The organism is Oryzifoliimicrobium ureilyticum, assembly GCF_037199735.1.
GTDB lineage: Bacteria > Pseudomonadota > Alphaproteobacteria > Rhizobiales > Rhizobiaceae > Rhizobium > Rhizobium ureilyticus.
The window spans coordinates 229,848-287,518 of the sequence record NZ_JBBBVQ010000003.1 but is presented as its reverse complement, the minus strand read 5'-3'; the positions used below and the strand labels follow the sequence as shown (position 1 = coordinate 287,518).

Sequence of the window (57,671 nt, the reverse complement as noted above, 5' to 3'; positions counted from 1 at the left end):
TGAGCATGACCGTGACAAAACCGCTTAGGACGTAGTCGAAGATCAAAGTAGCCTCCTAAAGCCGGTCGCATGCGCTGGTATAGGCGAAGCAGACGACGAAGAACGCCACCGCCGCACCCACGAAAATAATGTCCGTCATCAAAGTGACTCCGTTAAATTTTTGGGAGTCGGAAAGGCAAAGCATTGCTTGGGGAAGGCTTGCCATCTCTAACCCGAGAGACCTGACTTGGCTCTCGGTGTGCATTATGCGGCGCTAATGCATATAGGTTCGAGATGTGGGTGGAGATAGAAATATAAAAATTCCATAGGAACGGGATCCGCGTCGAACCGCAGCACGCGCCATAGCGGCGTCAGTTCGATCAACGGCTATGGCTTCTTCGGACGTAAATGCGCTTGGAGATGCTCGCTCCTAAAACCGAGGCCGATCAATCGGCCTGATAGATGCGAGAGTATCGGCCAGCGCGCTATAGTCAGCATGAACCGGGGCGGACCCTGTCGAGTTCTTTTCTGATCTCCCTGCTTGCGTTTGCGGCGCATCATCAATTGAATTTTCTGCGTCGCCTTTGTTGGAAAGAGCCGGCGCTTTTCCACAGTCGCAAGATAGGGTTCGAGTGGTTCGCTTCCTCCAAGGACGGGTGCAAGAATATTGGCCGCAGCGACGGCATCCTGAATGGCAAGATTGACCCCGACGCCGCCAATCGGCGACATCGCGTGGGCTGCATCGCCGATGCAAAGTACGCCGGGCTTCCACCATCGTTTTAGACGGTCGATCCGAATGCTCAGAAGGTAGATGTCGTCCCAGGAACGAATTTCCTGAACCCTATCCGGTGGAAGCGGCGAAACGGCTGCAACAGCGGATCGAAAGGCGTCTAGGCCTTGCTCCTTCAACTCCGCAAAGCTTCCCTTGCGAACGACATATCCGCATTGCCAGTAGTCGCCACGATCCACTATGACGAAACCCTGGCGCGGGCCGCCATGGCCCATGGTGTAGGGCGGATCGTCAGGCTGGTGCGTAAGCTTCATCCACAAAACGTCGCTCGGGCTGCCAAAACTTTCGACTTCCAGTTCCGCTTTGTCGCGGATGACGGAATGGCGTCCATCTGCACCGACAACAAGAGGCGTGCGGATCATCAGTTCTCCGTGGGGAGTTCTTGCCTTGAGACCTGTGACGCGATCACCCGTCTTAACGAGGTCGATGACCTCGGTACTCATCAGAAGCTTGAAATTCGGTAGCTCCCTGGCCTGGCGGGCAAGAAAATCGAGAAAATCCCACTGCGGCATAAAGGCGATGAAGCGGCATTTGGTCGGCAGTCGCGAAAAATCGGCAATCGTTACGTCGCGGCCACCAATTTCGGCGTGCAGACGGGGCGCTTGCGTATGCGGCAGTTTCAGCAAGTCCTCCAGCAAATCCAATTCATCGATAATGTCGAGGGTCGATGGATGTATCGTATCGCCGCGGAAGTCTCGGAGGAAATCGGCATGACGTTCAAGAATAGTGACGTTCACACCCGTCCGCGCCAAGAGCAGGCCAAGCATAAGTCCCGCCGGACCCGCGCCGACGATAGCGCAAGCTGTTTCAATGCCATCCGATCCTGACGCGGCTGGCAGCCGGCGATCGGTTTCAGTCATCACGCGATCTACGTCCATCCGTTTCCTCGTCTTTTCCGCCGTCTCGTACGGGGCGGCCGGGTCGCTCGTGGACCCGACAAAAGTTCGCTGGTCAAGGCCGGCTTTCAGATATCATCGCGCAGGATAGGCGTGTCGAAACCGCTGACTGCGAATTTTGCGACATATTCGCCAATATGCGCAGGATCGAAGATATGGCCGTCCATGAAACGATCATCATCGCGATCCCCCTCGGTGCGAAGATCCCCGTCCTCGGGACCTTTTCCGAGTGCGTCTCGATAAATGTCAGGTCTGTAGGCGCGCGCAGCAGCTTCGGCCAGCGGGGCGCTGAGCTCTGTTTGGCCCCAGCGGATCATCTGGCTATAAATCCATAAGGCTTGGCTCGGACGCGGATAGTTGGCCGCCTTGTGATTGAATTCGAAATAGCCATTGATGATGCGCTTGTTACCCTTGTGATCAAGGCTAAACTCTCCCGCAAGGACATGCTCCAACAGATCGGCGGGTGCCGCTATAAACCGTGGATCGGAGAGGGCTTGTGCGAGTTCCTTGCGGTTTTCTGCAATGTCGCACCATGACGCTGCCGCATCCAGCGCCACCAGCAGGCGTCCGACAACATCACGATGGCCATCGGCCCATTCCGGCCTCATGGCAATCACCTTCTCAGGCGCGGATGGCCATATATCCTGCTTTGCGGCGACAATTCGCCCGACGCCGCGTTCAGAGGCGATCATGTTCCATGGCGCCCCGACGCAGAAACCGTCTATGGCGCCTGCAGCAAGCGCATCCGATGTCATTGGCGGCGGCACGACAACAAGGCGAACCTCCCGATCCGGGTCGATGCCGCCCGCTGCAAGCCAATAACGGAACTCATAATTGTGCGAGGAAAATGGATAGGTCATCCCGAAAGTCGGGGGCGGTTCACTCTTATGGCGCCTATTTTTCAGCACCTTGGCAAGCGCAAGCGCATTTTCAAGCGCGCTCGATGTTTCCGAAATGCCTCCGATTTCACACATCTGCTCAAAGAGTGAGGTCGACAGCGTGATGGCGTTTCCGCCCCTGCCGAGCGAAAACGGCGTAATTGTAGGCGAAGGGTTTGAGCCAAGGCCCAGCATCGCCGCGACGGGCATCGGCGATAGCATATGAGCAATATCGAACTGCCTGAATGCAAGCCTGTCCCTTACATTGGCCCAGGAGACGTCTTTGACCAGCTCAAGGCTCAAGCCTTCCTTGGCGGCAAATCCGAATTCTTCGGCGGCAATCAGGACTGCTGCATCAACGAGCGGAATAAAGCCGGTGCGAAGCACACGCTGACGTTCAGATGCCACCTGAGGTGGCGCTGATAAGTCTTGCCTTTCGTCGGCATTCTCTGTCATGGGCACATCTGCTTCTTTTTGCTGTGGCTCGACGTTCTGCTCACATCAAGAGCCCCGCCGCGGTCACCACGCTCTGAGCGATCTCAGAGATTTTCTTTTTCTCATTCATGGCGGTTTGCCGAAGCAGAGCATAGGCATCTTCTTCGGAGAGGCCACGCATTCGCATTAAAATTCCTTTGGCGCGTTCAACAATCTTGCGCTCTTCAAGCGCCGATTTTGCATCGGCAAGTTCACGCTGAAGTCGGCTGAAGGCATTGAAGCGACTGACAGCCATATCAAGGATAGGCTTGACCCGCTCTTTCTTCAGCCCGTCGACCACATAGGCAGAAACACCAGCTTCAACGGCAGCCTCGATGGAGGCAGTATCGGAACGATCGACAAACATCGCAATGGGCCGGCGCACGGTTCGGGTCAGCTGGAAGAGATGTTCCATCATGTCCCTGTTGGGATTTTCGATATCGATGACGATAACATCGGGAGCCTGCGTTTCGATAATCCGCGCCACGCCATGAACCTCATGGATAACCGTGACGCGATGATGTCCTGCCTCACGCAACCCATCTTCGATGATCGAGGCGCGGATCGCATTTTCATCAATGACAAGAATGGTGAGGTCGGCAGGCGGCATATGATATTGATGAAGGAAGCCATCGGGATTCGCAAGCCGCGATACCTAATGGCTGTCGCCACAGCAGGAATAAAGGAATGCACGCGTTCCTGTGGGGAACGGTGCTTGTCATACAGGTGCGGCGGAAGCCCAGGTTGGATGACTGATGCTTTGAAGAAGGTCTGGCGCGACACCATCGATCCGCGCGATGATCGCCTTTGCAAGTTCCCGTCCGGCATGGCGCACGTCTTCATTGACCGTCAGAATCTCCGGACGAATCCAATTCAGGAAATCTGCGGATTGCTTCGACACCAGATCGAACTCTTTCCCGAGAACCTTACCCGCCGCTTCCGTTCCTGCGATGAGCGCAACGGTTGCGCTGCCGCTGATGGAAACGATCCCATCTGGTGGCGCATGATTGCGCATCAGATTCTCTGCGAATTCCTTGATCATACCAAGGGAGCTTTCGCTGGTTACACGGCCGACCGGGACCTCGCTGGCACCCGTCTCGGCTAATGCGCGTTCAAACCCGATCCTGCTGTGATGGTAGTAGGAAAGATTGGAGGGCGGAGGAAGAAGCGCAATGCGTGTTCGGCCTCTCGCAATCAGCTTGCGGACAGCCTGATAGACATAGCTCTCATTATCGAAATCGTGGAATGCATGCATGATGCCCATGTCTGTGCGACCATGCGTGGCAAATGGGAAGCCCCGCTCCGTCAGCAAAGCGACGCGCTGGTCTTCCGGTGCAACGCGCGAAATGATGATCCCGTCTGCGGAGCCCGTATCGAGGATATAGCGGACCGGCATCATCGGATCTCTCTGATGCGAATGTGGTGTGAGAACAAGGTGATATTGGGTCCCGGCCAGCACCTCGGAAATCCCGAACACCATCTGGCTGGTGAAGCCCATGAGTTCTTCTTCGATGCTGAGAACGAGTGCTATCACGTTGGTTTTTCCAGTGCGAAGGCGCACGCCAGCCCTGTTCGGCTGATAGCCAAGTTGGCGCGCCACGAGCCGCACCCGTTCTTTGGTGTCCGCGCCGATATCGGGAGCGTCTTTCAAAGCCCTTGAAACGGTTGTGATACCGAGGCCCGTCATAAAGGCGATCGTTTTCAACGTTGGGCGCTCTTGGCTCTTGGAGGGGTGATTTGGAGTGATGCTCTTCTCGTCCATTGTACCGGTGGCCTGCTTCCCAATCCTAACCGCCATAAGCGTTTGACGCAAAGATCATTGACCTTCTTCAGCCAAAAGAAAAACAATCTGAAACGTTACAGTTAATTTGTCCATCCCCCCTGATACTCGCATAGAGGGTGTTGTTGTTGTGAGGTGATTTTCGCGCTGCAATATTTAATATCGGTATTCACAACAATGAAAGGGCAATTAATGCCCTGAAAAGGCTTGAATATATTGAGTAAAAGCAAGTCTGTTCGCAGATGATGCATCGCACGCCGTGGAAGCGAACAGCAACCAAAAATTGATTTTTGCGATAGAATAAAAGAATTTTGCTAAAGTAGCATTGCCGAGGGCGACGCTTTGTCCTAACGTTTTACGGCAACGTTTCAGTGGGGAGGAAATCCATGAATATGCGTGCTATGTCAGCAGTACTGGCGGCAGGAGTTATGACCTATGCGGTGGCGGCGTCCGCTGCGGATCTTGAGGTAACGCATTGGTGGACCTCGGGTGGTGAAGCTGCTGCAGTTAAGGAGCTCGCCAAGGCTTTTGATGCGACGGGTAACAAGTGGGTCGACGGCGCTATCGCCGGTTCGGGTGGTACGGCTCGTCCGATAATGATCAGCCGGATCACCGGCGGCGATCCGATGGGTGCGACGCAGTTCAATCACGGACGCCAGGCCGAGGAGTTGGTGCAAGCGGGCTTGATGCGCGACTTCACTGATCTTGCCGCGAAGGAAAAATGGAAAGAGATCGTCCGTCCAAGCAGCTTGCTGGATTCTTGCACCATTGACGGGAAAATCTATTGCGTTCCCGTGAATATCCATTCCTGGCAGTGGATGTGGGTATCGAACCAAGCTTTCCAGAAGGCGGGTATCCCGGCGCCGAAAAACTGGAACGAGTTCGTTGCCGCAGAACCTGCTTTGCGAAAGGCCGGGATATTGCCATTGGCCCTTGGCGGTCAGGCGTGGCAGGCACGTGGTATGTTTGACGTCTTGCTGACCTCGATTGCCGGTAAGGACGTTTACAACAAGGTCTATGTCGACAAGGATAAGACAGTTCTCGAAGGGCCTGAACTGGGCAAAGTCTTTGCGGCCACGGCTGACGCTCGCCGCCTGTCCCGCGGAACGAACGTCCAGGACTGGAACCAAGCGACCAACCTCGTCATCACGGGCAAGGCTGGGGCGCAGATCATGGGTGACTGGGCGCAAGGCGAATTTCAGCTTGCCGGCCAGACCGCAGGCAAAGAATATAGCTGCTTGCCCGGCCTTGGCCTGAACGAACTTCTTACCACAGGCGGGGATGCGTTTTACTTTCCGCTCCTGAAAGATGAAGCCAAGTCGAAGGCTCAGGAGCAGCTTGCTTCCGTCATTCTCGATCCGAAAACACAGGTTGCCTTCAACCTGAAGAAGGGCTCGCTTCCCGTGCGAGGCGACATCGACATGGGGACGGCCAATGACTGCATGAAAAAAGGCCTCGCCATTCTTGCCAAGCCCGAGAACGTGCTGACAAGCGGTGACCAGCTTGTATCGCCTGATACGCAGAAGCAGCTTGAAGATCTGTTCTCCGAGTTTTTCGCAAGCGATGCAATGACGCCAGATGCGGCCCAGAAACGCTTCGCCGAAATTGTTTCGGCTGGCGAATAAGCCTGCTTCGCAACGCATTCCGCAAAGAAAAACCTATCGGATCGTGTCTTGCGATCCTGATTGGAACCGCCGGGCGATACGCCCCTTTTCGTCCGGCGGTCCCGTTTCCGAGCGAGGAGTATCTCTCGTCATGAGCAGCGACAAATCCGCCAAAAGACCTAATCCGTATTTTCGCAATCTCGATGCCAAAATTGCCTCGATCCCGATGATTCTGGTTGCGGTCGGGATTTTCTTGGGAGGCACGATTTGGACGGTCGTCTATTCCTTTACCAATTCGAAGCTGTTGCCGCGTTTGACGTTTGTTGGCTTCGACCAGTATGAACGTCTATGGGCTGCCCAGCGTTGGGTCGTCTCAATCCAAAACCTCGCAATTTACGGCATCCTGTCGCTGATCTTCAGCTTCGTGATTGGTTTCCTTCTCGCGGCTTTGATGGATCAGAAGATCCGCTTCGAGAACGTCTTTCGAACGATCTTTCTTTACCCTTTCGCTTTGTCTTTCATCGTAACGGGCCTTGTCTGGCAATGGCTTCTCAATCCAGATTTCGGCTTCCAGTCCGTCGTCCGCTCTTTGGGATGGGCCAGCTTTACGTTCAATCCGCTCTATGACTCCAACATCGTTATCTATGGGATCCTGATCGCGGCCCTATGGCAGGGGACAGGGCTTGTTATGTGCCTGATGCTGGCAGGTTTGCGCGGCATTGATGAGGATATTTGGAAAGCTGCGCGCGTCGACGGCATCCCGACCTGGAAGACGTACCTGCTCATCATTATTCCGATGATGCGGCCAGTGCTCATCACGACGCTTGTTCTCATCGCTAGCGGTATTGTCAAAGTCTATGACCTCGTCGTCGCTCAGACCAGCGGCGGTCCCGGCATCGCATCGGAAGTGCCCGCTAAATATGTCTATGACTACATGTTCCAGGCCCAAAATTTAGGTCAAGGCTTCGCTGCCTCCACCATGATGCTGATCACAGTGGCGATCATCATCGTTCCTTGGGCGTATCTCGAATTTGGAGGGCGCAAACGTGGCTAATGTAGCTTCCTTAAATGCGGCCGCTGCAAGTGCAGATGCCGTCTCCAACCGGCTTGGCGACGGACCGCGCGGGCGAAAGCCGCGCCGCAGGCTGTCGTCCCGCAACATCATGCTTTACGGCACACTTTTCATTGCCGCTGCCTACTATCTTCTCCCGCTCTACGTCATGATCGTGACGTCTTTGAAAGGGATGCCTGAGATCAGGTTGGGAAATATCTTCTCGCCGCCGATGGAAATCACCTTTGAACCATGGGCGAAAGCCTGGGCGAGCGCCTGCACGGGACTGAACTGCGATGGGTTGTCCCGCGGGTTCTGGAATTCCGTACGGATTCTGGTGCCTTCGGTTGTCGTGTCGATTTCCGTGGCCTCGGTAACTGGGTACGCGCTCGCAAACTGGCGCTTCAAAGGGTCTGAACTTTTCTTCTCAATCCTGATCGTGGGTGCCTTTATACCCTATCAGGTGATGATTTATCCGATCGTGATCATCCTGCGCCAAATGGGTATCTATGGGTCGCTCACCGGATTGGTGCTCGTGCACACCATCTTCGGAATGCCGATCCTGACCTTGCTGTTCCGCAACTACTTCGTCTCGCTGCCGCAGGAATTGTTCAAGGCGGCGCGCATCGACGGTGCAGGCTTCTGGGGCATTTTTCTGCGGATCATGATGCCGATGTCGCTGCCGATTTTCGTGGTCGCGATGATCCTTCAGGTTACCGGGATCTGGAACGACTTTCTCTTTGGCGTGGTCTTCACACGGCCTGACACTTACCCGATGACGGTACAGCTCAATAATATCGTCAACTCGGTGCAGGGCGTCAAAGAGTACAATGTAAATATGGCCGCTACTCTTCTGACAGGTGCGGTCCCTCTATTTGTCTATTTCATTTCCGGCAGGCTGTTCGTTCGCGGCATCGCTGCCGGTGCGGTAAAGGGTTGACCATATGGCCACCAGTGTTTCCATTCGTGATCTGTCTTTGTCCTTTGGCGCCGTTACCGTCCTGAAGGATCTCAATCTCGATATTGCCGACGGCGAGTTTCTCGTGCTGCTCGGCTCCTCAGGATGCGGGAAATCGACGCTTCTCAACTGCATCGCGGGACTTTTGGAAGTCAGCGAAGGACAGATCTTCATCAAGGGCCGCAATGTCACCTGGGAAGAGCCCAAAGATCGCGGCATTGGGATGGTGTTTCAATCCTACGCGCTTTATCCGCAGATGACGGTGGAAAAAAACCTGTCTTTTGGCCTGCAAGTTGCAGGCGTCCCGAAGCCTGAAATCTCAAAGCGCATTGCGCGCGCTGCTCAGATCCTGCAAATCGAGCCGCTTTTGAAGCGCAAGCCGGCCGAACTTTCGGGCGGCCAGCGCCAGCGTGTGGCGATCGGCCGTGCGTTGGTACGCGACGTGGATGTCTTTCTCTTCGACGAGCCTTTGTCGAATCTCGATGCAAAGCTGCGTTCAGAACTGCGTGTCGAGATCAAGCGGCTGCACCAATCGCTGAAGAACACGATGATCTACGTTACGCACGATCAGATCGAGGCGCTGACACTGGCAGACCGCATCGCGATCATGAAGAATGGCGTCATCCAGCAGCTCGACGATCCCATCACCATCTATAACCGACCAAAGAACTTGTTCGTTGCCGGTTTCATCGGATCCCCATCGATGAACTTTTTGCGTGGCGAACTTGTCGACCAAGGTGGGAAGATCAAATTTTTGACCAATGGCGTGAGTTTTTCGCTCGACGGCTACACACCCGTCGAGCCGCTGAAAGCGGGGCGCAAAGTCATCCTCGGTCTACGTCCAGAGCATGCCAAGGTTGATGGTGATATCAAAGATGAGGACGTTCATCAGGCTGTCGTCGACATTGAAGAGCCGATGGGCGCCGATAACCTCTTATGGCTGCGCCTTGCGGACCATACAATATCCGTGCGTATCGCCGGCGCGCGGCGTTACAGCCCTGGAACAAAGCTCCGGCTCGGTTTTGACATATCACTTGCGTCCTTGTTCGATGCCACCACTGAAGACAGGATTTGACTTCTGATGCCTTCCTCAATTGATCTTACCGGCGTCTGGCGCCTGGTTGCGTCGGACGGCGCGCATGAGACGAAAATCTCCATCCCCGGTGATGTCCATTCTGCCTTGCAGGCAGCTCATCTAATTCCCGATCCCTACATCGGGCGCAATGAGAACGAAGTCCAATGGGTTTCTGAAGCAAATTGGACCATCGAGCGCACATTCCATTTGCCCTCTGCGGAAGGGGACTGGTACCTGGATCTTACTGGATTGGATACCATTGCCACGGTCAGGATGAATGGAGAGGTCGTTCTGAAGGCCGACAACTGCTTTCGCCGTTATCGCCCCTGCGTAACGCATGCGTTGAAGCCGGGTGACAATACGATCCGCATCCACTTCCAGTCGAGTATTGCCGAAGGTGCTGCGCGGCAGGACGCCCAGCCCTTTTATATTCCCTATAGTGCGATCAATTCGCCCATTCCAAATGGCAATATGCTGCGCAAGCCGCAATGCCATTTTGGGTGGGATTGGAATATCGCACTTGCTCCGCTTGGTCTTTATGGCGCAATCGCTTTGAAGCGCCTCGAAGTTGCCAGGGTGGAACATATCACGACGACACAAACGCACGGGCCTGAGGGTGTCGCTGTCGAGGTTTCCGTTACGCTTTACGGCCACGCTGATGGAGTTCTTCCCGTCAGTTTGTCCTTCGGCGGTGAAAACGTAACGATCAATGCGTCCGTCACGAAAGGGCAGACCGTGGTCAGCCACCGGTTTGAGGTCGATCAACCGAAGCTATGGTGGCCAGCGGGCAACGGCAAGCAGCCGCTTTATCCTCTTGAAGTCGAAACGCCGTACGAAAGGCACGAGCAGCAGATCGGGTTGCGGCATGTGGAACTCGATACGTCCAAAGATGAGGCTGGCCGTCGCTTTGCGCTCAAAGTGAACGGCCGCGAAATATTTTGTCGTGGTGCAAACTGGATCCCGGCCGACGCGCTGTTCTCACGGACCAGCCGCGAAAAGACGCGCGCGCTTCTTCAGTCCGCTGTTGATGCGAACATGAATATGATCCGCGTCTGGGGTGGTGGTTTTTATGAGGACGACTGGTTTTACGAGATCTGCGACGAGCTTGGTCTCATGGTCTGGCAAGATTTTCAATTTGCCTGCAACCTTTATCCATCCACGCCGGATTTCCTGGAAAATGTCGCTGAGGAAGTCGACTATCAGGTTCGAAGGCTGATGAGCCATCCTTCTATCGTCCTATGGTGCGGCGACAATGAACTGGTCGGTGCGCTGAACTGGTTTGAAGAATCGCGTAACAACCGCGATCGCTACCTCGTGTCTTACGACCGTCTCAACCGCACGATCGAAGTTGCTATGAAAAAGGCGGCGCCGGATGCGATTTGGTGGCCCTCAAGCCCTGCCGCAGGCTATCTCGACTACGGCGATGCCTGGCATGCGGATGGCTCGGGCGATATGCACTACTGGTCTGTGTGGCATGAAAATAAGAGCTTCGATGCCTATCGCACTGTTCGCCCGCGCTTCTGCTCCGAGTTTGGGTTTCAATCCTATACGTCCCTGCCGGTCATCAAGCAGTTTGCGGATGCCAAGGACATGAACATTGCCTCTCCCGTGATGGAGCTGCATCAAAAGAATGTCGGCGGCAACGAGCGCATCGCCGGGACGACGTTCCGGAACTTTCGCTTCCCACGCGATTTTGCGGGTTTCGTCTATCTCAGCCAAGTGCAACAGGCTTTGGCGATCAAGACGGCGGTGGATTTCTGGCGCTCGCTCAAGCCGCATTGCATGGGAACCTTGTATTGGCAGCTGAACGACACCTGGCCCGTCGCCTCGTGGTCGAGCCTCGATTACGGCGGCCGTTGGAAGATCCTGCACTATTTTGCACAACGCTTCTTTCAGCCGGTGGCTGTTGCCGCCATTCCGGCAGAGGATGGGCAAGAGATCGCTCTCTCTGTCGTCAATGACAATTTTAACGAGGTTACCGTATCGATTTCCCTGTCGGCGCTCGACTGCGCCGGACATCGCAGACATCTTTGCGCAGTAGACGCTATGTGCGGTCCGGATGCTGCTGTCAAAGCGCTGACGCTTCCCGTTGCCGACCTTCGCCCCGGCGAAATTCTTGCTTGGCAGTTTACCGCCTCCAACGGAATGGGCGGCAAAGGCCACTATGTGCATGGCACCTATAAGGCGCTGGAGCTTGAGCTTGCGAACTTGTCGATGCAGGTGCGACCCGCCCCGCAAGGCGGGTTCGACATCGAGGTCAGCGCGGCAGGCCTTGCGCTATTTGTATTAGTAGAGACGGATGTGTCTGGCCGTTATTCTGACAATGCTTTTGATCTGGCCGCCGGTGAAACCCATCAGATCACTTTTATACCTGACGATCCGCTCGCCGATGCGCCGGAGTTTCGTCTCTATGATCTTCATGCCTGCACGGCAGCGGGCTGATGAAAGAATTAGCAGTTCATAAGAGGGCCACTGGGCCAGGAGGATGACATGACCAAACTCGGTTTTCAGCTTTACAGCGCGCGTAATTTTTTGCCTTTTTCCGAAATCTTCAAAAAGCTGTCTGCTGCAGGCTATTCGGAAGTCGAGGGATATGGCGGTATCTATGCCGGCATGACTGATGCCGAGCTTTCCAAGTTCAAGGCTGATCTTGACGCAAACGGTCTTTCGATGCCGACTGGCCATTTCGGGCTGGACTTGTTGGAGAAGGAATTCGAACAGGCTCTGAAGATCGCAAAGGCGCTCGGTCTTGAGGCGATATACTGCCCACATCTGATGCCTGACCAGCGGCCATCGGACGCGCAAGGGTGGAAAGCCTTCGGCAAACGGCTTTCCGAAGCCGGTAAGCGCTATCGTGATGCAGGATATGTCTTCGGCTGGCATAATCACGATTTCGAATTCAAGGCACTCGAGGATGGCTCCACGCCTCAGGAACAGATCCTGGCAGGCGGTCCCGATCTCGCATGGGAAGCGGACATTGCATGGGTCATTCGCGGCGGGGCAGATCCCTTTGCGTGGATTGACCGCTTTGGCGATCGTATAACGGCTGTTCACGTCAAGGATATCGCGGCAAAAGGTGAAAATCTGGATGAGGACGGCTGGGCCGATGTTGGACACGGTACTGTTGATTGGAAGGCGTTGATTGCTGCGCTGAAGAAAACGCCGGTCAAACATTATGTCGTCGAGCACGACAATCCCAAGGATATCGACCGGTTGATCACCCGTTCGATCGCTTCCTTCAACGCATATTGAACTCAAAAGCGGAGTTAACCCATGTCCCGGGAACTTGGCGTCGGCATCATAGGATGCGGCAATATTTCAACCACTTATTTTTCTCTCTCGCCCCTTTTCAAGGGCATCAAGGTTCTCGCGTGCGCGGATTTGAACGCCGATATGGCTAAGCAAAGGGCCGAAGAGTTCGGCGTCAAAGCACAGTCTATCGATGAGCTTTTGGCCAATTCAGAGCTTGATGTAATTGTAAACCTCACGGTTCCAGCAGCACATTATGCCGTCTCGAAGTCCATCCTTGAGGCCGGCAAACACGTCTACTCGGAAAAGCCGCTCGTTCTTTCGCTTGAAGAGGGCGAGGAACTGCGTCGGATCGGGCGTGAAAAGCGGTTGTTCATCGGTTGCGCGCCAGACACATTTTTGGGCGGTGCTCATCAATTGGCGCGCAAATATATCGATGAGGGCGGCGTCGGCCGGATAACGTCAGGTACGTGCCATGTCATGAGCCCCGGCATGGAAATGTGGCATCCCAATCCCGGCTTCTTCTTTCTCCAAGGCGGAGGGCCGATTCTTGATCTCGGCCCTTATTATGTTGCTAACCTCATCAATCTGATTGGCCCCGTGAAACGGGTGGGTGCGTTGACATCGATGGCAAACCCGACGCGGACGATTACCAGTCAGCCGCTCGCCGGCACGATTATACCAGTAGAGACTCCGACCACGATCCATGCACTGCTCGAATTCGTCAGCGGTGCGACGGTGACGCTTTCGGCCAGTTGGGATGTCTGGTCGCATCGCCATGCGAACATGGAGCTTTATGGCACCGAAGGCTCTATCTACGTTCCCGATCCCAACTTCTTCGGCGGTGATGTGGAAGTAAGCGGACGCGACAAGAACATCCGCCCGCTCGAGGCTTGGGATCATCCTTTCAGCCGTCTCAATCAGGAAAGCCCGAATGGCTCGCGTGCCAATTACCGCACCGCGGGGCTCGCAGACATGGCAATCGCGTTGATCGAGGGGAGGGACCCTCGATGCTCGCTCGACCGAAGCCTTCACGGCATCGACATCATGACAAGCATCCTGAAATCCGGCGCTGAGGGGCGCTTTGTCGATATGACGACAAGCTGCACACAGCCAGCGCCTTTGGGCATCGAAGAGGCAGAAGCCCTTCTCAGATAAGACCGAAATTATTTGTCAAACCTGCAAAAGGGCGGACCATGGTTCGCCCTTTTTATTGTCGAGACGGTTTAAATCCTGCTCAAGGAAGCGTCGCTTGCACGCAATTAGGCCCAAATAGAAAGCAAATTGCTGCATGACCAAAAACTATGCATTTCTTTTAAGTCGAGCTTTTTCAGTGGGTTGATTGGAGTTTAGAATCTGGCACGCGGTTTGCATCGCTTACGGCATGCCAGTCAACGAAGACTGATATAGCGAGGCGCCGAAGTAGCCTCCAAGACATCGACGTCGCAAGGTTTTTGCAGCCCGGGTCCTCCTTCCCGAGAGCGCAACTTCCGAGCGGCGTTTTTTTTATTTCCGAATTCCGTCAGTCACCAAAGCAGAGGGACCCTGCGTATGACGAAAATCCTGAAAGCCGGTCTTTCCCGGCGCAGCTTGCTGAAGACCACTGCCACAGCCGCTCTCATCGGTGCGGTTCGCGCGGCCTTTCCCTCAGGCGCCTTCGCCGCTAGTTCCGGGCCGGAGGTCACAGGCGCGAAACTTGGCTTTATTGCCTTGACTGATTCAGCTCCATTGATCGTCGCCAAGGAAAAGGGACTGTTTTCCAAATATGGCATGCCCGATGTCGAGGTTGCCAAGCAAGCTTCCTGGGGTGCAACCCGCGATAATCTCGTTCTTGGCGGCGCTGCAAACGGCATTGATGGCGCCCATATCCTGTCGCCGCTTCCCTATCTCATGCATGCCGGAAAAGTGACGCAGAACAATCAGAAAGTGGCGATGAGCATCTTGGCGCGCCTGAACTACGACAGTCAGGGGATCTCGGTTGCTAAGGAATATGCCGACACAGGCGTTCACCTCGATGCTTCCAGGCTGAAGGCTGCCTTCGAAAAGAAGAAGAGTGACGGCAAGGAAATCAAGGCTGCCATGACCTTTCCCGGTGGCACCCATGATCTATGGCTGCGCTATTGGCTGGCAGCAGGGGGGATCAATCCTGACAAGGACGTGTCCACCATCGTCGTGCCGCCGCCGCAGATGGTCGCCAACATGAAGGTTGGCAATATGGACGTTTTCTGCGTCGGCGAGCCATGGAACGAGCAGCTGGTCAACCAGGGTATTGGCTTCACGGCGGCGACCACCGGGGAGCTTTGGAAAGGCCATCCTGAAAAGGCACTCGGTATGCGGGCCGATTGGGTAGAGAGGAATCCCAAAGCCGCCAAGGCGATGTTGATGGCCGTCATGGAAGCCCAACAATGGTGCGACAAGATGGACAACAAGGACGAGATGGCCTCGCTGCTTGGCAAGCGTCAGTGGTTCAACGTACCGCCTAAGGACATTCTTGGCCGTCTCAAAGGCGATATCAACTATGGCAACGGCCGCTCCATCAAGGGCAGCGACCTCTACATGAAATTCTGGGCCGGCGGCGTTTCCTATCCCTTCAGGAGCCATGACACGTGGTTCATCACGGAAAATATCCGTTGGGGCAAATTCGCTCCGGACACTGATGTCAAAGCATTGGTCGCGGAGGTCAACCGTGAAGATCTCTGGCGCGAAGCGGCCAAGGATCTCGCCGTTGCCGCTGCCGATATTCCGGCCGGCAGCTCGCGCGGCAAAGAGACCTTCTTCGACGGCAAGGTCTTCGATCCCGATAATCCTTCGGCATACCTCGATAGTTTGACGATCAAGGCCCTGTCCTGATCGCACTCTTCCCGCCCCATCCAACCATTAGGAGCGCGTCTATGCCCGCCCTTGCGAAACATAAAAACCAAATTGTTGCCACGGGCCTCAAGCCGGCCGCAACGGTTGTAGCTTTTTCCGGCCGCCGTGCACCGCGGTTCCAAGCGAAAGCGATTGCGGCTGACATCCTGCGTGGCACCGTCCCACCGCTTATCGTGTTGATCCTGATGATCGGCGCCTGGCAGCTTCTCTGTTCGTCGCCAGCCTCATCCCTGCCGCCGCCGTCTCAAGTCTGGCAGGACAGCTATGATCTTATCGTCAGTCCATTCTTCAACAATGGACCGCAAGATATAGGCCTTGGCTGGCGTGTCATCGTGTCTCTTCAGCGCGTTGCCTATGGTTTTGGCTTGGCAGCTGTCGCCGGGATCTTGATTGGCGCCACGATCGGGCAATCCGTCTGGGCAATGCGCGGGCTGGATCCGATTTTCCAGGTGCTGCGCACAGTGCCGCCGCTCGCCTGGCTGCCCCTATCGCTGGCCGCATTCCAGAACTCGAATCCGGCTGCGATCTTCGTGATCTTCATCACATCGATCTGGCCGGTGATCATCAATACGGCGGTCGGTGTGCGCAACATCCCTGAAGACTACCGGAACGTCGCCAAGGTTCTTCGTCTCAACCAGCTCGAATTCTTTTGGAAAATCATGTTGCCTTCGGCAGCTCCTTACATCTTCACAGGCCTTCGCATCGGGATTGGCCTGTCCTGGCTTGCTATTGTGGCTGCGGAGATGCTGACAGGCGGGGTCGGTATTGGCTTCTTCATCTGGGATGCTTGGAACTCTTCGCGGTTACCCGACATCATTGTCGCGCTCGCCTATATCGGCGTCGTGGGTTTTGCCCTCGACAAGCTTGTTTCCGCACTCGGCACCATAGTTACACGCCGCGCGACTGCCTAGGAGAGCACCATGACTGCCTATTTGAAGCTCGATCACATCGACAAGAATTTCATACGCGGCGGAACGCGCGCTGAAGTGTTGAAGGACGTTAGCCTAGTGATCGATAAGGGCGAGTTCGTCTCTATCATCGGTCATTCCGGTTGCGGCAAATCGACCTTACTCAATTTGATCGCAGGTTTGACCTCTGTGTCAAACGGCGTCGTCCTTTTGGAAAATAAGGAGGTCAACGCGCCAGGACCGGAGCGGGCGGTGGTCTTTCAAAACCACAGTCTTCTGCCTTGGCTCACGGTCTATGAAAACGTCAACCTGGCCGTCTCCAAAGTGTTCAACGGCAAGAAAAGCCGCCAGGAGCGGCACGACTGGGTGATGGCCAATCTTGATCTCGTTCAGATGGCCCACGCAAAGGATAAGCGGCCCTCGGAGATCTCGGGAGGCATGAAGCAGCGTGTCGGCATTGCGCGCGCGCTCGCGATGGAGCCGAAAATCCTTCTCCTTGACGAACCCTTCGGTGCTTTGGATGCGCTGACCAGAGCACACCTGCAGGACGCGGTTATGGATATTCATGCCAGGCTCGGGAACACGATGATCATGATCACGCATGACGTCGACGAGGCGGTGCTTTTGTCGGACCGCATCATCATGATGACCAACGGTCCTGCTGCGCGCATAGGTGAAGTTCTGGATGTTGCGATTGCGCGTCCGCGCAACCGGATCGAGCTTGCCGCAGACCGCACCTATCTCAAATGCCGCGAGGCGGTCTTGAAATTCCTCTACGAGCGTCACCGCTTCGTCGAAGCAGCGGAGTAATCCCTCATGTCTTCCCATCAAGAACATCTTGTCATTATCGGAAATGGTATGGCGCCCGGCCGCATGCTCGAGCATCTTTTCGAGCAATCTCCAGGGCGCTATCGCGTTACCATTTTCAACGCCGAGCCGAGGGTCAATTACGATCGGATCATGCTTTCGCCTGTCCTGTCGGGTGAAAAGAGCTATGACGATATCATCATCCATGGCGATGCCTGGTATGCCGAGCGCGGTGTAACGCTGCATCGCGGCGAGAAGGTCGTCTCGATTGACCGCACTCGCAGAGAGGTTACGTCGCAATCTGGATTGATGGTCTCTTATGATCAGCTTGTTATCGCAACCGGCTCCAGCCCTTTCATCATTCCTGTTCCAGGCAAGGAACTTCCCGGCGTCGTTGCCTACCGCGATCTTGACGATGTGGCCATCATGCTTCGCGCCGCCGAAGCGGGAGGAGAAGCCGTGGTCATCGGCGGCGGCCTGCTGGGCCTTGAGGCTGCTGCTGGCCTCAAGGCCCGCGGGATGGCTGTTACTGTCCTTCACGTGATGCCGACACTCATGGAGCGCCAGCTTGATCCCGCAGCCGGCTATCTCCTGCAAAAAGCCCTGGAGCAGCGTGGGATAGGGGTCATCACCAAAGCCAACACCAAAGCCATCCTCGGTAAGGGAAAGGTTGAAGCTGTCGAGCTCGAAGATGGAAGGATCATCCCGGCATCGCTCGTCGTCATGGCAGTCGGTATTCGTCCAAATGTCGGATTAGCAAAAGAGGCGGGCCTTGCCGTCAATCGGGGCATCGTCGTCGATTCCGGCATGCAGACATCCGATGGTCATATCCTCGCGCTCGGGGAATGCGCAGAAGTCGATGGACAGGTCTACGGTCTGGTCGCGCCGCTTTATGAAATGGCACGTATTGCCGCAGCGCATCTTTCAGGCGACCGGACACCAGCCTTCGTTCACGCAGACACGCCAACAAAGCTAAAGGTCACAGGCATCGATCTTTATTCCCTGGGTGACTTTGCCGACGGCGAGGATCGTCAGGAAATTGTTCTGCGTGATGCGACCGCAGGCGTCTACAAGCGACTGGTGATCAAGGACAACCGGATCATTGGAACAGTTCTGTATGGCGAGACCGCAGATGGAGCATGGTTCAACGATCTGAAGAAAAAGCGGACCGACATTTCCGCCATGCGCGACACCTTGATTTTCGGCCAAGCCTATCAGGGGGGCACCCCCCTGGACCCTATGGCGGCCGTTGCAGCCTTGCCGGATGATGCGGAAATCTGCGGCTGCAACGGCGTTTGTAAGGGGAAGATTGTTTCGACGATCACAACGAAAGGCCTGACATCCTTGGATGATGTCAGAGCGCATACCAAAGCCTCGGCATCCTGTGGCTCGTGTACGGGCTTGGTTGAACAGGTCATGGCACTGACGCTCGGCGAGACCTATAGCCCGAAAGCGGTCCAACCGATGTGCGCCTGCACCGAACTCGGCCATGACGATGTTCGCAGGCTGATCAAGGCAAAGTCGCTAAAAAGCATTCCCGCCGTCATGCAGGAGCTGGAATGGAAGACATCCTGCGGCTGCGCGAAATGCAGACCTGCGCTCAATTATTATCTCGTCTGCGACTGGCCCGATGAATATGCAGACGATTACCAGTCGCGCTTCATCAATGAGCGTGTCCATGCCAATATCCAGAAGGATGGCACGTACTCGGTCGTTCCCCGCATGTGGGGCGGCGTGACGAACGCAAAAGAACTTCGCGCCATTGCCGATGTCGTCGACAAGTTCGCCATTCCCATGGTGAAGGTCACCGGCGGTCAGCGCATCGATCTTCTTGGCATTGAAAAAGAGGATCTTCCCTCGGTATGGGCTGACCTTGGGGCAGCCGGGTTCATATCCGGTCAGGCCTATGCCAAGGGCCTGAGGACTGTGAAAACTTGTGTCGGCTCGCAATGGTGCCGCTTCGGAACGCAGGATTCGACCGGCTTGGGAATCCGTATCGAGAAATTCATGTGGGGCTCCTGGACGCCTGCCAAACTTAAATTGGCGGTTTCCGGCTGTCCGCGAAACTGTGCTGAGGCGACCTGCAAGGACATTGGCGTGATCTGCGTCGATTCAGGCTTTGAAATCCATTTTGCCGGCGCAGCCGGTCTCGATATCAAAGGTACGGAGGTTCTGGGTCTCGTGAAGACCGAGGATGACGCTCTCGAACATATCGTTGCGCTGACGCAGATGTACCGCGAGCAGGCTCGCTATCTGGAGCGGATTTACAAATGGGCTAAGCGCGTCGGCCTTGACGAGATCCGCCGGCAGATCATCGAGGATGCCGGACGGCGCAAAACCTTTTACGATCGCTTTGTCTTCTCTCAGAAATTCGCCCAGGTGGACCCTTGGTCGGAGCGTGTCTCCGGCAAGGACAAGCATGAGTTCAAACCAATGGCTGTTGTCGGCTTCGGTGAAGCCGCTGAGTGATACGTGCTTGCGCCTTGAAGCGCAGACATCCGCACAACCATGAAAGGATTTTCCCCATGCAGTGGGTTGCTATCGGCCATATCGACGACATCCCTTTAAGGGGCGCAAGATGCATCAAGACGCCTATGGCTAACATCGCGGTTTTCCGCACAGCGGCAAACGAGGTCTATGCTATTGAAAACCGCTGCCCTCATAAGGGCGGACCTCTTTCCGAGGGCATCGTTCACGGCCGGTCTGTCACGTGCCCGCTACACAATTGGAACATCTCGCTCGAAAATGGCGAAGCCTTGGGTGCGGATGAGGGACAGGTTCAGTCTTTTCCTGTCCATCTTGAAAATGGCTATCTGTCGATCTCGCTTGAAAATCTTCATCTCGAAGCAGCGGAGTAGCCCATGGCCTGCGAGGTGAGAACGACATGCCCTTACTGCGGTGTCGGATGCGGCATTATCGCCACGCGGGACGATGCAGGCACCGTTACCGTGAAAGGGGATCCGGAACACCCTGCAAATTATGGCCGCCTGTGCTCCAAGGGATCGGCGCTGGGCGAAACTTTGGATCACGAAGACCGGCTGCTTTTTCCTCAGATCGATGATCGGCAAGCTTCGTGGGAAGAGGCGTTGGACCTAGTGGCGGAACGCTTTTCCAGAACGATCGCGGAATATGGTCCTGGTTCCGTTGCGTTCTATGTGTCTGGCCAGCTCCTGACCGAAGATTATTACATTGCCAACAAGCTAATGAAGGGCTTCATCGGCTCAGCAAATATCGACACCAATTCCCGGTTATGCATGTCCTCTTCAGTCGCCGGTCACAGGCGAGCTTTCGGATCGGATACGGTGCCGGGCGTTTATGAAGACATCGAACTTGCCGATCTCGTTGTGCTTACCGGTTCAAACCTTGCCTGGTGCCATCCTGTTCTTTTCCAGCGGCTTGCTGCCGTCAAGGCAGCCCGGCCGACGATGAAGGTCGTGGTCATCGATCCGCGCCGGACAATGACCTGCGATATTGCGGATCTTCATCTCCAGATCAGACCGGATGGCGATGTTGCCTTGTTTCTTGGCTTGCTCGCGCATTTGGCCAGAAGCGGCGGCCGAAACGAGACCTATATTTCCGCCTATACCCAAGGTATCGACGAGGCCCTCAACGCAGCATGCTCAATCGATGAATTGGCCTTAAGCGATGCGAGCGGACTTCGCATTGAGGATATCCGGGCTTTTTATCATCTCTTCGCCAGCACCGAAAAGACTGTCACCTGCTATAGCCAAGGTGTCAATCAATCCGTTTGCGGCACTGACAAAGTCAACGCCATTATCAATTGCCATCTTGCCACCGGCCGTATCGGGCGGCCGGGAATGGGTCCTTTCTCGCTGACGGGGCAACCGAACGCCATGGGAGGTCGCGAAGTCGGCGGTCTTGCCAATATGCTGGCAGCCCATATGGAGATTGAAAATGAAACGCATCGTGCGCGAGTCCAGCGCTTCTGGTCTTCCCCAAGAATTGCCGAAAAACCAGGCCTGAAGGCGGTCGAACTTTTCGAAGCGATGGCCGAAGGGCGCATCAAGGCCGTCTGGATCATGGCCACCAATCCTGCGGTCTCTCTTCCACAAGCCGATAAAGTCAAGGCGGCGCTGGAGATTTGTCCTTTCGTTGTCGTCTCAGATCTGACGGCAAGGACCGATACCGCCAAGCTTGCGCATGTGCTGCTACCTTCGCTCGGCTGGGGAGAAAAGGACGGTACCATCACCAATTCCGAACGTCGCATATCGCGTCAACGCGCCTTCCTTCCAGCGCCCGGAGAGGCGAGGGCGGACTGGTGGCAATTGTCAGAAGTTGCAAAGAGACTAGGCTTTGCCGGAGCCTTTTCCTATCAGAGTCCGGTCGATATTTTTCGCGAACATGCAGCTCTCTCCGGACATGAAAATGCAGGCACGCGAGATTTCGATTTATCGGGCCTGATCGATATTACCGCCGATGGCTATGCCGATTTGTCCCCGGTGCAGTGGCCAGTCGTTGAAGGCGGACGGCGCGATGCAATTAGATTTTTTGGGAAAGGCGGCTTCTTCCACGCCGATGGGAAAGCGAGGTTCGTCGCTGTTTTGCCGCCATCACCTAGGAGCGATCGCCCTTACTATCCGCTGAACCTGAACACGGGGCGAATCCGCGATCAATGGCACACGATGACTAGAACAGGGAAAAGTCCGCGCCTTTCAGCTCACATTGCCGAACCGTTTGCCGAAGTCCATCCGCAAGATGCAGCGGACATAGGGCTTATCGAAGCCGATCTCATTGAAATCAGGAGCCCTCATGGGCGAGCTATAGTACGTGCGCTGATCACGCCGCGTCAGGCGCGGGGCAATCTCTTCGTTCCGATGCATTGGAATGATGAATTTGCTGCCGAAGCGAGGATCGGTGCTCTCATAGAAGCGGTCACAGATCCAGTCTCGGGCCAACCTGCATCCAAAAAGACAGCAGTTGCGGCGCGTCGGTTCGAGGCCTCCTGGTATGGCTTTGCCATCTGCACTGAACGACCGTCCACTATCTCGGCAGATTATTGGGCGATCGCCAAGACAGACGGTGGCTACCGTATCGAGTGCGCTTTTACCGCTACGGAACGTGATTGGCTGCATTGGTCGCGGGAAACCTTTGCTATTCCGGAGGATGTTGAACCTTTACGTTATGCCGATAACGTTAGCGGCCAGGAGCGTCTCGCCTTCTTTGACGGGACCCGGCTTTTGGTTGCTGTTTTTCTTGCGCGCGAACCCGTTGCCGTTGCGCGCAACTGGGCAGTCGCGCAGCTTTCGACCGATCATGAGGATACCCGTCGTCGATTTGCCTTGATTGCAGGTCGACCGGGTGGCGACCGTCCGGATCCGGGCGCAATCATCTGCTCTTGCATGAGTGTCGGGATCAACGAAATCGTCGCTGCGGTGCGCAACGGATGTCGCGATGCCGAGACGGTCGGACATCGGACGAAGGCCGGAACCAATTGCGGCTCGTGCCGCGCTGAAATCAGGGGGATCATCGATGGATGTCTTGTCGCAGCCGCAGAGTAGGACGCCGGCCCGCATGGATGAATTGGCCAAGCTTCCGGTGTTTTGGGCCCTTGAAGGAAAGCCCGTCATTGTTTCCGGCGGAACAGATGCCTGCGCCTGGAAGGCGGAACTCCTGGCGGCATGCGGCGCTCATGTTCGAATCTATGCAGAAGAGCTTTGCGATAGCTTCGCCGATCTGATCGCGCAAGGATCGTCTCATCCTGAAGGACGGCTCGAGCATTTCCCGCATGCATGGGATGCAGGCTCGTTCAGTGGTGCAGCCTTGGCAATTGCCGATTGTGAAGATGACGCAGCGGCATGGATCTTCTTTCAAGCCGCCAAAGCCGCGGGCGTTCCCGTCAATGTCATCGACAAGCCAGCCTTTTGCCAGTTTCAATTCGGCTCTATCGTCAACCGGTCGCCTGTTATTGTCTCCATTTCGACAGATGGAGCTGCTCCCATTCTGGCGCAAGCTATTCGCAGACGAATTGAAACGCTTCTCCCACCGAGCCTCAAGAGTTGGGCAGCTCTTGCGCAAGATATTCGCGATCGCGTCAGTAAAAGCTTTGCAGCGGGCAAGGAACGGCGCTTCTTTTGGGAGCGCTTCACCGATCGCGCTTTCGGCAGCAATAAAGTGCCCGATGACTGTACCCAAGACGAACTGTTTAGGCATCGATCAGCATTTACCGAGCAAGACGCAGGGCGCGTCACGTTGGTCGGCGCAGGGCCTGGTGATGCTGAATATCTGACTTTGAAAGCCGTTCGTGCGCTTCAGGCTGCCGACGTCATTCTCTTTGACGATCTTGTCTCAAATGAAGTTCTGGAACTTGCACGGCGGGAAGCAAAGAGGATGCTGGTCGGCAAGCGTGGAGGAAGGCCGAGTTGCCGCCAAGAAGACATCAACGAGATGATGATAACGCTTGCCCGGTCTGGGAAGCACGTCGTGAGGCTGAAATCAGGCGATCCGATGATCTTCGGTCGCGCAGGCGAGGAAATTGCCCATCTCAGAAAGGAAGGTATTGCTGTCGATGTCGTGCCAGGCATAACGGCCGCAACGGCGATGGCGGCGCGCTTTGGTTTTTCCCTGACGCACAGGGACTATGCGCAGTCCGTTCGCTTTGTCACCGGCCATTCTAAGAATGGAGGCCTACCCGCAGATTTGGATTGGGCAAAACTAGCCGATTCGCGGACTACCACCGTTTTTTACATGGGTGGACGGACTGCAGCTTTAATTGCTGAGCGGCTGATCGGCCAGGGGCTTGATGGATCCACGCCTGTATTGATCGTGAGCGCGATTAGCAGGCAGGATGAGAGACACTGGCATGGCCGGCTTGACCAGATGGAGATTGGAGCCAACGAGATAGGGTGGAACAGCCCTGTTCTAATTGCTATTGGTGATGCAGTTAAACCCTTAGAAACATCCTGCGCACTTAAAAGTTCCCTCGAACTTGCAGTTTAGTGCGATTTTTTTGAAGTGGTCATGATAATGACTCGTTTCCGTGATGATTTTACGGCGTGGCGCGGATCTAACACAGACGTTTGGTGATGGACCTCTTAAATCGTTATATCGACCGACCGCTGCTTGATGCAGCGTCGAAACTTCTCAACGCGTGGCATAATGTGTCTGGCCTAGCGCCGTCCCGTTTAGAGCCCGTTTGGAACATTGCCGTTCTCCTTCTGATGCTCGTCGGTAGTTTTCATGCCTTGGAAGGTCAGATGCTCGCCTTGTGCGTTGGAGCTTTGACACTTCTTGTCGCTCCGTCGATTTTAAAGCTATGGATGCTTTCCGCAAAACCTGCCGCCTATGACGTCCGCGAGTATCGTGCGCGAATGCAGCGTGCCCTTGCCAAACGTGAGGGCGAGTGGGCAATGCGACTGACGGTTCTGGTCGTTGCGGCTGTTCTGCCCTTCTTTTCTCCGATGAAGGGGGATGTCGATGCAGCCTGGTTCATGTTCGGCGCAAGCTTATGGTTCGTTTTGACGGCGCCGATCAGTTTCTATCTCGAAGCCGCTGAACCTCCCAAGCCAAGAGATGGTGATCCGATGTTCAATTCAAAAATGCTTTTCAACTAGAATGGCCCGAGAGGTGAGTTCAAGCGCATCGTGCCTTGAGTGAACTTGCCACGACATTGATCCGGCTCAGAAAACCTGACGCTGGCAAAGAAATTTTAAGCATGCCCTCCAACCTCAGTGGAACGTTTTTTGGCGCCTCTCGTTATTGGTGCATGACGTCACAAGAGAGGAGAATGTCATGCTCTACTACGCTCTGGTATTTCTTGTAATCGCCCTCATTGCCGGCGTTCTCGGTTTTGGTGGGATTGCGGGTGCTTCTGCTTCCATCGCCCAGGTTCTTTTCTTTATATTCCTGGTGCTCTTCGTCGTTTCGCTGGTCATGCGACTCGTACGCCGCGTATAATTCGAAGAGAATTTAGTCTTAAAAAGAGGTCGGCGAGAGCCGGCCTTTTTTATTCCAGCGAGTCGTCAATTAGGTGTTCAAAAAAAGTTGCTGATGTAAATCTTATTTTTGCGCGTATTCTATACAACAAATGAGCTGTTAGGTTTTTGTGCATTGCCATATTGGCGGGACGGGTGTCCTATGAATAGCACGAAACAAATGATTCCCGTTGAAGCGAACCAATCTCCCCAAGGAGCAACCGCTTCATAGGCTGCGGCATAACCTTGAATGGAGGGCCCATGCTTAACGAATCCGTGTTCGATGCGTTCTCGCGAAGTTACGAATCGCGTCGTGAAGCCGATATGTCCATAGAAGAGTATCTTTCGCTCTGCAAGAGCGAGCCGATGGCCTATGCGAACGCGACAGAAAGGCTTCTTGCCGCAATCGGCGAGCCTCAGATCGTCGATACATCGAAAGATCAGCGTCTCGGCCGAATTTTTATGAACCGGACGATCCGCGTCTACCCTGCCTTTACCGGGTTTTATGGTATGGAAGACACGATCGAGCGGATCGTTTCTTTCTTCCGTCATGCGGCTCAGGGTCTCGAGGAGCGCAAGCAAATCCTCTACCTTCTCGGTCCTGTGGGAGGCGGCAAGTCTTCTCTGGCTGAGCGGTTGAAGCAATTGATGGAGACCCATCCGATTTACGTGCTCAAGGCCGGTAACGAGATCAGTCCGGTTTTTGAAAGTCCGCTCAATCTTTTCGATCCGATCTCGATGGGTCCGCTTCTGCTTGAGCGATACGGCATTCCGACCCGTCGCCTGACTGGCCTGATGAGCCCGTGGTGCCTCAAGCGCCTCGACGAATTCAACGGCGATATCTCGCGTTTCCGCGTGGTGCGCATGCAGCCTTCACGCCTGCGCCAGATCGCAATTGCAAAAACCGAGCCTGGCGACGAAAACAACCAGGATATTTCATCCTTGGTCGGCAAGGTCGATATCAGGAAACTCGAGACCTATTCGCAGAGTGATCCCGATGCCTACAGCTATTCCGGCGGTCTTAATCGGGCCAATCAAGGCGTTCTTGAATTCGTTGAAATGTTCAAGGCGCCGATCAAGATGCTGCATCCGCTGCTGACGGCGACTCAGGAAGGCAACTATATCGGCACGGAGAACATCGGGGCTATTCCGTTCTCAGGCTTCATTCTGGCGCATTCAAACGAGGCTGAGTGGCAGAGCTTCAAGGCCAACAAGAACAATGAGGCCTTCATCGACCGCATCTGCGTGATCAAGGTCCCATATTGCTTGAGGGTGACCGAAGAACAGAAGATTTACGAAAAGCTCATTGAAGGCTCAGAGCTTGCCGATGCGCCTTGTGCGCCCAGCACGTTGGAGATGCTGGCGAGGTTTTCGGTTCTGTCACGGCTGCGCAAGCACGAAAACTCGACCTATTTCTCAAAGATGCGAGCCTATGATGGCGAGAGCCTGAAAGAAACTGACCCCCGCGCACGCAGTGTGCAGGAATACCGTGATGCAGCAGGTGTCGATGAAGGCATGGATGGTATCTCCACCCGATTTGCCTTCAAGATCCTGGCTTCGACATTTAACTACGACACGACAGATATCGGCGCAGATCCCGTACACCTGATGTATGTTCTCGAGCAGGCCATTCGCCGGGAGCAGTTTCCCGATGATGTCGAGAAGCGCTATATTGAGTTCATCAAAGCCGATCTTGCCCCGCGTTATGCGGAATTCATTGGCAATGAAATACAAAAGGCTTACCTTGAATCTTACGCTGATTACGGTCAGAATCTGTTTGACCGTTACGTCGACTATGCCGATGCATGGATTGAAGATGTTGACTTCAAGGATCCCGATACCGGGCAACTCCTTGACCGTGAGTTGCTGAACCAAGAGCTCACGAAGATCGAAAAGCCTGCGGGGATCGCTAATCCCAAGGATTTCCGCAACGAGATCGTCAAGTTCTGCTTGAGGTCGAAAGCTGCGAATGGCGGCAAAAACCCTTCCTGGACTAGCTATGAAAAAATCCGGGAAGTTATCGAGAAACGAATGTTCTCGCAGGTTGAGGATCTTCTTCCCGTGATCTCCTTCGGCACCAAGAAGGACGGCGAAGCGGAGAAGAAGCACAGCGAATTTGTCGCCAGAATGGCGGCGCGCGGCTACACAGAGCGCCAGGTTCGGCGTCTTGTGGAATGGTACATGCGAGTGAAGCAAGCAAGTTAAGCTCATTCAGGAGCCATCATGCATATTGTCGACCGCCGGTTGAATCCGCGCGGTAAAAGCCTAGAAAATCGGCAGCGCTTTCTTCGGCGCGCAAAGAATGCCGTTCAACAAGCGGTAAGACGATCGCTACAAGAGCGGAATATTCGCGATGTACTCGATGGAGGGGAAATCAGCCTTCCCATCGACGGAATGTCGGAGCCAAACTTTCGACGTGGCGCGGGCGGAATTACGGACCATATTCTGCCCGGGAACAGAGCTTTCGTGGAGGGCGATATTATTCCCCGCCCTCCCGGTCGTAACGGCGGCAAGCCGAAGGATGCGGGCGAGGGAGACGGAGAAGACAGCTTTCGTTTCGTGCTAACCCGAGAGGAGTTTCTCGATGTCTTTCTTGACGATCTTGAGCTTCCCGATCTTGCCAAGCGGCGTTTAAGCGAGACGGAAGAGGAAAGCCCGATCCGGGCGGGCTACTCTGTTTCAGGATCGCCTGCCAATATCTCGGTTGGTCGCACGACACGGCTTGCCATGATGCGCAGAGTAGCACTGCGCAGGCCAAAGCCTGAGACCATCGAGGCGCTGACCAAGGAGATCGAGGAGACTGAAGACGAAGAACGGCGTGCCGGTCTGCAGGCTGAACTGTTGGCGCTGAGGGACCGCGTTCGTCGAATCCCCTATATTGATCCGCTCGACGTCAGGTATCGCCGGTTCGAGACACAGCCAAAGCCCGTGGCAAAGGCGGTTATGTTCTGCCTCATGGATGTGTCCGGCTCGATGTCGGAACATATGAAGGATCTGGCAAAGCGCTTTTACGTTCTCCTGTACCTCTTTCTGTCGCGGCGTTACAAAAAGGTCGAGATCGTCTTCATTCGTCACACTGATCGAGCAGAAGAGGTGGATGAAGAAACGTTCTTTCATGGCCCGGCCACTGGCGGAACGTTGGTTTCCAGTGCCCTGGCAGCGATGCGTTCTATCGTTGCAGCGCGGTTCGATCCTACGGAATGGAATATTTATGCCGCGCAAGCTTCTGACGGCGATAACGCTTATTCCGACGGAGCGACGACGGAGCAATTGCTGAGGCAGGAGATTTTGCCGTCCTGCCAATATTTTGCTTACCTCGAAGTCGGAGAGGACGGCAGCGATCACAACCTTTCACGCTCGCCGCTTTGGATGCTCTATGCGGGTCTGAAGTCAGATCTTTTGCCCCTTTCGATGCGTAAAGTTTGCCGTCGTGGGGATATTTTCCCGGTATTTCATGATCTTTTCAAAAAGCGTGAGGGGAAGGTGGAGACAGCGCCATGACCTTGACGATGACGCGCGAACGTTTGTTCGAGGGGTCAGACTGGGATTTCGCGACGCTTCAGCGCATACACGATGCCTGTGAGGACATCGCTCTGAAGGAGTTGGGGCTCGACGTTTATCCCAATCAGATAGAAGTCATCACCTCGGAACAGATGCTGGATGCCTATTCCTCAACCGGCATGCCGCTGTTCTATCGCCATTGGTCTTTTGGGAAGCACCGTGCCCACCATGAAGCGTTTTATCGTCGAGGGATGCGTGATCTCGCCTATGAGATCGTCATCAATAGTTCACCTTGTATTTCCTATCTGATGGAGGAAAACACGGCGACGATGCAGACTCTCGTCATTGCTCACGCCGCCTTCGGACACAACCATTTTTTCAAGAACAACTACCTCTTCAAGCTATGGACGGATGCAGAGGGAATTCTGGACTATCTTGATTTCGCTAAAGGCTACATAACACGATGCGAAGAGCGGTATGGCGAGGCTATCGTCGAAAAGACCTTGGATGCTGCTCATGCCTTGATGTCGCATGGTGTCCATCGTCATGCCGGCAAGACCAAGCTTGATCTCAGGCTTGAAGAAAAGCGTCTTCAAGAACGTCGTCTTCATGAAGAGCAGATGTTCAACGATCTCTGGAGGACGGTTCCGACCGGTCCGAAACGCAACGCAGCCGATATAAGCTTAGATAAGCGGCGCGCCGCTCTGGGGCTTCCGCAGGAAAACATTCTCTATTTCCTGGAAAAATCGGCCCCTCGTCTTATGCCTTGGCAGCGTGAGATCCTGCGAATCGTGAGGCATGTCGCACAATATTTTCATCCCCAGCGCCAGACGAAGGTCATGAACGAGGGCACTGCCACGTATGTTCACTACCAGATCATGACGAGGCTGCATGAGCGCGGCCAGATCAGCGATGGCAACTATCTGGAGTTTTTGAAGTCTCATTCGAATGTCGTCTTCCAGCCTAATTACGACGATCGGCGTTTCTCTGGCTTCAATCCCTATGCACTTGGCTTTGCTATGATGCAGGATATCGAGAGGATTGTTACCAAGCCGACCGAAGAGGACCGCGCCTGGTTTCCCGATATCGCAGGGCGCAATGACGTAATGGGCGTTCTCCGCGGCATCTGGGCGGATTTTCGTGATGAGAGCTTTATCAGCCAGTATCTCAGCCCGCATCTGATGCGCCAATGGCGGCTGTTCCATCTTTATGACGATCCTGAGCAGACGGAAGGAATGCTAGTCTCGGCCATTCATGACGAACGCGGCTATCGCCGTATCCGCCGCCAGCTTTCCAAGGAATATGATATCGGCTGGACCGATCCCTTAATCGAAATCGTCGATGTCGATCTGAGCGGAGACCGGAGACTTCTTCTTCGTCACGACATCATCAACAATGCGCAACTCGATGCCACGGAAGCGCAACGCGTTCTGCAGCATCTTGCCGATCTTTGGAGCTATGATGTCCTGCTTCAGGAGGTGGACCGAGAGCAGACTATCCGCGAGATTGCCGCAACGCCGAGATATGTGCTCTCCTGAAGCAATCCCTTCAAATACTTCACGTCGTCGGAACGAAGATCTGCGGCATGAAGAGGCTGTCCGCGTCGTCAAAGATGCGCCCGATCATTCCGTTCGTTTCATCTCCCGGCTCCTACGAAGAAGCGGTGCCTGACGCTATGATTCAAGCACCGCTACAAACGTTTATTCAGGCGCTTAGCCCTCCAGCCACTTCACATCCTCAGGGCTTAACTGGATGTCTAGGGCTGAAAGACTATCCTCAAGTTCTGCAATGGTACGTGGCCCAATCAGCGGAACGACAGGAAATGGTTGCGCGATAACATAAGCCAGCGCGATATGAATCGGTGAGCGACCGAGTTTTTGCGCAAGTTCGATTGCACGATCACGACGCGCGAAGTTCTTATCGGAATACCAGCAACGAACGATCTCTTCGTCATCGTGCTTGTCGCGGCCAGCACGGTCGGTGAAGAAGCCTCGACCCTGGCTGGACCAGGCGAAGTTCGGCACCTGCGTTGCCTTGAGCCATGTCTTCCAGTCATCGTCGGACGATGTCACGCATCCTGCCCAGATCGGCTCCAGCATTTCTGCAAGTGAAAAATTGTTCGAGAGAGCGGCTGGCTTCGCTTTTCCTGTCTTCTCGGCATAAGCGATTGCCTCGTCCATGCGCTCGCGTGTCCAATTCGACCCGCCGAATATACCACGGATACGACCTTTCCGGACTTCGGCGTCCATGGCATCGACGAATTCACCGACGGGAACAGCCGTATTGTCACGATGCATGAAGTAAACGTCAACATAATCCGTTTTTAAGCGATTGAGGGATTGGTCCAATTGCGTTGCAATGACGTCCGGATAGCAGAGCGGCGAGTGGGCGCCTTTGCCGATAAGCACGATGTCATCGCGAGGCACCTTGCGGCTGGTATGCCAGTCGCCGAAAATGCTTTCCGTCTTTCCCGCGCCGTAAACGAAGGCGGTATCGAAGACGTTGCCACCGCGCTCATAAAACGCGTCCAACGTCAGTGATGCGGACGCAAAATCCGGAAAGAACTCGAAGCCAAGCGCGACGAGTGAAGACTGCTTCGAGAGGCCTGGAATTGCTCGGCGCGGAACAGTGTTGCCGGGTTTTACCACGCCACCAGCAATATTGAGAGGACGGCGATCGGCACGCTCGATGCCATAGTGCAGCCCAATCGATGTACGCCATTGATCCATGACTTTTAGATTCGAGACCGAATCTTCCATGGACATACCAGGCCAAGCGAATTCGTGGCGACCAGCCCGGATCGCCTCGTCCGCGGCGTCCACTTCAAACGAATAGAGCCAGCGCTCTTCCCTGACGTCGACAACCTGACGATCGTTGCCTTTGATAATCTCGATCTTGCCCGTTCCACCTTCGTGGCCTGAGGCAAACCAGAAGTCGGCAACTTCGATGCGGCCTTCCGAACCTATGATGCGTAGAACATTATCCTGCTGCGCCATAATCGAGCAGGATACTTCAGCGATGATGCCACTTGGAAACTGGAGAACAGCAGAGGCCCATTCGTCGACGCCTGATGCGCCAAGATGTGCCACGCCCGAAACCTTTTGCGGCTCGTCAACCGGCTTGCCAGCCGCTGCCCCTGCGATGAGGCGCGCCATGGAAACCGGATAACCGCCAACATCGAGAATCCCGCCGCCGGCAAGATCATTGGAAAAGAGGCGATGCTCAGGCCGAAAGCTCCCCATGTTAAACCCGAAGCTCGAGCGGATAATTCTGACCTGTCCAATCGCACCGCTTTTCACGAGCTCAACCAGCCGCTCCGTTTGCGGATGAAGCCGGTACATATAGGCTTCACCGGCAAAAACCCCTGCTTTGCGTGCTTCGTGGTAGATTGCTTCTGCCTCAAAGGCGGAGAGAGCGATCGGCTTTTCGACAAGAACGTGCTTGCCGGCGCGGATGGCTTTGATTGCCCATTCGGCATGGCCCGTATGCGGAGTGGCAATATAAACCGCCTCTACCTCTGGATCGGCGAGCAAGGCATCATAGCCCTGAAGGATACGGGCTCCCGGAAATTTTTCAGCGAGAGCAGGCTGAGGGGACCTGCTGGCGATTGCGGCAAGGCGGCCGGTCTTGGAGTGCGCTATCCCCGCAGCGAAAGTACGGGCAATGGTTCCTGGTCCAATAATGCCCCAGTTGATCGGGTCGAGCGTCATCATAAGCTCCTCTTCCTATAAGCTTCGGATTGATTGTTTAGCGCAGGCGCTTGCCAGCTCCATCGAACAGGAATGTCTTTGCAGCGGGAATTCCGACCTTCACCTTTTCGAGGTTGCCGTCGTGACGTGCTTCGGGTCGCTCCACGATCAATGTTTCTCCGCCCGCAGTTCGGGCATAGAGGTAACTTGTATTGCCGAGATGCTCGGTCACGTCGATTGATAGAGTTATGTCGGTTGCCCCAGCATCTGAGGGCACGAAATGTTCCGGACGGATCCCGAGAGTCACTGGCATTTTTACTGCCAATTCGGCTTGCAAAGGTAAGCTGATGAGAACCGACGGGTCCGACAGCAGACGAATTGAAGCCTTTCCTGGGACGGACTCTTCGACTTTGGCTTCCAGGAAATTCATCTTCGGCGACCCGACAAAGCCCGCGACGAATTGGTTCGCCGGGTCATCGTAAAGCTCGAGCGGCGCGCCAACTTGCTCCACATTGCCAGCGCGCAAAACCACAATACGGTCGGCAAGCGTCATGGCTTCGGTTTGATCGTGCGTGACGTAGATCATCGTCGTGCCGAGCTGTTTATGTAACCGGCTGATCTCGACCCGCATTTGGACACGCAGTTCCGCATCAAGGTTGGAAAGGGGTTCGTCAAACAGAAAGATCTGCGGCTCGCGCACGATCGCGCGTCCAATCGCAACGCGTTGACGCTGTCCACCCGATAGTTGTTTCGGCCGGCGTTTCATAAGCTCGCCAATTTGCAGGATGTCCGCGACCTTGCTAACGCGCCGCTGGGTGTCCTCCTTGGGATTGCCGTTCATCCGCAGGCCAAAGCTTAGGTTCTCCTCCACGGTCATATGCGGATAAAGAGCATATGATTGGAAGACCATAGCAATGCCGCGCTCAGCGGCTTCTACGTCATTGACGAGCCGTCCCCCGATGCGCATTTCGCCGCCCGAAATGTCTTCCAAGCCAGCGATCATCCTCAGCAACGTTGATTTACCGCAACCAGAGGGGCCGACAAAAACAACGAACTCGCCGTCTTTGACCTCAAGGTCCACGCCATGAATGACTTCGAGCGATGAGAATGTTTTGACGATATTTTTGAGTGAAAGATCTGCCATGGGAAAATCCTATTTGACGGCGCCGGCCGTGATGCCGGCTATAAAGTGCCGCTGAAGGAAGATGAAAATGACGAGGATAGGCGCGGTCAGGAGAACTGCGCCGGCCATGATGCCGCCCCACGAGACTTTGGTCAGGCCGACAAGCGTTCCGAGCGCGACCGGGGCTGTCATCATGTCGGGGCGCGAATTGATGAGAAGCGGCCACAAATAGTTGTTCCAGGAATAGAGAAACAGAATGATAGCCAAAGCCGCCATTGTCGGGCGTGCCAGTGGCAAAGCAATACGCAGGAAGATCTGCCACTCTTTGACGCCCTCGACGCGTGCCGCATCGAAAAGTTCGCTCGGCATCATGGAAAAAGCCTGGCGCATGAACAAAACGCCGAGCGAGTTGAAAAGCGGCGGTACGATCAAGGCGATCCACGTGTTGCCAAGCTTGAATTCGCGCGCGACCATGATGAATTGCGGGATGACGACCACAGCGAATGGAAGCGTGATCGTGCCGATGATGATGCCAACGATGACGGATCGCCCCATGAAGCGGTAGCGAGCAAGCGCCCATCCTGCCATCGATGTCAGGAAGATGGACAGTATCGTGTAGATCACCGCGACACCGATCGAGATCGTCAAAGCACGAATGAAGTCCGTATCGGCCTGCAAGTTTTTCACATTGTCAATGAAGGAGGTCGAGGGCCACAAAACAATGCCCGGGCTGAAAATCCCGTTATCCGGCATTGTCGAGAAGACAAACATCATCCAAAGCGGAAATAACCAGATGATGGCCAACGGCGTGAGCACTAGGTGGAGGACAACCCGGCGGAGGGCGAGAGATCGAGAGCGGGACTTCATGCTTTTTCCCTCCCAAACCAGAGATTGAAAAGAGACAGAACGATTGCAATAGCCGCGATCGTGTACGCAATCGAAGAAGCGTAGCCGAAGTTCAGCGCTGTGAAGCCCTGGCGGTAGAGGAAGATACCAAGCGTTTCAGTGGCCCCGCCCGGACCGCCGCGGTTGGTGATCAGGAACGGCTCGGTGAAAAGCTGCATCGTGCCGATGATCGACAGGATGATACAAAATAGGATGATCGGCTTGAGCAGAGGCAAGGTGATGTGGAAGAATTGCTGGCGTTGCGAGACGCGTTCCAGCGTCGCCGCTTCGTAGACATCGTCCGGAATGGACTGCAAGCCGGCCAGGATGATGATGGCGTTGTAGCCCGCCCAGCGCCACGTGATGGCAATGATGATGAGAGCCATCGCGGCGTGCGGATCGGAAAACCATTCGACGGGTGTCAGTCCTGCGCCGCCAATAATCTTGTTTATGATGCCCATATCAGCATTGAACATCAACTTGAAAACCGCCGCGTAAGCCGCTTCACCAACGACCACGGGCGCAAAAAAAGCAAAGCGAAAGATGCCTCGCGCCTTCAAAAGCGGCGAGTTCAACAACACCGCCATAACCGTCGCCAAAGCAATCATGACCGGAACCTGGATGACCAGGATGATCATGGTGTTGTAAAGCGCGTTATAGAAAGCCGGATCGCTGAAAAGCCTGCCCCAATTGGCGTTGAGGCTATAGCGCCACGGATTGATGCGCGTGTTTTGGAAGGAAATCAGAAAAGAATTGATGATCGGCCAAATCCAGAAGGCCGCGAAAACAAGCAAATACGGTGCAAGGAAGGCGTAAGCGGCCCTGTTGCGGAACGGCATGGCTTTTCCCCAGATGATGGACAGCAGGAGAAGGCCGGCAAAGCTGCCGGCCGATGTTCTCTTTACTTCGCTACTTCCAGCCCGGTTGCCGAAGCAATCTGCTGTGCAGCATCGTCAAGCGCTGCCTTGGCATTGGGGTAGCCCCCGGAGAAATACTTCGTTTGAACCTGTCGGTAGATCCCTTCCGCATCGCTTTGGAATTGCGTACCGCGTGCCGGCTTGATCTTCGGCAAGGTGGAAAGGATATCAGCCCAGATTTTCTGGTTGCCCCAGAAAGGCTGAGGTTGGCTGACGTAAGGATCCTTGTCGGCGTCCAGAAGGGATGGCACAAGGCCGAAGGACTTCAACATCGTGACCTGCCCTTCCGTGGTCGACAGCGTGTACTTCACGAACTCCCAGGATGCTTCCTTGTTTTTCGAGTTGGCCGCGATCGCAAGAGAGGAACCGCCTAGGTTTGCAGCGCGCGGACCGTCGGCCGTCAGGCTTGGCATCATATAGACGCCCCATTTTCCTGCCTGGTCCTTTGCCGCATCGCGGATTGTTCCTTCGTACCAACCGCCGAAGAGCTCACTTGCCGCCTTGCCTGCAACCAGGGTCTGGATTTTTTCGCCCCAGTCCGCGGCCGTAATGGTTCCGGCGTCCTTCATCTGCTTCAGCTTTTCCAGCGTCGCGACGCAGGGCGGCTGATTGATCGTGATCGCCTGGCCGTCGTTGGAGAAATAACCACAACCTTGCTCATTGGCGATCATACGGAACCATTCGCTGTCGCCGTTAAAATCAGCCTGGGTCATGACGACGCCAGGATTTGCAGCGGAAATCTTCTTTCCAGCAGCAATGAAGTCATCCCAGTTCTTGATAGTCTGTGGATCGACCCCTGCCTTTTCATAGAAGTCGCGACGGTAAAAAACCGCAACCGGACCTGAATCCCAAGGCATCGCATAGGCGACATCGCCCACTTCAAGTTCCGTGCGTTTGAAATCGGGGAACTTCTTCTGCATCTCTTCGGTATAGCCGAGGTCCTTCAGATTGCTGAAGCAGTCCGGGAACCGGTTCCAGAAAATTTCGGCTTCAAAATTCTCCACGGTGACGATATCGGGCAGTCCATCGCCGCCGGCAGCACATGCTGCGAGCATCTTATCGAAGACCTGCTGATTACCGAGGTCTTCCACATTCACTGTGATATCGGGATGTTGCTTCTTGAAGCCATCAAGCGTGGATTTAAGAGCTGAAGCGGCGACGTTCCAGCTCCAGACAGTAATGGTTGATGCCGCCCAAGCCGGGGTCGACATGACCACGCCAAGTGCAAGAGCGACGCCAAAATGGTGTAAGCGCATGAAAATACCTCCCTCAATTGTTTGCCGTTCCTCACCGGACGTGGCTAAAATGGTGTAGGGACAGAGTGCTGTCTCTCAAAAAAGGAAGATGGACTTGGCCGAAAGTAAGGTGGACGTACAGGCAATCTATCAACCCGGTGCAAGCAGTATCGAAGGCCTGCCGACGGCACTTGAGTTCTTTTATGCACATCCGGGCGTTATGTTATGTCCCCATTGGCACGCTCAAGTCGAAGTGAACTACATTATACGCGGTCATGCTCATTACCGCATGAAGGATCATGATCTTACCTTGAGCGCGGGGCAGTTATGTCTTTTCTGGGGTGGCCAGCCGCATCAGATGGATGAGGTTTCGAGTGATTGCGTCTATGCCGGTGCGCATCTTCCCCTTGTCTACTTCTTCCGGTTGCGTCTGCCGCAGATGATCTCGGAAAGGATCATGAAGGGATCTACGCTTCTTTCTTCTGCCACCGGTCTTTCCGACGAGGAAAATTTCGCGCGCTGGTTTCGCTATGTTAAATCGCGCCAAGAGGAAAAGGTGCAGAATGCGGTCGACGAACTGCTCTTGCGTTTGCAACGCATTGCGTTTGAGCCCTATCGGATGACCGTCGAAGGAGAGGAAAAGCCGATCACATTGGATGCGCCACATCCCTCGACACGAAGCCTCGCGCGCATGTGCGACTTTATCGCCGCCAATTTCCTCCAGGAAATCGATTCAACCGATATTGCGCGGGCTGCCGATCTTCATCCGAAATATGCCATGAGCCTTTTCAAGAAATCAACCGGGATGACGCTCAGCAAGTACGTGACTCTGCTACGCCTGTCTCATGCGCAAGCAATGCTGATGGATGACAGGATCAACGTGCTTCAGGCAGCGATGGAAAGCGGCTTCGGCTCGATCAGCGCATTTAATAAATCGTTCAAGGATATCGCTGGAACGTCGCCGTCCACGTATCGGCGCGACATCCGTCATATCGCCCAGGCGCTCAACGTCGCAACGAATGGGAAAGTACAATAATCCCGTCAGCCCGCATTCAAATGAAAACCGGCCGCCTATCGCGACCGGTTCACTTAACGGCAAGTCTTGGGAGCATTAGCAATAAAGGCACGATCCCGCCGCTGGGAGCGGAGCAAGCTTTTTCAAGAAGTTGCTTTTCGCAGATCCCGTGGCGCGCATCTTCAGGGCGGCCGTTTCAAGAAGTCGGCGAAAATCCTCTTGTCTCACGCCATCAGCACGCAGAACTTGTGCGATCAGCGGATCCTGAAGGGCTTCGTTCATGGTCAAATCATCTGTTATCTTCTTCATCGGCTCATCCTCCTTTCATGGGCGAGTGCCCGTGTTCCACGCTCCGTGTCAGACTTGACTCCCGTCGAACGTGGTGTTACCGGTAAGTAACAGCCCATTTGTTACCGACTGGTCACATCGATGTCAAGGACATTGTCCGTAAAACTTTCTCCATCTGAAAATTCATGCGCATCCGCTTCAACGAAAGTTCCCCCACGGGAGCGTATTGTTTCGACGGCATGCGAATTGTTTCGCGAACATGGCATTAAAGGCATCGGTGTCGATGCTATTGCCGATGCCGCAGACACGAACAAGATGACGCTCTATCGGCATTTCGGCTCCAAAGACGAGCTGATTTGCGAAACACTTCGCCGTGCGTCAGAAAATGCCGATGCCATTTGGTCCGACCTGGAGAGTCAGTTTCCCGGAGAGCCCGCCAAACAGCTGGCTTACTGGGTTGAAAAACTTGCCGACTGTCTGAAAAGCGAGAGAGCTGCGTGCGATCTTGCCAATGCCGCGATCGAATTGAAGGATGAAAACCATCCTGCCCATGCCTTGATCGCGGGTCACAAGGCCGCTCAACGGAATAGGCTTGCCGAGCTCTGTCGCAGGGCTGGCGTGCGCTCCCCTGATCAGCTCGCCGACACGCTTGCTCTTCTGGTTGAAGGGGCGCGCGTCACAAGGCAAGCGACCGGTGCTATAAATTGCAGTCAGCAATTCATGACAGCGTGTAACGCGGCTATCTCCAGTTTTTCCTGAAGCAAGCTTACCGGTCGGAAAGCTTGCTACAGGCTATTGAACGGTTTTTTTCTTCGCGGCACTCTCTCGTATCGAAGACTCGCGACAGCCATGTTTTTACGTGGCTAGGGTCAGGTTTTGCCAGAAGGTACGATTGTGGTTCACGCAGCAGAAACATTTAAGATACTGATTTGCGATCCGGTGGGGCTTCGGCAAGGGCCGAATGGGAAAGCCGATTTCAGTGGGGTCAAGGCCTACATTGAAGCAAAAGGCGGCGTTTTTCATAATGGTCCTGTCAACAATCCGGGCGATCTTGAGCTGGGCAGATTGCATTTTTTCTATCAACCGCATTTGTCGGAGAAGGATGAGCTGATCGCCGCCGCCGGCGACGGTCAATATGATGCAGTCATTGCAGCGGCGACATTCCTGCCGCCTGAGACAGTTTTCATGTTTGGTGGAGTGAGAATTGGAGCAGGAACTGGCAACATGGGCTCGCGCTCTTGGGGCGGGGGCGATGGAGAGGGTGGCGCCGCGCCGTTGATGAATACACCCGGCATCAATAGTCGTGCGACAGCGCAAATGGTGATGAAGGCACTGCTGCGCGTCTTGCCGGATCTGCCTATGGAAGAGATGTATAAACGCGTTGCAGAAGGTGCATTCGATACGGGCCGTGATCTTCTTGCTTATCCGACAGCCAAACTCGAAGGCAGACGAATTGGTATCCTTGGTTATGGCAATATCGGGCGCGAAGTTGCCAAGCTTGCCGCCGCCTTCGGCATGCATGTCGTTGTTTATGCGCGCGAGCGACATCGCCCATGGATCGAGAGCGAAGGATTTGAATATGCAGTCTCGCCGCGCGAGGCTGCTCGCGCTGCTGATATTCTGTCGGTCCATCTTGGGCTGGGACCAAAGAATCCTGTGACCGGACATCCGATCAATCGGGGCGTTGTCGATGAAGGCGTGCTCTACGCGCTTGCGCCGTCGGCGATCCTGATCAATTTCGACCGCGGCGAACTTGTGGATGTCGCCGCCCTTGGAAAGGCCCTCGAGAGTGGTCAGCTGCGGCACGCTGCCATCGATGCGGACCTGTTTTGTCACGCTTCGACAAAGGCGCTGTCCGGTCCAATGCAGCCCTATCTCGAACTCGTCGCGCGTTTTTCAGACAAGTTGATGCTTCTGCCTCACGCGGCCGCCGATACGGATCATCCGTCTCGAGTCCAGGGTGCCAAGCAAGCGGTCGATCAAATCTTCGACGCCATCCTTCATAAGCGTGTTGTCAATCTCAAGGGCTCATTACCTTCAGGATACACGGATGGCGGCACGAAGATCGCCGCTGGGGTTGGACCGGTCTCGTCGCGTCATCTGCTGGCGGTAGCGCAGAGCGAGGCGGCGACCGGTGCGCTGGTGCAGGATGCATCCATCCTCGCAGCGTTTTGGCAGAAGCTTGCAAGCGTCCCGCCGGAACAGCGCGCTCAAATTTTGGCGCAAGATGGAGAAAAGGCGACGCTCGCTACCAATCGCCTTGCGACAACCTTGGGCCGTCAAGCGCTGCTAGGCCCCTATCAGGATTGACTGCTGTTATGGCATTGGCTTGGTCAGATACAGCGACGGTTGCGCGGACCCGATTTCGATCGCTTTTTATAGGCAGAGGCTGAGATCGCCGCTTCGGTTTGTTCGCGTCCTCGCGTTCCTTGAATGTCGGATCCTGCTTGTTGCTTTTCTCCAGGGCTCCGATACGGTGCGGAAGCTTAGGATGGGGGGAGGCCTTCCTTATTATGCGTAAAGTTGCGTTTGCCGGAGCGGCAGCACTAACGGAGAAGGTGCTGCGCAATCGGTCGGTACAAAAAATTCTCTTCAATGCGGTGCGATTAAATAGGCGAGAAATCCGCTCCGTCGTGATCGATGACGATATGCGCTTCTTGTCCTATTGCTTAGCCAGGCGCCCTCTTTCTCGCTCGCAGATATTGCAGGATCTATGGGTTTGTTTCGAGCTTGGCGAAAAGCGGGAGGGCTACTTCGTCGAATTCGGTGCGACCAACGGCTTCAAGAACAGCAATACCTGGCTACTCGAGACGAAGTTTGGGTGGAGAGGCATTCTCGCTGAACCCAATCCGCTTTGGCATGCAGACCTAATCCACAATAGACGGACTCACATCGAGCATAAATGCGTATCGTCCAAAACCGGAGACGTGGTTAGCTTTATTACCACGAACGATACCGATCCTGAACTCAGCGGCATTGCAAGTTCGTCGGAGGGCGATCACTTTGCGGAAACGCGGCGTGCAGGCCAGCGTATCGAGCTCGAGACGATCTCCCTCGACGACATGCTCGATAAATACGATGCGCCCGCAGCGATCGATTATATGTCAGTGGACACGGAAGGAAGCGAGCTCGATATTCTTTCGGCCTACAGCTTCAGACATAAGTTCAAACTCATGTCTGTTGAAAACAACCCGAAGAACGAGACAGCTATCGACAACCTCCTGGCTTCAAAGGGCTATCTGCGAGTATTCCGCCAGTTCTCCCAATGGGATAGCTGGTATGTGTCGGCAGAAATGCGCGCGAGGCAGGACGTGACGATCGCCGCACCGGATGCTTGATCCTGTTTCATCCCGCGGCAGGTAGTGAAGGCGACCGTGCGCATTGATCGATAGCGTGTTTCAAAGCCTGAAAAATTCGCTGATCGGTGCATTGGGCGACATTGAAGCGCATAAAACCATTCGCGCTTGAGGATGAACTGAAGGCATTTCCAGGCGCTAGAACGACATTGTCCTTCAGGCATAGCTTTGCAAGCGTTGCTGCGTCGTGGCCGTCAGGGACATGGCACCATAGGAACATTCCCGCGGTCGGCTGGATCCATGGCTTAAAGCCAAGGGCGTTTAGCTGTTGAGTCACGGCAAGACGTAACGTCCCAAGCCGTCGGCGAACCAGGTCCATGTGCTTGCGGTAGCTTCCGTCCGCAAGTGCCAAGGCTACGAACTCTCCGGACAAGCGATTGCTTCCGAAGCTTGTTGCGATCTTCAGATCGACGATGTTCTCGATCCAATCCTGATTGGTCGCTATGTAGCCGCAGCGAAGGGATGCCGAGAGCGTCTTGGAGAAACTACCGATCTGGATAACGCGCCTCAAGCCGTCGAATGCCGAAAGGCGCGGCGCGGGCACTTCTTCGAAGTCTGCAAAGATATCGTCCTCAACAACAGTCAAGTTTGCATCTTCTGCCAAGCGCAACAATTGATGTGCATTTGCCGGCGAGATAATGGCGCCCGTAGGATTGTGAACGCCAGAGTTCGTTATGTAGAGGCGCGGCGTGTGTTCCTTCAGCGCCTTCTCAAAAGCTTTTAGGTCTGGGCCGCTCGGCGTGTAGGGAATTCCGACCGCTTCTACCCTGTGGGCCTTTAAAAGAGCATGGAAGTTGAAATAGCAGGGATCGTCCAGCAAAACTGTGTCACCTGGCTGCAGGATAAAGCGGCAAACGAGATCGATCGCATGCGTGCCTGAATCGGTCAGCGTGATCTGGTTCGGGCGGGCGTCGATACCATGATTTGCGAAACGGCGCGCTAGGATCTCCCGCAATTGGGAGGAGCCAAAGGTTGTTTCGTAATCTGCAAGCCGAGATCCTTCGGTACGGGCGAGACTTCGGAGCGCGCGTCGCACACCTTCCTGAAACATCCATGATGCCGGTAGCCAGCCGCAGCCCGGCTTTAAGATCTCATCGCGGCTGTCGAGCGCTTGCTTTGCAATCCACAGTGGATCGACTTCACGCTCACGTTTTGGCGCCAGATCTGCCATTGCGAGAGGAGCGGTTAAACCGCAGACGTAATATCCTGAGCCGGGCCGCGCGCGCACGATGCCCTCCGCAACCAACCTCTCGTATGCTTCCACAACCGTCGACACGGAAAATCCGAGGGCTTTAGCTTGCTGGCGCACCGATGGTAGGCGGTCGCCTGGCATCGTCCTGCGACTTGAAATACCTGCCTTTATTGCCTCCATCACCTGCTCAATACGGGACAGAGGGGGTTGCCATTCGGAATGATGGTTCAGAACCGTTCTCCTTACATGGCCATAACAGTTACTGACAATTGTACTGTACCGTGTCTGGCTTTCTTCGGCGCGTCAATAGACTTTCCTGTCCAAGAATCAGGAGTATCGGAATGGATAAGGGCGCGAGCGGCTGGCTGAACGGCTTTATAGGTGTGGCAATCTTTTCGGGATCGTTGCCGGCAACGCGTCTTGCCGTGGCGGGATTTGATCCGATCTTCCTGACTGCGGCGAGGGGCGTTATTGCAGGGCTGCTCGCAAGCGTTCTCCTGATTGTCCTTCGTGAACGTCGTCCCTCGCTGTCGGACCTCTTATCCCTGTTAATCGTCGCTGGCGGCGTGGTGATCGGATTTCCTCTCCTAACGGCAGTTGCTCTTCAGCGCATTACCTCAGCGCATTCAGTTGTCTTTATTGGCCTCCTCCCTCTCGCGACGGCGATCTTCGGCGTCTTGCGTGGGGCGGAAAAACCGCATGCAGCCTTTTGGTTGTTTTCCTGTCTCGGTAGCGCGCTCGTCACCGCGTTTGCGATCCGTGACGGAATATCGGTTTCACTGCGAGATGATTTGTTGATGCTCGGCGCTATTGTTGTATGCGGACTTGGATATGCTGAAGGGGCGAAGCTCTCGCGTCGTCTCGGGGGATGGCAAGTGATATCCTGGGCTCTTGTCCTAGCTTTGCCTGTCACCTTCACTCTTGTTCTGTCTCAACATCATGTTCCCTTGGCCGATGTGCCGCGCAGCGCGTGGATCGGGCTGGCCTATGTGTCCATCTTCAGCATGCTTATCGGCTTCATCTTTTGGTATCGGGGTCTCGCACAGGGGGGGATTGCTGCGGTTGGTCAGCTTCAACTCCTGCAGCCCTTCATGGGATTGGCCCTGGCAGCTGGACTGCTGGGAGAGCCAGTCAATTTTTCCATGATTGCAGTCACGGGAGGTGTGGTTGCCTGCGTCTTCGGTGCGCGTCGCTTTGCTTAGAAAGTTGCATTTAAAAGAAAATGCAACTTTTGATAAGTATAAAGCGAAGTATAAGTTGGCCTCTTCTAATATGAAGTTTTAGAAATATCTCAACAAAATTCAATTTGATTGACAGCAGCGAAAAATAATCGCGTTTAAATAGGCGTATCACAACGAAAAATTGATATCCGCCTTATTTTTGTCTTCTCACCCTAGAAACTACGACAGCGAATACTAAGGTTCTGCGTATCTGCGCAGAATTGCATGTCTGAAGTTTTCGCAATGAGAAGCAATAGGCTGGCGCCTCCAATCCGAGAACGCAATCACAATTGAGGTTACGGAATTGAGTTCAAATATCCGGAAGTTTGTATTTCAAGATCTTCATAAGGTGGAAGGTTATATTGACCCACCCGATGCCCTTGTCTTTGTGTCGATCGTCGAAGATCAAGACCATGCGAGGATGGAAGGGGGACTGGCCGAAATCGGCGTCTATTATGGTCGCTCTTATTTTCTGCTGCGTAAAATCACGAATTTGAAAGAGAAAGTTCTTGCTGTTGATCTTTTCAACATCGGGGAGGGCGGCAAGCAATATCGTCGCTTCCTTGACAACGGCAATTTGCTCGGTATCCCCGTCGATGAGAATTGTGTCATCCGCGGCGACAGCACGGCTCTTCGCCCCGAATTGATAAAAGAGAAAGTCGGACAAGTTCGCTTCTTCAGCATCGACGGAGGACATCTGTTCCAGGATGTCGTGCATGACAGTCGTCTTGCGGAGCAGTCTCTTGCTCCTCACGGCGTGATCGCCTTCGATGACACGTTCAATCCCGCATGGCCGGAGGTAACGGTTGCCGTTGGAGATTTTCTACGCAGCAGCGAAGACAAGCTCAAAGCCTTCTGCATGACAAAATACAAAACCTACGTTTGTCGAAGCGAGTTTTATGACTTCTACGTGGACGTCATCCGTAATTCGCAACATCTCAAAGCCTTTCGGCACGAAGAGGTCGATTTTCTCGGGTCGAAGGTTCTGCGTCTCCACAATCCGATGAAGCGCCGCATTGCCTACGAGCTTCTTTCGCGCTCTGGCATGAAGAACATGTCTGACTGGGCCTATCGCACAGCCTGATTGCGTCGATCGTTTAATCTACCTCTCATCTGTAACCCAACAATCTCGGCTATAAATGCGAAAGGCCCGCACATCTTGCTGATGTGCGGGCCTTCGACATAAATTGTCACCGCCAGCCGATAGACTGGCGGCGGAAGCTGAACTCTACTTCTGCCAGCTTTTCACCAGTTCGTCGTAGTTGACGGTGACCGGCTTTTCTTTCTCGTTCTCGATCTTCAGCTGCGGAGCAAGGTTACCCTTGGAAACTGCATCCTTGTTCCAGTAGGCAAGGTCATGTTGTTCTGCGAGTTTAGGGCCGATATCGCCCTGAACGCCAGACTTTTCGATACGTCCCATGACCTTTTCCTGCGCTTCGCAGAGCGAATCCATCGCCTGTTGCGCGGTCTTGGCGCCAGAGGCCGCATCACCAATCGACTGCCACCACAACTGAGCCAGCTTTGGATAGTCGGGAACATTGGTGCCGGTCGGCGACCACTGTACACGCGCCGGCGAACGGTAGAATTCGACAAGACCACCGAGTTTCGGCGCGCGATCGGTGAAGCTCTGGTGATGGATCGTCGAGTCTCGGATGAAGGTGAGACCGACATGGCTCTTCTTCACGTCGACGGTTTTAGACGTGACGAACTGCGCATAAAGCCATGCGGCCTTTGCCCGGTCCGTCGGTGTTGACTTCATCAGCGTCCAAGACCCAACGTCTTGATAGCCAAGCTTCATGCCTTCCTTCCAGTAGACACCATGCGGAGACGGGGCAACGCGCCACTTCGGCGTACCATCTTCGTTGACGACAGGCAGGCCAGGCTTTGCCATGTCCGCGGTAAACGCTGTGTACCAAAAGATCTGCTGAGCAATGTTGCCCTGTGATGGGACCGGACCGCTCTCGCTGAAGGTCATGCCCTGCGCTTCCTGAGGAGCATAGGCCTTGAGCCACTTGAGATACTTCTCGATTGAGTAAACAGCCGCTGGGCCATTGGTGTCGCCGCCGCGGGCTACGCAAGAGCCGACAGGACGCGACTTGTCATCGACCTTGATACCCCATTCATCGACTGGCAATCCGTTAGGAAGGCCTTTGTCCCCATTACCGGCCATCGAAAGCCACGCATCGGTGAAGCGCCAGCCGAGCGAGGGGTCCTTCTTGCCGTAATCCATGTGGCCGAAGACCTTCTTGCCGCCGATGTCGCGGCCGGTGAAGAACTCAGCAATATCCTCGTAAGCCGACCAGTTGACCGGAACGCCGAGATCGTAGCCATATTTGGCCTTGAAGTCCGCCTTGTTCTTCTCGTCGTTGAACCAGTCGTAGCGGAACCAGTAAAGGTTTGCGAACTGTTGATCCGGAAGCTGGTAAAGCTTCTTGTCCGGCGCTGTCGTAAAGGATGTTCCGATGAAATCCTTGAGGTCGAGACCTGGGTTGGTGACGTCTTTTCCTTCATTGGCCATGAAGTCGGTCAGATTGCGCACCTGCTGATAACGCCAATGGGTGCCGATAAGGTCGGAGTCGTTCACCCAGCCGTCGTAAAGGTTCTGGCCGGTTTGCATCTGCGTCTGGATCTTCTCGACGACGTCGCCTTCCTGGATGACGTCGTGAGTGACCTTGATGCCTGTAATCGCTGTGAATGCCGGGGCCAGCACCTTCGATTCATACTCATGCGTGGTCAGTGCTTCAGAGACGACCTTGATTTCCATGCCCTGAAACGGTTTTGCAGCATCGATAAACCACTGCATTTCCTTTTCCTGGTCCGCCCGCGAAAGCGAGGAAAGGTCGCCAATTTCCTTATCAAGAAACGTCTTTGCCTCGTTCATACCGGCATGGGCTGATCCCGCTGCCAGTGCGACAAGTATAGCCGCCGTAGATGTCAAAAGATGCCGTCGCATATTATCCTCCCGGTTGTTGCGATTGCAGTTTTCATCCTCACGGCCCCCCGGCTTGAGAGACCGAAACTTTAGACGTAACGAAATACGCCGATCGTGTAGACGATTGAGATCGCGAGCGCCCACCAAAGATTGCCGCCCACAAAGCCGAGCCAGGCAAGATTGATAAAGGCGCTTCCAAGCAGTGAAACGAACAGTCTATCACCGCGCGTTGTCTCGAAGTGCAAGATGCCGTGTCGCGGCGCGCCGCCGGGTGAGAAATATTCCCACACCCCCATGCTCGCGATCAGAAGTGCGATCACGGCAAAAAAAACGGCAGTTTGCCACGTCCAGGCCATCCATGAGAAATCAGGCAAAAAGGACATGACTACACCCTCCCCAGGGCAAAGCCCTTTGCAATGTAATTGCGTACGAACCAGATCACGAGGGCGCCCGGTATGAGGGTCAGAACGCCGGCCGCGGCCAAGAGCCCCCAGTCCATGCCGGCTGCAGATACCGTTCTTGTCATCGTTGCAGCGATCGGCTTTGCATCTGTTGTCGTCAGCGTGCGGGCAATGAGCAGTTCCACCCACGAGAACATGAAGCAGAAGAAGCAGGCGACGCCGATCCCCGAGGCAATGAGCGGCATGAAGATCTTCAGGAAGAAGCGCGGAAACGAGTAGCCATCGATATAGGCAGTCTCGTCGATTTCCTTCGGTACGCCCGACATGAAGCCTTCCAAAATCCATACCGCAAGTGGGACGTTGAACAGGCAGTGCGCGAGTGCAACGGCAATATGCGTGTCGATGAGGCCGAAGGCCGAATACAACTGAAAGAAGGGCAGGGCGAAAACGGCGGGCGGTGCCATCCGGTTTGTCAGCAGCCAGAAGAACAAGTGCTTGTCGCCCAAGAACCGATAACGCGAGAAAGCATAGGCCGCCGGCAAGGCGACGCTGACCGAAATTACCATGTTCAAAACAACATAGATGATCGAGTTGATGTAGCCGGAGTACCAGGACGCATCGGTGAAGATGATCTGGTAGTTCCGCAGGGTCGGGTTATGCGGAAAGAGCGTCAGTGACGATAAGATCTCTTCATTTGTCTTGAAGCTCATATTCACGAGCCAGTAGATCGGCAAAAGCAGGATCAAAATGTAGAGCGTCGGGATAATCCACGCGAAGCGAGAACTTTCGCTGTCCTTGACGGCCTTGTTTCGTGTCGCCTCGCTGCGTTGAGCAGACGCGGGTGCAGTCTGATCCATTCCGTCGTGACCTCTGGAGGTAATGGTGCCGTTTGCTGTGATCATGTTAGGTCTCCGCATCGTGGCTGGTCATGACGGTGTAGAAGACCCAGGAAAGCAGCAGGATGATCAGGAAGTAGACGAGCGACATCGCTGCGGCTGGACCGAGGTCGAATTGACCGAGCGCCATCTTGACGAGATCGATTGATAGGAAGGTCGTGGAGTTACCAGGACCGCCGCCGGTCACGACGAACGGCTCCGTGTAGATCATAAAGCTGTCCATGAAGCGCAGCAGGACTGCGATCAACAGGACGCGCTTCATCTTTGGAAGCTCGATGTAACGGAACACCGCAAAGCGGGAAGCGCCGTCGATCTTCGCAGCCTGGTAATAGGCATCTGGAATGGATACGAGCCCGGCGTAGCACAGCAGAACGACAAGACTTGTCCAGTGCCATACGTCCATAATGATCACAGTTGCCCAGGCGTCCAGTGGATCCTGGACATAGTTGTAATCAATGCCGATACGATTGAGATAATAGCCGAAGAGACCGATATCGTTGCGCCCGAAGACCTGCCAGATGGTGCCGACCACGTTCCACGGAACGAGCAGCGGCAGGGCCATCGTAACGAGGCAGACTGGAACCCAAATCCCCTTCTTGGGCATGTTGAGTGCGATGAGGATGCCGAGCGGGACTTCGATCGCAAGGATGATCAGGGAGAAGATCAGATTGCGCTGAAGCGCTTCCCAAAAGCGCTCTGACTGCAAGAGTTCATCGAACCATTGCGTGCCTGCCCAGAAGAACTGGTTGTTGCCGAACGTGTCCTGAACCGAGTAGTTGACAACGGTCATCAACGGGACCACCGCCGAGAAAGCCACCAGAATGAGCATTGGCGCGACCAGGAACCATGCCTTGTTGTTTAACGTCTTTTCCATTGATCAGACCTCCCTTCCAACACGCCAGGAGTCGGCATAGAGATTGATGCCGGTGGGATCGAAACTGATACGGGCATCGGCCGGGATATCGCCATCCTCGGGAACGACGATCGTAATCGGCTTGCCTGAGAACTGTCCTCTGACGATCTTGCGGCGGCCGATGTCCTCGACCTTGGCGACCTGAAGAGGCATTCCCTCGCGACCGATGCGGATGAACTCGGGCCGGATGCCAATTTCGGTCTTGGCGCTTGGCGCTACTTTCGGCGCAAAACCGATGTCGATAATTTCCGCTCCGATCCGCGCCTTGCTACCATCGATGTCGGCCGACAAAACGTTCATTCCGGGAGAGCCGATAAAGTACCCGACGAACGTGTGGCTGGGACGATCGAACAGTTCGTCCGGCGTTCCGATTTGGACGATCTGGCCCTCGTACATGACGACGACCTTATCGGCGAACGTCAAAGCTTCAGTCTGATCGTGGGTGACGTAGACCATCGTGAACCCAAATTGCTGATGCAGCCGCTTGAGCTGTGAGCGCAGCACCCATTTCATGTGAGGATCGATTACCGTCAGCGGTTCGTCGAAGAGGATTGCCGACACGTCGTTGCGTACGAGCCCGCGACCGAGCGAGATTTTCTGCTTCTGGTCGGCAGTCAAACCGCGCGCCTTGCGTTTCGCCCAGCTTGAAAGATCGAGCATCTCAAGGGTTTCCCGCACGCGCCTGTCGATTTCCGCTTCCTTGACCCCTCGGTTACGAAGAGGAAATGCCAGGTTATCGTAGACGGTCATCGTGTCGTAGATTACCGGGAACTGAAAAACCTGCGCGATATTGCGATCCTGGGTGGACAGATCGGTCACGTCACGTCCGTCGAACAGCAGCCGTCCATGCGAAGGGTGCAGAAGACCCGAAATGATGTTGAGAAGCGTGGTTTTGCCGCAACCGGACGGTCCAAGCAAGGCGTAGGCGCCGCCGTCGGTCCATTCGTGATTGACCTCCCGCAGTGCATAATCTTTCGGTGAGGTCGGATTCGCGCCATAGGCATGGCGGATGTGATCGAGTGTTATCCTAGACATATTGCCCCCTCAAGCCACAGCCATGGCGCGGCCGTCGTTGCCGAAGGCCATCAAGTGTCTGGTATCAAGGAAGACGTTGACATCCGTGTCGGGCGCAATGTCCTGGATACCGTGTTCCAGCATGACCCAGCTCTTTCCTCCGAAACTGAGATGCACGAAACTTTCCGAACCGGCGATTTCCGAAACGAGCGTGCGTGCACGCAAAGGTGCCGACAATTCTCCCTTTGAGGCCAAAGAGAGATGATGTGGCTGGAATGCCAGGGTAATCGGGCCATCCGGCAGGCGCTGAAGATGCGGCGGTACCGAAAGCATCGCCTGTTCTCCCTGCGCAAAAACGCCGTCCTTTTTAGCCACCTCTATGACGTTCAAAGGTGGATCGGCAAAAGTTCGTGCCGTAATGAGGTTCGAAGGCTTACGATAGACCGCGATGGTCGGTCCAAACTGTGTTATCCGGCCTTCGTGAAGCGTTGCGGTGTTGCCGCCGAGCAGCAAGGCTTCCGACGGCTCGGTTGTTGCGTAAACAAAAATGGCGCCGGCTTCGGAAAAGATCTTCGGAAGCTCCTCGCGAAGTTCTTCACGCAGTTTGTAGTCGAGATTGGCCAAGGGCTCATCAAGCAGCACAAGACTTGCATTCTTGACCAGAGCCCGTGCCAATGCCGTCCGTTGCTGCTGACCGCCTGAAAGGTTCAGCGGCGTCCGATCGAGATAGGGCGTAAGCTTCATCAACTCCGCCGCTCTTTTGACCTCCCGGTCGATCTCTGCCTTGTCTTTGCCGGAGATTCGCATAGGTGAGGCGATATTTTCATAGACGGTCAGCGATGGGTAATTGATGAACTGCTGATACACCATCGCGATGTTCCGTTTTTGAACGGGAACGCCCGTGACATCGACGCCGTCGAAATGGACTGTCCCGCTGGTCGGACGATCAAGACCCGCCATCAGACGCATCAGCGATGTTTTCCCAGATAAAGTGGGTCCCAGAAGAACGTTGAGCGTCCCGCGCTCCAATACAAGATCGGTTGGATGGATATGATAATCCGTCCCCACCATCTTGGCTGCTTTTCGCAATTCGAGCATAACTCCCGTGCCTCCTCCTACACCGGTGCCTGCGTAAATGAACTATCCGATCATCCTCGCTGGCGCGTCGGCCATGTAGCTTTCCAGTTGCGCCGTCTCCTGTGGAGTAAGGCGCAATCCCATTTTCGTTCGCCGCCATAAGATGTCTTCGGCAGTGACGGCCCATTCCTTTTCGATGAGGTATTTGACTTCCGCCTCGTATAGATCGGATCCGAAACGAATGCCGAGATCGGCCAGCGTTTTGGCATTGCCAAGGATCTTGCGTGTCAGCGTGCCATAGCGGCGCACGAGATTGCGCGCCATCCGGCCCTCCAAGAAGGGATAATCTTTTTGAATGGAGGCGACTTGTTCATCGTAGCCATTGTACGCGAAATCGCCGCCAGGCAACTTGCTCGACGACGTCCAGGTCGTTCCTTTCTGGCCAATCGCTTCGCCAATCTTCTCCAGAGCGTGTTCAGCGAGCCTGCGATATGTGGTCAGCTTTCCACCGAAAACATTGAGAACTGGCGCAGTTCCGTTGTCATCCTCAACCTTGAGAACATAATCCCGCGTCGCTTCCTGAGCTTTCGATGCGCCGTCATTATAGAGCGGACGAACGGCGGAGTAACTCCAGACGATGTCTTCGGGCCTTACCGGTTCTTTGAAATATTCGCTGGCTGCCTTGCAAAGATAATTTGTTTCTTCCGGCGTGATGCGAACATCTTTGGGATCGTCCTCGTAGTCCCGATCAGTCGTTCCAATAAGCGTAAAATCGGTTTCATACGGGATCGCAAAAATGATCCTGTTGTCGGGATTTTGGAAGAAGTACGCACGCGGATCGTCAAACTTGCGCTTCACGATGATGTGGCTGCCCTGAACAAGGCGTACGTTATGAGCTTCATTCCGCCCGAAGGCGCCGCGGATGACGCCGTCGACCCATGGACCTGCCGCGTTGATCAGCATTCGCGCGTGATGGCTTGCTTTCTCGCCTGAACGCATATTTACCGTATCGATCCGCCAAACTCCGTCCTCGCGTCGTGCCGAGACGACTTTCGTGCGCGCCATAATGAAGGCACCGCGATCGGCGGCGTCACGCGCGTTCAGGACCACAAGGCGTGCGTCGTCCACCCAGCCGTCCGAATATTCGAAAGCCTTGGTGAAGATGGATTTGAGAGGCTTGGCAGCGGGGTCCTTGCGCATATCAAGTACGGATGTCGCCGGAAGACGCTTGCGGCCGCCGATATGGTCGTAAAGAAACAGGCCAAGCCGTATCATCCAGGCGGGGCGAATGCCGCCTTTATGATAAGGAAGAACAAATCGCATCGGCCAGATAATGTGAGGGGCCATTGCCCACAGGACTTCGCGCTCCATCAAGGCTTCGCGAACGAGGCGAAATTCATAATGTTCAAGATAGCGCAGGCCGCCATGGATAAGTTTGGTGGCGCCTGAAGACGTGCCGGATGCAAAGTCGCCCATTTCGGCAAGCGCTACCGAGTAGCCGCGACCAACTGCATCACGCGCAATGCCGCAGCCATTGATGCCGCCGCCTATGACGAAGATATCCAGGATGTCCCGGCTCACTCTGTCCTCCCCGCGCAAGTCACTTCGGCCCTACCCCATCCGAAAGTGAAACGACCTTAAAACGAAATTAATTCGAATGTCAAACGAATGTATAATATTCCTTTCGCGCTTCACAGAGGATTTTCCGCCACCGGAGAAATGACCGTCAAATCGAGCCTGTCTCGATCAATCTGACGTTATTGTCGCGACAGAGCGCGCGCACTGACCCCAAAGGACAATGGTCAGTGATGAAAGTGTGAACTTGCGACAAGCGCGCGATACGCACCGGTGCGGTACGCTCGAACTTACTGGAATCGGATACAAGGATCACGTGCCGTGCATTGGCGATGATCGCCTGCGCGACCTTGACTTCCCGAAAATCATAGTCGAGCAGCGCCCCATCTGCATCGATGGCGGAGGTTCCAATCACGGCATAATCGACCTTGAATTGACGGATGAAGTCGACGGCGGCTTCACCGACGATCCCCCCATCAGATCCACGTACTACGCCGCCAGTAATCACGACCTCTATCGAGGGCCTCAAACGAAGACGATTTGCGACATTGATGTTGTTTGTAATGACCATCAACTCACTGTGGTCGACAAGCGCCTCGCCGACGGCCTCGGTCGTGGTGCCGATATTGATGAAGAGGGAGCACTGGTTGGGGATCAGACCTGCTGCGGCAAGACCGATCGCCTGCTTTTCGGAGGCCGCGATTTGACGCCTCGCCTCGTATTTTACATTTTCGGTGCCGCTGGGAAATGTCGCCCCACCATGGATGCGCGATAGAATCTCTGCATCGCAGAGTTCGTTGAGATCTTTGCGTATCGTCTGCGGCGTGACGGAGAATAGATTGGCGAGATCATCGACCAGAACGCGACCATGTCTTTTCGCGAGGTCGACGATTTCTTTCTGTCGATCTGTTTGAAACATGCTCCCCTCATGTTCGCCTTTATCGTGCCTGTGTATCAGAACGAAAATAAGAGCGAAAGCTTGCCGTCGTCGATTTTCGCCTTGCGAGGGAAACCGAAAGGAAAGAGCAACAAAAGCGAAGACTTGCTAAGCGCTTTTGACGAGGAACTTTTCCTAGGATGGAACCTATCCGCATTAGCCGCGTTACTCGGGGAGTATTTGAAGGGTGCACTGGGGCAAATCATGTTGGAACTGGACCATTCTTTGGCGCGCGATGACGCCGCCGTGGTCTCTGAGAACCGTTGGGTCGGTCGGCTGAAGCGCGTCGGCCGTCGTGATAATTCGGGTTCCATCATCAAGCCGGGTCGGAATGCCTGGCGAGCCGATACTGCTCTTCGTTTGTCGTTTTTAATCGATGGGGCCTCCTACTTCAGCGCTTTGGACAGCGTTTTGCGCAAGGCGAAAAAGACGATCTGGATCATCGGCTGGGATTTCAATCCCGATATCCGATTGAGACCCCGCCACAGCTCTGAAACCCTCGGCGAACTTCTGTTGTCGCTCGTTGACGAACATCCAGAGCTGCAAATTCGCATCCTTGTTTGGGGAATGGGGCCTGTCTATTCCGGCAAATCCCTAAGACTGTTTCGCGAAAGCAGGCTGTCTGCGCATCCACAGATCGATTTGAGATTTGATCTTAGACATCCTTTGCGCGCGTGCCACCATCAAAAGCTGGTTGTCATAGATGATAACTGCGCATTTCTGGGCGGCATAGATCTCACCGCTCGTCGCTGGGACGAACCCGATCATCGTCCGGACAATCCATTGCGAAGGAGCCCGGAGGGAGAGTCATACGGTGCCGTCCACGATATGCAGGCCGCGATCACGGGGCCTGCCGCAAAATTGGTGGGCGACGTGGCGCGGCGCCGGTGGCAGTGGGCCACTGGAAAGGTTATTTCGCCCTGTGAGTTGGAGTATGATGCCGATCAATGGCCGGCATGTATGACCACTGACATGAGCAATGTGAATGCAGCTGTCGCCTTGACAGAACCAGGGCTCGTGGGCCGACGTGGGCGCCACGAGGCAGTCCGTCTCACGCGCGATGCGATAAAGGCTGCAAAGCGTCACATCTACATCGAAACTCAGTACCTTGCTTCCTTCAACGTCGCCCGGGCAATTGCTGCGCGCCTGCGCGAAGAAGACGGTCCTGAAATCGTTGTTGTCGTGACCAAAAGCTCGCACGGCCTGATCGAGAAGCTTACGATGGGCAACAATCGTGATCGTTTGATCCGCAAACTGAAGCGTATTGATGTGCATGACAGGCTTCGCGTCCTTTATCCGACGATCCTCGACGATAAAGAACAGGAAAATGAGATTCTCGTTCATTCGAAGCTGATCGTCGTCGACGAGCAATTTGTCAGGATTGGCTCGTCCAACCTCAATCATCGCTCTGAAGGGTTAGACACAGAATGCGATATGGCTGTTGAGGCCTCAAGCGATGATCATCGCCAAGCCCTCAACAGGTTACGGAACAGTTTGCTGGCCGAGCATCTTGACGCCGATGTTGAAGAGGTGAGTGCGAAAGTATCTCAGACGGGGTCTCTTATTTCTGCGATCGACTTCTTCAACGTCAGGAAACGCAGGCTTTGCACCTTTGCGGTGGATATTGAACAGGGTGAAGTCACGCCGATGCCGGGAACGTCGCTCGTCGATCCGCGTCGCCCGTTCAGGTTTCTACGAGAGGTGCGCCTGCACGCCTCGCTCATCAAGGCGCGGTTCGGAAGCATCTTTCTTTGACTCTTTTCCACGCCTGAAAATGATTTCGCTGACGATCAACAACGCAATTCCCATGACCAGAGGAATCAGAAAATAGATTGTCCTGAATGCGATCAGCGCTCCGATCGATGCCGAATTCGGCATGACATGCTGAACGGTTGCTTCCAGTACGCCAAGGCCTCCAGGAACGTGCGTTACTAGGATTGCGATATTCGCAAGCACGAAAGCTGTTGCAGTTTTTACGAAGCTAACATCCGAGCCAGCCGCGACCAGTTGGTGTAAGCAGGCTGCAACGCAGATAAAGTTCAGGGTACCGACAATAATCTGAGCCAAAGCAAGGCGCGGCCCCGGCATTTTAAAGTGCCATTTCCAGATACGTAACGGGGCCTTCAATATCATCGAGAGGCCCATATAGGCGACAGGGACGGCTCCACAGGCAATCCCCAGCCAGAAGAGTTCGTTGCCATTGAGATGAACGACGGCTGCAGCATCTTGTGGGTTGAGCAGAAGAGCGACACTGGCCAATGCAATCAGGCCTAGGCCTACCGTTACTCCGCAAAACAAAATGTTACGCGCAACTTCTTCTGCGCTCAGGCCCCAGCGCGCGTAAAAACGGTAGCGGACTGCTCCGCTGCTCAAAGCTGCGACACCGAGATTATGGCCTATCGCCAGTGCAGTAAATGAAGCAAGCGCTGCCTTGGGATAGCTCAAAGGTTTGCCCGCATATCGAAGCCCGAGCCAGTCAAAGCCAGTCAGGCAGATATAAGAGGCAGCGGCAAAGCCTGCAGAGGCTGCCAATCGCGGCAGCGGAATTGCAGTGATGGACTTCGTGATATCGTTCAGTGAATAGCCGCGGAACACACGATAAAGAAGATAGGCCGCAAGCAGCAAACCGAAAACCATGGTGGCATGAAGAAGAAGACGCTTGGCGGTCATATCGTTCCTAAGAAGACGAGTGTTCGGCGCAGTACACGACGTGGGAACGAACAGGCTGGAAACGGGTTCCTTCGCGATGACACTAAAAGTTCATAGAAGATCTACCGAAAAGGGCATCAGCTTCACGCTGCTCACCTATAACGTTCATAGCTGCGTTGGCACTGATCGTAGGCTCGATCCAAAGCGCATTGCCGATGTAATTGCACAATCGGGTGCGGACATTGTCGCTCTTCAAGAGGTTGACGTCGGACGCAAACGGACAGGCGGAATAGACCAGGCAGAACTCATCGCTTCGCATCTGAAGATGAATGCGCAATTTCATCCGGCACTTCATCTTGAAGAAGAGAAATATGGCGATGCGATTTTAACTGCATTCCCGATGCGCCTCGTCAAGGCAGGCGCCTTACCATCCATTGGCGAGACACGCGGTGCGCTGTGGGTCCGCATCGATGTTGGTGGCTTGAACGTGAATGTCATCAACACCCATCTTGGTTTGCGTTCTCACGACCGCAGGCAGCAGGTGAACGCCCTTATGGAACCCAGCTGGATGGGAAGCGAGCAGTTCCAATCGGCTCCTTCCATCTTTTGCGGCGATTTCAACGCCGGACCGCGCTCTCCAATCCATGCCACGCTCGAAGGGACGTTGCGCAATTCCCACCGATTGGCGGGGAAAGGAGTAGCGCGCACTTTCCCGTCTCGTCTGCCTCTCCTCAGTCTCGATCATGTATTTGTTTCAGATGGAGTTGACGCTCTCTCCAGTGAGGTCATCGCCAATCCTCTTGCAAGACGCGCATCGGATCATTTGCCCCTTCTTGCCAGTCTGGTGGTCGAGCCGAAGCGTGCCTCAAGCGTCAACCTTTCGCTTGAGGATGCATTGGACCAATAGCCCGGTTTCGCGCTTTCAGACCAGCAACACGCTGTGCAATCAGCGCAGCAATCCCTGACCCCCATCGATCCAGATCGGTGTCCCTGTAATGTGGTGAGAGCGGCCTGAGGCTAGAAAGACGATGGCTTCGGCAACATCTTCGCTTCGTCCCGCCTTTCCGTCAGAGATCGGAATTTCGCCCTTTGGCCAAACAACCGGCACCTCGGCTTCCGCTTCGTTGCGGCTGCTTGTGTTGGCGTTGATACTTGTTTCAATTGCACCCGGGCAGACGGCGTTGACGCGGATCTTGTGTTTTCCCAGCTCAAGCGCCAGCTGTTGCACCATGGCCAGCTGCCCTGCTTTTGTTGCGCTATAGGCCGTTGCGCCTGGCGTGGTGAATGTCCGCGTGCCGTTGATGGAGGAAACAACAATGATCGATCCGCCTTGCCGAGCTTTGAGGGGAGGAACGGTAACATGGAGGGTCAGATAGGTGCCACGCAAGTTTACGGCGATGGTCTTGTCCCATTCGTCAGGTTTCAGGTCGTCGATCGGCGCCCAGACGCCATTGATGCCGGCATTGGCCACGACGATATCAAGACCGCCAAACGTCTCGACCAGTTTGCTGACAGCAACGCGCATATCGTCTTCATCCGTCGTGTCGGCGATCAGCGCCAGCGCCTTGCCGCCGCCGTTTTGGATCTCCTCGCAGGTCTGCAGAA

49 protein-coding genes (2 of these 49 cut by a window edge) are annotated in these 57,671 nt (G+C 54.8%); 27 read left to right on the top strand and 22 right to left on the bottom strand.

The features are described 5' to 3' along the window. From kdpF to VQ830_RS06995, 5 genes are all read right to left on the bottom strand, one after another. Positions 1 to 46: the 5' portion of a K(+)-transporting ATPase subunit F gene (gene kdpF, locus VQ830_RS07015; protein ID WP_337267369.1), read on the bottom strand. 44 nt of this gene lie to the left of the window's left edge; only the first 46 of its 90 coding nucleotides appear in the window; its start codon is at positions 44 to 46; the stop codon falls past the left edge of the window. A 320-nt stretch (positions 47 to 366) separates the two neighbouring features. Next, positions 367 to 1,629: an FAD-dependent oxidoreductase gene (locus tag VQ830_RS07010; RefSeq protein WP_337267407.1), complete on the bottom strand. Its 1,263-nt coding sequence runs from the start codon at positions 1,627 to 1,629 to the stop codon at positions 367 to 369. Positions 1,630 to 1,733: 104 nt separating this feature from the next. Continuing rightward, a complete protein-coding gene (locus tag VQ830_RS07005; protein WP_337267368.1) occupies positions 1,734 to 2,999 on the bottom strand; it encodes a CmpA/NrtA family ABC transporter substrate-binding protein in 1,266 nt (421 codons plus the stop codon). A 40-nt stretch (positions 3,000 to 3,039) separates the two neighbouring features. Further along, complete coding sequence (locus VQ830_RS07000) at positions 3,040 to 3,627, bottom strand: ANTAR domain-containing response regulator (RefSeq protein WP_337267367.1); 588 nt, start codon at positions 3,625 to 3,627, stop codon at positions 3,040 to 3,042. A 108-nt stretch (positions 3,628 to 3,735) separates the two neighbouring features. Then, positions 3,736 to 4,779, bottom strand: coding sequence for a LacI family transcriptional regulator (locus VQ830_RS06995; RefSeq protein ID WP_337267366.1), 1,044 nt, complete (start codon positions 4,777 to 4,779; stop codon positions 3,736 to 3,738). 404 nt (positions 4,780 to 5,183) lie between these two features. Here VQ830_RS06995 and VQ830_RS06990 point away from each other — a divergent pair, with 404 nt between their 5' ends. From VQ830_RS06990 to VQ830_RS06900, 19 genes are all read left to right on the top strand, one after another. After that, positions 5,184 to 6,422 (top strand): ABC transporter substrate-binding protein, encoded by a 1,239-nt coding sequence (locus VQ830_RS06990; RefSeq protein ID WP_337267365.1) that lies wholly within the window; start codon positions 5,184 to 5,186, stop codon positions 6,420 to 6,422. Positions 6,423 to 6,552: 130 nt separating this feature from the next. Beyond that, positions 6,553 to 7,455, top strand: a complete 903-nt coding sequence (locus VQ830_RS06985; protein ID WP_337267364.1) for a carbohydrate ABC transporter permease — start codon at positions 6,553 to 6,555, stop codon at positions 7,453 to 7,455. Next, complete coding sequence (locus VQ830_RS06980) at positions 7,448 to 8,392, top strand: carbohydrate ABC transporter permease (RefSeq protein ID WP_337267363.1); 945 nt, start codon at positions 7,448 to 7,450, stop codon at positions 8,390 to 8,392. The genes VQ830_RS06985 and VQ830_RS06980 overlap by 8 nt, the downstream gene beginning before the upstream one ends. 4 nt (positions 8,393 to 8,396) lie before the next feature. Continuing rightward, complete coding sequence (locus VQ830_RS06975; RefSeq protein ID WP_337267362.1) at positions 8,397 to 9,485, top strand: ABC transporter ATP-binding protein; 1,089 nt, start codon at positions 8,397 to 8,399, stop codon at positions 9,483 to 9,485. 6 nt (positions 9,486 to 9,491) lie between these two features. Then, the gene (locus VQ830_RS06970) at positions 9,492 to 11,927 is read left to right on the top strand and encodes a beta-mannosidase (protein WP_337267361.1); all 2,436 of its coding nucleotides are present in this window, start codon (positions 9,492 to 9,494) and stop codon (positions 11,925 to 11,927) included. Positions 11,928 to 11,975: 48 nt separating this feature from the next. Continuing rightward, complete coding sequence (locus VQ830_RS06965; protein ID WP_337267360.1) at positions 11,976 to 12,737, top strand: sugar phosphate isomerase/epimerase family protein; 762 nt, start codon at positions 11,976 to 11,978, stop codon at positions 12,735 to 12,737. Positions 12,738 to 12,758: 21 nt separating this feature from the next. Continuing rightward, on the top strand, positions 12,759 to 13,892 hold the full coding sequence (locus VQ830_RS06960) for a Gfo/Idh/MocA family protein (RefSeq protein ID WP_337267359.1): 1,134 nt from the start codon (positions 12,759 to 12,761) through the stop codon (positions 13,890 to 13,892). A gap of 393 nt (positions 13,893 to 14,285) precedes the next feature. After that, positions 14,286 to 15,584: a CmpA/NrtA family ABC transporter substrate-binding protein gene (locus tag VQ830_RS06955; protein ID WP_337267358.1), complete on the top strand. Its 1,299-nt coding sequence runs from the start codon at positions 14,286 to 14,288 to the stop codon at positions 15,582 to 15,584. 41 nt (positions 15,585 to 15,625) lie between these two features. Then, positions 15,626 to 16,516, top strand: coding sequence for a nitrate ABC transporter permease (gene ntrB / locus VQ830_RS06950; RefSeq protein ID WP_337267357.1), 891 nt, complete (start codon positions 15,626 to 15,628; stop codon positions 16,514 to 16,516). Between the two features lie 9 nt (positions 16,517 to 16,525). Continuing rightward, positions 16,526 to 17,323: an ABC transporter ATP-binding protein gene (locus VQ830_RS06945; protein ID WP_337267356.1), complete on the top strand. Its 798-nt coding sequence runs from the start codon at positions 16,526 to 16,528 to the stop codon at positions 17,321 to 17,323. 6 nt (positions 17,324 to 17,329) lie between these two features. Next, the gene (gene nirB / locus VQ830_RS06940; RefSeq protein WP_337267355.1) at positions 17,330 to 19,789 is read left to right on the top strand and encodes a nitrite reductase large subunit NirB; all 2,460 of its coding nucleotides are present in this window, start codon (positions 17,330 to 17,332) and stop codon (positions 19,787 to 19,789) included. Between the two features lie 56 nt (positions 19,790 to 19,845). Next, the gene (nirD, locus tag VQ830_RS06935; RefSeq protein WP_337267354.1) at positions 19,846 to 20,178 is read left to right on the top strand and encodes a nitrite reductase small subunit NirD; all 333 of its coding nucleotides are present in this window, start codon (positions 19,846 to 19,848) and stop codon (positions 20,176 to 20,178) included. Positions 20,179 to 20,181: 3 nt separating this feature from the next. Then, positions 20,182 to 22,839 carry a nitrate reductase gene (locus VQ830_RS06930; protein ID WP_337267353.1) on the top strand — a complete coding sequence of 886 codons (2,658 nt, stop codon included), beginning with the start codon at positions 20,182 to 20,184 and terminating at the stop codon, positions 22,837 to 22,839. Further along, positions 22,811 to 24,277: a siroheme synthase CysG gene (cysG, locus tag VQ830_RS06925; RefSeq protein ID WP_337267352.1), complete on the top strand. Its 1,467-nt coding sequence runs from the start codon at positions 22,811 to 22,813 to the stop codon at positions 24,275 to 24,277. The genes VQ830_RS06930 and cysG overlap by 29 nt, the downstream gene beginning before the upstream one ends. Before the next feature lie 86 nt (positions 24,278 to 24,363). Then, entirely contained in the window at positions 24,364 to 24,891 is a 528-nt protein-coding gene (locus VQ830_RS06920) for a hypothetical protein (protein WP_337267351.1), read from the top strand. A 178-nt stretch (positions 24,892 to 25,069) separates the two neighbouring features. Next, positions 25,070 to 25,234 carry a DUF1328 domain-containing protein gene (locus VQ830_RS06915; RefSeq protein ID WP_337267350.1) on the top strand — a complete coding sequence of 55 codons (165 nt, stop codon included), beginning with the start codon at positions 25,070 to 25,072 and terminating at the stop codon, positions 25,232 to 25,234. Positions 25,235 to 25,512: 278 nt separating this feature from the next. Next, on the top strand, positions 25,513 to 27,456 hold the full coding sequence (locus VQ830_RS06910) for a PrkA family serine protein kinase (RefSeq protein WP_337267349.1): 1,944 nt from the start codon (positions 25,513 to 25,515) through the stop codon (positions 27,454 to 27,456). Between the two features lie 18 nt (positions 27,457 to 27,474). Further along, a complete protein-coding gene (locus VQ830_RS06905) occupies positions 27,475 to 28,752 on the top strand; it encodes a YeaH/YhbH family protein (RefSeq protein ID WP_337267348.1) in 1,278 nt (425 codons plus the stop codon). After that, positions 28,749 to 30,290, top strand: a complete 1,542-nt coding sequence (locus tag VQ830_RS06900; RefSeq protein WP_337267347.1) for a SpoVR family protein — start codon at positions 28,749 to 28,751, stop codon at positions 30,288 to 30,290. The genes VQ830_RS06905 and VQ830_RS06900 overlap by 4 nt, the downstream gene beginning before the upstream one ends. Positions 30,291 to 30,464: 174 nt before the next feature. Here the strand turns inward: VQ830_RS06900 and VQ830_RS06895 are convergent, their stop codons facing one another. From VQ830_RS06895 to VQ830_RS06875, 5 genes are all read right to left on the bottom strand, one after another. Beyond that, positions 30,465 to 32,462: an aldo/keto reductase gene (locus tag VQ830_RS06895; RefSeq protein WP_337267346.1), complete on the bottom strand. Its 1,998-nt coding sequence runs from the start codon at positions 32,460 to 32,462 to the stop codon at positions 30,465 to 30,467. Between the two features lie 37 nt (positions 32,463 to 32,499). After that, positions 32,500 to 33,585 (bottom strand): ABC transporter ATP-binding protein, encoded by a 1,086-nt coding sequence (locus VQ830_RS06890; protein WP_337267345.1) that lies wholly within the window; start codon positions 33,583 to 33,585, stop codon positions 32,500 to 32,502. A gap of 9 nt (positions 33,586 to 33,594) precedes the next feature. Next, positions 33,595 to 34,431 carry a carbohydrate ABC transporter permease gene (locus VQ830_RS06885; RefSeq protein ID WP_337267344.1) on the bottom strand — a complete coding sequence of 279 codons (837 nt, stop codon included), beginning with the start codon at positions 34,429 to 34,431 and terminating at the stop codon, positions 33,595 to 33,597. Further along, on the bottom strand, positions 34,428 to 35,288 hold the full coding sequence (locus VQ830_RS06880; RefSeq protein WP_337267343.1) for a carbohydrate ABC transporter permease: 861 nt from the start codon (positions 35,286 to 35,288) through the stop codon (positions 34,428 to 34,430). The genes VQ830_RS06885 and VQ830_RS06880 overlap by 4 nt, the downstream gene beginning before the upstream one ends. A gap of 62 nt (positions 35,289 to 35,350) precedes the next feature. Further along, positions 35,351 to 36,622: an ABC transporter substrate-binding protein gene (locus VQ830_RS06875; protein ID WP_337267342.1), complete on the bottom strand. Its 1,272-nt coding sequence runs from the start codon at positions 36,620 to 36,622 to the stop codon at positions 35,351 to 35,353. Positions 36,623 to 36,710: 88 nt separating this feature from the next. Between VQ830_RS06875 and VQ830_RS06870 the strand changes: the two genes are divergently transcribed. Further along, on the top strand, positions 36,711 to 37,637 hold the full coding sequence (locus VQ830_RS06870) for a helix-turn-helix domain-containing protein (protein ID WP_337267341.1): 927 nt from the start codon (positions 36,711 to 36,713) through the stop codon (positions 37,635 to 37,637). Positions 37,638 to 37,712: 75 nt separating this feature from the next. Here the strand turns inward: VQ830_RS06870 and VQ830_RS06865 are convergent, their stop codons facing one another. Beyond that, positions 37,713 to 37,925, bottom strand: coding sequence for a hypothetical protein (locus VQ830_RS06865; RefSeq protein ID WP_337267340.1), 213 nt, complete (start codon positions 37,923 to 37,925; stop codon positions 37,713 to 37,715). Positions 37,926 to 38,045: 120 nt separating this feature from the next. Between VQ830_RS06865 and VQ830_RS06860 the strand changes: the two genes are divergently transcribed. The 3 genes from VQ830_RS06860 to VQ830_RS06850 all read left to right on the top strand — a co-directional run bounded on the left by VQ830_RS06860 (position 38,046) and on the right by VQ830_RS06850 (position 41,242). Then, on the top strand, positions 38,046 to 38,663 hold the full coding sequence (locus VQ830_RS06860) for a TetR/AcrR family transcriptional regulator (RefSeq protein WP_337267339.1): 618 nt from the start codon (positions 38,046 to 38,048) through the stop codon (positions 38,661 to 38,663). Between the two features lie 135 nt (positions 38,664 to 38,798). Further along, on the top strand, positions 38,799 to 40,214 hold the full coding sequence (locus VQ830_RS06855; protein WP_337267338.1) for an NAD(P)-dependent oxidoreductase: 1,416 nt from the start codon (positions 38,799 to 38,801) through the stop codon (positions 40,212 to 40,214). Positions 40,215 to 40,417: 203 nt separating this feature from the next. Beyond that, the gene (locus tag VQ830_RS06850; RefSeq protein WP_337267337.1) at positions 40,418 to 41,242 is read left to right on the top strand and encodes an FkbM family methyltransferase; all 825 of its coding nucleotides are present in this window, start codon (positions 40,418 to 40,420) and stop codon (positions 41,240 to 41,242) included. Positions 41,243 to 41,249: 7 nt separating this feature from the next. On the opposite strand, the gene VQ830_RS06845 is transcribed toward VQ830_RS06850, so the two are convergent. Continuing rightward, positions 41,250 to 42,632 (bottom strand): aminotransferase-like domain-containing protein, encoded by a 1,383-nt coding sequence (locus tag VQ830_RS06845; protein ID WP_337267336.1) that lies wholly within the window; start codon positions 42,630 to 42,632, stop codon positions 41,250 to 41,252. Positions 42,633 to 42,793: 161 nt separating this feature from the next. On the opposite strand from VQ830_RS06845, the gene VQ830_RS06840 reads away from it, so the two are divergent. Both VQ830_RS06840 and VQ830_RS06835 read left to right on the top strand, forming a co-directional pair. Continuing rightward, the gene (locus VQ830_RS06840) at positions 42,794 to 43,654 is read left to right on the top strand and encodes a DMT family transporter (RefSeq protein WP_337267335.1); all 861 of its coding nucleotides are present in this window, start codon (positions 42,794 to 42,796) and stop codon (positions 43,652 to 43,654) included. A 322-nt stretch (positions 43,655 to 43,976) separates the two neighbouring features. After that, a complete protein-coding gene (locus tag VQ830_RS06835; RefSeq protein ID WP_337267334.1) occupies positions 43,977 to 44,756 on the top strand; it encodes a class I SAM-dependent methyltransferase in 780 nt (259 codons plus the stop codon). Positions 44,757 to 44,900: 144 nt separating this feature from the next. Here VQ830_RS06835 and VQ830_RS06830 read toward each other — a convergent pair whose 3' ends face one another. From VQ830_RS06830 to VQ830_RS06795, 8 genes are all read right to left on the bottom strand, one after another. After that, positions 44,901 to 46,625, bottom strand: a complete 1,725-nt coding sequence (locus VQ830_RS06830; RefSeq protein WP_337267333.1) for an ABC transporter substrate-binding protein — start codon at positions 46,623 to 46,625, stop codon at positions 44,901 to 44,903. A 68-nt stretch (positions 46,626 to 46,693) separates the two neighbouring features. Further along, entirely contained in the window at positions 46,694 to 46,987 is a 294-nt protein-coding gene (locus VQ830_RS06825; RefSeq protein ID WP_337267332.1) for a DUF2160 domain-containing protein, read from the bottom strand. Between the two features lie 2 nt (positions 46,988 to 46,989). After that, positions 46,990 to 47,907, bottom strand: coding sequence for a carbohydrate ABC transporter permease (locus VQ830_RS06820; protein WP_337267331.1), 918 nt, complete (start codon positions 47,905 to 47,907; stop codon positions 46,990 to 46,992). 1 nt (position 47,908) lies between these two features. After that, complete coding sequence (locus tag VQ830_RS06815; RefSeq protein ID WP_337267330.1) at positions 47,909 to 48,775, bottom strand: carbohydrate ABC transporter permease; 867 nt, start codon at positions 48,773 to 48,775, stop codon at positions 47,909 to 47,911. Positions 48,776 to 48,778: 3 nt separating this feature from the next. Continuing rightward, positions 48,779 to 49,849, bottom strand: coding sequence for an ABC transporter ATP-binding protein (locus tag VQ830_RS06810; RefSeq protein WP_337267329.1), 1,071 nt, complete (start codon positions 49,847 to 49,849; stop codon positions 48,779 to 48,781). A 9-nt stretch (positions 49,850 to 49,858) separates the two neighbouring features. Beyond that, positions 49,859 to 50,926: an ABC transporter ATP-binding protein gene (locus VQ830_RS06805; RefSeq protein ID WP_337267328.1), complete on the bottom strand. Its 1,068-nt coding sequence runs from the start codon at positions 50,924 to 50,926 to the stop codon at positions 49,859 to 49,861. A gap of 42 nt (positions 50,927 to 50,968) precedes the next feature. Continuing rightward, on the bottom strand, positions 50,969 to 52,486 hold the full coding sequence (gene glpD, locus VQ830_RS06800; RefSeq protein ID WP_337267327.1) for a glycerol-3-phosphate dehydrogenase: 1,518 nt from the start codon (positions 52,484 to 52,486) through the stop codon (positions 50,969 to 50,971). 145 nt (positions 52,487 to 52,631) lie between these two features. Beyond that, positions 52,632 to 53,399, bottom strand: a complete 768-nt coding sequence (locus VQ830_RS06795; protein WP_337267326.1) for a DeoR/GlpR family DNA-binding transcription regulator — start codon at positions 53,397 to 53,399, stop codon at positions 52,632 to 52,634. Positions 53,400 to 53,621: 222 nt separating this feature from the next. On the opposite strand from VQ830_RS06795, the gene VQ830_RS06790 reads away from it, so the two are divergent. Then, complete coding sequence (locus VQ830_RS06790; protein ID WP_337267325.1) at positions 53,622 to 55,172, top strand: phospholipase D-like domain-containing protein; 1,551 nt, start codon at positions 53,622 to 53,624, stop codon at positions 55,170 to 55,172. Here VQ830_RS06790 and VQ830_RS06785 read toward each other — a convergent pair. Then, positions 55,110 to 56,087 (bottom strand): lysylphosphatidylglycerol synthase domain-containing protein, encoded by a 978-nt coding sequence (locus VQ830_RS06785; RefSeq protein ID WP_337267324.1) that lies wholly within the window; start codon positions 56,085 to 56,087, stop codon positions 55,110 to 55,112. The two genes, VQ830_RS06790 and VQ830_RS06785, sit on opposite strands and share 63 nt — an antisense overlap. Positions 56,088 to 56,106: 19 nt before the next feature. On the opposite strand from VQ830_RS06785, the gene VQ830_RS06780 reads away from it, so the two are divergent. Further along, positions 56,107 to 56,973, top strand: a complete 867-nt coding sequence (locus tag VQ830_RS06780; protein WP_337267323.1) for an endonuclease/exonuclease/phosphatase family protein — start codon at positions 56,107 to 56,109, stop codon at positions 56,971 to 56,973. Positions 56,974 to 57,012: 39 nt separating this feature from the next. On the opposite strand, the gene VQ830_RS06775 is transcribed toward VQ830_RS06780, so the two are convergent. Beyond that, positions 57,013 to 57,671 carry the 3' portion of an SDR family oxidoreductase gene (locus tag VQ830_RS06775; RefSeq protein WP_337267322.1) on the bottom strand. The gene runs 124 nt beyond the window's last position, so 659 of the gene's 783 nt are visible here — the last part of the coding sequence; its start codon lies beyond the right edge, outside the window; it ends in the stop codon at positions 57,013 to 57,015.

What these genes read in the sequence shown, in the direction of transcription:
- VQ830_RS07010 (WP_337267407.1), bottom strand. Translation starts at nt 1,629, where the DNA reads ATGACTGAAACCGATCGCCGGCTGCCAGCCGCGTCAGGATCGGATGGC.
- VQ830_RS07005 (WP_337267368.1), bottom strand. Translation starts at nt 2,999, where the DNA reads ATGACAGAGAATGCCGACGAAAGGCAAGACTTATCAGCGCCACCTCAG.
- VQ830_RS07000 (WP_337267367.1), bottom strand. Translation starts at nt 3,627, where the DNA reads ATGCCGCCTGCCGACCTCACCATTCTTGTCATTGATGAAAATGCGATC.
- VQ830_RS06995 (WP_337267366.1), bottom strand. Translation starts at nt 4,779, where the DNA reads ATGGACGAGAAGAGCATCACTCCAAATCACCCCTCCAAGAGCCAAGAG.
- VQ830_RS06990 (WP_337267365.1), top strand. Translation starts at nt 5,184, where the DNA reads ATGAATATGCGTGCTATGTCAGCAGTACTGGCGGCAGGAGTTATGACC.
- VQ830_RS06985 (WP_337267364.1), top strand. Translation starts at nt 6,553, where the DNA reads ATGAGCAGCGACAAATCCGCCAAAAGACCTAATCCGTATTTTCGCAAT.
- VQ830_RS06975 (WP_337267362.1), top strand. Translation starts at nt 8,397, where the DNA reads ATGGCCACCAGTGTTTCCATTCGTGATCTGTCTTTGTCCTTTGGCGCC.
- VQ830_RS06970 (WP_337267361.1), top strand. Translation starts at nt 9,492, where the DNA reads ATGCCTTCCTCAATTGATCTTACCGGCGTCTGGCGCCTGGTTGCGTCG.
- VQ830_RS06965 (WP_337267360.1), top strand. Translation starts at nt 11,976, where the DNA reads ATGACCAAACTCGGTTTTCAGCTTTACAGCGCGCGTAATTTTTTGCCT.
- VQ830_RS06960 (WP_337267359.1), top strand. Translation starts at nt 12,759, where the DNA reads ATGTCCCGGGAACTTGGCGTCGGCATCATAGGATGCGGCAATATTTCA.
- VQ830_RS06955 (WP_337267358.1), top strand. Translation starts at nt 14,286, where the DNA reads ATGACGAAAATCCTGAAAGCCGGTCTTTCCCGGCGCAGCTTGCTGAAG.
- ntrB (WP_337267357.1), top strand. Translation starts at nt 15,626, where the DNA reads ATGCCCGCCCTTGCGAAACATAAAAACCAAATTGTTGCCACGGGCCTC.
- VQ830_RS06945 (WP_337267356.1), top strand. Translation starts at nt 16,526, where the DNA reads ATGACTGCCTATTTGAAGCTCGATCACATCGACAAGAATTTCATACGC.
- nirB (WP_337267355.1), top strand. Translation starts at nt 17,330, where the DNA reads ATGTCTTCCCATCAAGAACATCTTGTCATTATCGGAAATGGTATGGCG.
- nirD (WP_337267354.1), top strand. Translation starts at nt 19,846, where the DNA reads ATGCAGTGGGTTGCTATCGGCCATATCGACGACATCCCTTTAAGGGGC.
- VQ830_RS06930 (WP_337267353.1), top strand. Translation starts at nt 20,182, where the DNA reads ATGGCCTGCGAGGTGAGAACGACATGCCCTTACTGCGGTGTCGGATGC.
- cysG (WP_337267352.1), top strand. Translation starts at nt 22,811, where the DNA reads ATGGATGTCTTGTCGCAGCCGCAGAGTAGGACGCCGGCCCGCATGGAT.
- VQ830_RS06920 (WP_337267351.1), top strand. Translation starts at nt 24,364, where the DNA reads ATGGACCTCTTAAATCGTTATATCGACCGACCGCTGCTTGATGCAGCG.
- VQ830_RS06915 (WP_337267350.1), top strand. Translation starts at nt 25,070, where the DNA reads ATGCTCTACTACGCTCTGGTATTTCTTGTAATCGCCCTCATTGCCGGC.
- VQ830_RS06910 (WP_337267349.1), top strand. Translation starts at nt 25,513, where the DNA reads ATGCTTAACGAATCCGTGTTCGATGCGTTCTCGCGAAGTTACGAATCG.
- VQ830_RS06905 (WP_337267348.1), top strand. Translation starts at nt 27,475, where the DNA reads ATGCATATTGTCGACCGCCGGTTGAATCCGCGCGGTAAAAGCCTAGAA.
- VQ830_RS06900 (WP_337267347.1), top strand. Translation starts at nt 28,749, where the DNA reads ATGACCTTGACGATGACGCGCGAACGTTTGTTCGAGGGGTCAGACTGG.
- VQ830_RS06895 (WP_337267346.1), bottom strand. Translation starts at nt 32,462, where the DNA reads ATGACGCTCGACCCGATCAACTGGGGCATTATTGGACCAGGAACCATT.
- VQ830_RS06890 (WP_337267345.1), bottom strand. Translation starts at nt 33,585, where the DNA reads ATGGCAGATCTTTCACTCAAAAATATCGTCAAAACATTCTCATCGCTC.
- VQ830_RS06885 (WP_337267344.1), bottom strand. Translation starts at nt 34,431, where the DNA reads ATGAAGTCCCGCTCTCGATCTCTCGCCCTCCGCCGGGTTGTCCTCCAC.
- VQ830_RS06880 (WP_337267343.1), bottom strand. Translation starts at nt 35,288, where the DNA reads ATGCCGTTCCGCAACAGGGCCGCTTACGCCTTCCTTGCACCGTATTTG.
- VQ830_RS06875 (WP_337267342.1), bottom strand. Translation starts at nt 36,622, where the DNA reads ATGCGCTTACACCATTTTGGCGTCGCTCTTGCACTTGGCGTGGTCATG.
- VQ830_RS06870 (WP_337267341.1), top strand. Translation starts at nt 36,711, where the DNA reads ATGGACTTGGCCGAAAGTAAGGTGGACGTACAGGCAATCTATCAACCC.
- VQ830_RS06865 (WP_337267340.1), bottom strand. Translation starts at nt 37,925, where the DNA reads ATGAAGAAGATAACAGATGATTTGACCATGAACGAAGCCCTTCAGGAT.
- VQ830_RS06860 (WP_337267339.1), top strand. Translation starts at nt 38,046, where the DNA reads ATGTCAAGGACATTGTCCGTAAAACTTTCTCCATCTGAAAATTCATGC.
- VQ830_RS06850 (WP_337267337.1), top strand. Translation starts at nt 40,418, where the DNA reads ATGCGTAAAGTTGCGTTTGCCGGAGCGGCAGCACTAACGGAGAAGGTG.
- VQ830_RS06845 (WP_337267336.1), bottom strand. Translation starts at nt 42,632, where the DNA reads ATGGAGGCAATAAAGGCAGGTATTTCAAGTCGCAGGACGATGCCAGGC.
- VQ830_RS06840 (WP_337267335.1), top strand. Translation starts at nt 42,794, where the DNA reads ATGGATAAGGGCGCGAGCGGCTGGCTGAACGGCTTTATAGGTGTGGCA.
- VQ830_RS06830 (WP_337267333.1), bottom strand. Translation starts at nt 46,625, where the DNA reads ATGCGACGGCATCTTTTGACATCTACGGCGGCTATACTTGTCGCACTG.
- VQ830_RS06825 (WP_337267332.1), bottom strand. Translation starts at nt 46,987, where the DNA reads ATGTCCTTTTTGCCTGATTTCTCATGGATGGCCTGGACGTGGCAAACT.
- VQ830_RS06820 (WP_337267331.1), bottom strand. Translation starts at nt 47,907, where the DNA reads ATGATCACAGCAAACGGCACCATTACCTCCAGAGGTCACGACGGAATG.
- VQ830_RS06815 (WP_337267330.1), bottom strand. Translation starts at nt 48,775, where the DNA reads ATGGAAAAGACGTTAAACAACAAGGCATGGTTCCTGGTCGCGCCAATG.
- VQ830_RS06810 (WP_337267329.1), bottom strand. Translation starts at nt 49,849, where the DNA reads ATGTCTAGGATAACACTCGATCACATCCGCCATGCCTATGGCGCGAAT.
- VQ830_RS06805 (WP_337267328.1), bottom strand. Translation starts at nt 50,926, where the DNA reads ATGCTCGAATTGCGAAAAGCAGCCAAGATGGTGGGGACGGATTATCAT.
- VQ830_RS06795 (WP_337267326.1), bottom strand. Translation starts at nt 53,399, where the DNA reads ATGTTTCAAACAGATCGACAGAAAGAAATCGTCGACCTCGCGAAAAGA.
- VQ830_RS06790 (WP_337267325.1), top strand. Translation starts at nt 53,622, where the DNA reads ATGTTGGAACTGGACCATTCTTTGGCGCGCGATGACGCCGCCGTGGTC.
- VQ830_RS06785 (WP_337267324.1), bottom strand. Translation starts at nt 56,087, where the DNA reads ATGACCGCCAAGCGTCTTCTTCTTCATGCCACCATGGTTTTCGGTTTG.